This window comes from Snodgrassella gandavensis (assembly GCF_914768025.1).
Lineage (GTDB): Bacteria > Pseudomonadota > Gammaproteobacteria > Burkholderiales > Neisseriaceae > Snodgrassella > Snodgrassella gandavensis.
In genome coordinates this window covers 1-57,671 of record NZ_CAJZCE010000012.1, presented here as the reverse complement: position 1 = coordinate 57,671, position 57,671 = coordinate 1, and the positions used below count along the sequence as shown (strand labels likewise).

The window sequence follows — 57,671 nt, the reverse complement described above, 5'->3', positions numbered from 1 at the left end:
TAAATGGGGGTATTTATGGATTTACTGGATATATTTTCCGGATGATCATATATCATTTGTCCATCGGTAACGCATTCCTGATGGGTACAATCCAGAGATAACAGATATTTGGCTTTATTTTGCAAGGGAATATAATGCTTCTGCTTATTATGAATACTGTCAACAATACTTGTTACCCCAAGCACAATAAGTAAAAGGCCTATTGCCATGCAAAAAAAATTCTCCTGTTTTGCCATTGTAGTTACTCACTTGTTGCAAAAAAAATCTAATTATGGCCAGATTATTCAGACCATTTATCAATAAATAATCAACCGTTTTTGTTAAAGCTGTTTAGCTCCTGATTTTTGATTTGAGCTAAACAGCTTGCGGCTGGTTTTAGTGTTTCGGTGTTTTACCCATTAGTAAAAACGGATTGGCACCACCACGTTGCCAGTCTTCTTGATTTAGCAATATGTCCAGTGCTAAAGAGGCCAAATCATCGGCGATCGGATCGGCATACTGCTGTTTGGCCAGACGATAGCGCTTGCGATAGGCATGGCAGCTCGGACAGCACTCAGCTTCCGCACCAGACAATACCCCCTCATTTGCCTGTTCGATGCGGTGTACACCTAAATCGCGGCTGTTATCACAGAAACTGCACCGCGCACGCACGCTGTGCCAGCGGCTGTTGCATACACCACAGCACAGATAGCGCAGACCCTCAAGTTCACCATGTCCGATTATCACCGCACCTACGGCATCAGTACCGCAACATGGACAAAATCCCGGTTCAGGTAATGGTTTAACTGCTGTAGACGCTAAATTCAGCGCAGCATGGGTATAGATAATCTGCACCACGGCGTTTACCCAAATTTGATAATCCTGCTGCGCCACGCCGAGCTGCTGGTTTAATGCTTGCTGGCACAACTGGCTGCGTTCTTCGCTATCAAGCTGCAATAATTCTTTCCATACCTGTGCAGCTGTTGGTGTCAATTGCTGTTGCAGTAAAGCATGTAAATCCGTAAACAGACGGTCTGTTAAATCGTGATTGGCACTTAGTAATGCTGGAGTAAGCGGAAATTCATCCGTATCTGCTGACGGCTGCACCCATACGGTTTCTGCATAGCGTTCCAGCAAGGTTTGCTGGGCATTGCAGATGGCAGCAAGAAGCTGTAAATATGGCTGCCAGTCGCTGCTGTCTTCTGCTGCCAGTTCATTCAGGCGCAATGCACGCTGGCTGAAAATATCAGCCTGAGGCTGCTGCCAGAACGGGATATGAAAAAATTCCTGTGACTGTATGGCTTCCGGTGTTGCTTGTGTTTTCATGTATCTACGCTACCTGATAATGGTTGCTCATCATGATGCGATGGTGCTAATACCATTATCAATGACTAAAATAACCAAGTTTAACTAAAATCATGCATTCTGTCTGGATTTGCTACTGACTATTTTGCCTGTGCTGCTAAAAGCAGATGGCAGTAATGTCTGCTGTACCGCGCTTTATACACACGGATAAGTTATCAGCAGACAATAAAAAAGGTTCAGATATCTCTGAACCTTTTGATTGCATAAACTAAATTATTTAATACCAAGTGATTTTTCGTATTCTCGCGCTTTTTCATCATCAAAATCATGTTCCCAGCGCGAGATAACCAGTGAAGCCAATGCATTACCGATTACATTTACTACAGTGCGCCCCATATCCAGAATACGGTCGATACCCAGAATAAAGCCCAGACCTTCTAGCGGGATGGATGTGGTGGCCAATGTAGCTGATAATACCAGAAATGATACCCCGGGCACACCGGCAATCCCTTTGGAAGCCACCATCAGGGTAATCACGATCATTACCTGATCTGTTACAGACAGGGAAATACCATATAGCTGTGCCAGAAAGATAACGGCAATACTCTGATACAGGGTAGAACCATCCAGATTAAATGAGTAGCCAGTAGGAATCACAAAGCTGGTAATGGATTTCGGCGCGCCATATGCTTCCATTTTCTCAATCATTTTTGGCAGCGCGGTTTCAGAACTGGAGGTTGAGAAAGCAACAATCAGCTCGTCTTTGAGAATTTTGATAATGGTGAAAATGTTAAAGCGGCAGAAATAGGCCACGCCCCCCAGAATCACCAGTGTAAACACAATCATCGCCAGATAAACAATGAGGATCAGTTTCATCAGTGGAATCAGTGAACCAAAACCGAATTTGCTGATGGTAACTGTCATCAGGCCAAACACACCAATCGGCGCATAGCGCATAATCATGTTGGTGATTTTAAACATTACATCGGAGATGACTTTCAGAAAATCCGAGAAGAACAGGCGCTGATTGTCGGGCAGTTTGGTTAAACCCAAACCAAAGAATACGCAGAAAAAGATTACTGGCAGGATTTCACCTGAGCTGAGGGAATCAAAGATGTTATGCGGAATCATGTCCAGAATCATCACAACCAGACCATGCGGTTTCTCAGCCAATGTCTCACTTTTCTGTACGTACTGGGTAACACTGGTGTGTTGCAGATTGGAAATATCAATACCGCTACCGGGGTGAAACAGGTTACCAAAGAGTATGCCTACACCGATGGCAACGGTGGTGATGATTTCAAAGTACAAAATGGTTTTACCACCCAGTCTGCCCAGGCTTTTGGAATTACCCAGCCCAGCAATTCCCAGAGTCAGGGTACTGAGGATAATCGGCAGCACAATCATTTTAATCAGGCGGATAAAGATATCGCCCATTGGCTGTAATACGTTGACTACCCAGGATTGATAGGTTTTGTAGTACGGGTGTGACGGATCTGCAAAAGTATGCAGATACAATCCTACCGCTACCCCCATGATCAGGGCAAAGAGAATTTGCCAGGCCAAATTACGGCTATATCGTTTGATAATCGATAACATAGTCGTCCTTACTGTAATTGGTAATATAGTTCTTATTCAAGCTAACAAGCAAAACAATAACAATAGAGTATACCCTATTATTTTTTGTTTTAAATATGCGTTAAGGATGAAAAAAATTGAGGATGGGTATAAATTACTTGGCGGTTATGGCGCGCAAAACCCACCAGCGTGATATTAGCCTTGTGAGCTAAATCAATGGCATAGGTTGTAGGCGCAGATACGGCCACGATACACCCAATACCGGTTATTGCTGATTTCATTACCATTTCAAAACTAGCGCGACTGGACAATACCACAAAACCCTGCTTCCAATCTACTTTTGCATGCATTCCCCAGCCAATAAGCTTGTCTAAAGCATTGTGCCGGCCTATGTCTTCACGCACGGTTACAATCCTGCCAGACATATCCACCCACACCACACCGTGAACCGAACCAGTTTGCGCACGCAACTGCTGGTGTTGGTTAAAATCGGTCAAAGCTCGCCCAATTACGCTAAAGTCGATATCCGTTGTGCGTAATACCGGTTTTAACTCTGGTTGTACTGCTGCCAGACTGTCAATACCACATAGACCACAGCCGGTGCGCCCGCTCATCTGGCGACGACGGCTTTTAAGGCGGCTAAAAGCAGCACTGGCCAGTTCAATTTCGGCAACGATGCCATGCTGATATTCACTGATTTCTATGGCGTAAATCTGCTCAGCATTCTCAATAATACCTTCACTCAGGCTAAAACCCAGTGCCAGTTCGGTAATATTTGCAGGCGTGGCCATGAGTACAACATGGGATATACCATTATAGACGAGTGCCACCGGGATTTCGGCACTGACATTGTCGCTGGTACTGCTGCACTGTCCGGCCTGTGCCACCCAGACTGTACGGCTTTGTGCGGATGTATGATTCATGAGGTTTCTCTATCTGCACGCAGGCAGCAACAGGAAAAGGCTATCCTGAGTAAAAATCAGGACAGAAAAGAAGATAAAAGTTTGACTGTCTGTATGGCGATGGCCATACAGACAGGACTACCAGAAACTACTGGCCTGACTAATCGCTGGTCTGTGAACCAGACTTCTGCTGTGCTCTGGCTTCTTTTTTGGCCATCATCTCCCGATACCAGCGCGGATGATGTTTTTTCGCCCATTCCTGAGTAACTACTCCTTCTACCATAGCAGGAATAGTGCCTTTAATCCACAATGCAGCATAGACATGAATGATGATACCTACAATCAGCAGGATAGCTGAAGCAGAATGCATCAATAAGGCGATTCGTACCACCCAGATGGGGAAATAATCGGAGAAAAACTGCCGCCAGGCAATTAATCCGCTGAGAAATAACAGCGCCATGCTGATGGTCATCAGCCAGAACATACACTTCTGTCCTGCATTGTATTTGCCGGTATCACCAATTTCCTTACCCAGCAGTATGTGCTTGATACCTAGTAACCATGTAAGATCGTCACGCTCAAAAAAGTTATGCTTAAAGTAACGAAAAAACTGGATAAAAAAGCCCAGAAACATCACTACTCCGATAAACGGATGCAGTATGCGCGCCAGTTGCGGGGAACCGAACACTTCTGTCAGCCAGAAAAAAGACGGATAGAAGAAGCCCAGCCCAGAAACTGCCAGCAAGACAAAACAGCCAGCCACGACCCAATGGTTAAAGCGTTCAGATTTTTTATAGCGTTGAATTAATAATTTTTTCATTATGCGTCCCCCTTGTCTTTGAGGATTTCGCCGTCACGATTAAGAACCTGTTCTTCGTGATCATCCGGGCGATTCGGGCCAATGGTGATGTAGTGCAGCCAACCTGCAAAAGCGGCAGCGGCAATACCAAAGGCAGCTATTGGTTTGAGCATACTTTTCCACAGTTTGACGGTGGTACTGATATGCGGATTATCAGGCAGACCGTGGTAAAGGCTGGGTTTGTCGGCATGATGCAATACATACATGACGTGGGTTCCCCCTACCCCTTGCGGGTCGTAAAGCCCAGCATGTTCAAATCCACGCTGTTTTAAATCTTTGATGCGCTCACCAGCCAAAGATTTCATGTCTTCCTTGCTGCCAAAATGAATGGCGCCAGTAGGACAGGTTTTCACACAGGCCGGTTCCTGACCAACAGCCACACGGTCGGAACACAGGGTACATTTATAAGCGCGGTTGTCTTTTTTCGAGATGCGCGGGATATTGAACGGGCAACCGGAAATACAGTAGCCACAGCCAATGCAGTTTTCCTGATGAAAGTCGACAATACCGTTTTCATACTGCACGATTGCCCCAGGAGACGGGCAGGCTTTTAAACAGCCTGGGTCAGCACAGTGCATGCAGCCATCCTTGCGAATCAGCCACTCCAGTTTGCCGTTTTGTTCGGTTTCGGAAAAGCGCATGACCGTCCAGCTATCGGCACTCAGGTCGATTGGGTTGTCGTATACGCCATGATTGGTACCGATTTCGTCACGAATATCGTTCCATTCAGAACAAGCTGCCTGACAGGCCTTGCAGCCTATACAGGTAGACACGTCAATCAGTTTGGCAATTTCAATCGGCTTGCGTGCCTGTGGCAGCGGCGTGAGCTGATTGGTGGCAGAACGACGTTTGATATCTAAAGATTGTAAAGCCATAAATTATTCCCCTCACGCTTTTTCGATATTGCACAAAAAGGTTTTGTATTCTGGTGTCTGCGTGTTGCAGTCACCAACAAATGGTGTGAGTGTATTGATAAGAAACTGTTTTTTCTCACCAACATTCACCCAGCCACCATGCAGGGGAATACCAATCTGATGTACCGTCTGACCATTAATATCCAGAGGACGCAGACGTTTGGTTACCACGGCTTTGGCTTCTACCCAGCCGCGCTTGGTGCTGATTTTAACGGTATCGCCTTTGGCAATGTTTTTTTGTGCCGCCAGCTCTTCGCTGATTTCGACAAACTGTTCCGGCTGAGCAATCATCAGTAACTTCACTGATTTAGTCCAGAACTGGAAATGCTCGGTCAGGCGATAGGTTGTACCAACACAGGGAAACTCATCCTTATGTCCAATGCGTTCTTTAACACTGTCAAACAGGCGTACTGCGGGTGTATTTAACACTTTCGGGTAGAGCAGATTCTTACCAACCGGCGATTCAGTCGGTTCGTAGAATGTCGGGAATGGACCGTCCACCAGTTTTTTGGTACAGAACAGGCGGCCAACACCCTCCTCGTTCATGATAAACGGATTCATATTGGTGTCTGGTGCCTGATCGGCCTTATAGTCAGCTACATCGGCTCCAATCCATTTACGGCCATCCCAGTGAATCAGTATCCGTTCTGGGTCCCAGGCTTTACCAGATGGGTCACAGGAAGCTCGGTTATACAGGATGCGGCGATTGGCTGGCCATGCCCATGCCCAACCCGGGGTGTTGCCCAGCCCGGCATTGCTGTTATCGCGCCGTGCCATCTGATTGCCGTTTTTAGTCCAAGAACCGGCAAAAATCCAGCAGGCACAGGCAGTAGTACCATCATCGCGTAACTGGGCAAAGCCATCCAGTTGTCCGCCTTTGGGCACAATAATATTGCCCTGTTCGTCTTTGATATCTGCTAGAGCCCAGCCATTGGACTCCTGCGCCATCTCTTCAGGTGTAGGCGAATGTGCTACTTGATACGGCCAGCTCAGATTAAGAATTGGTTCTGGTACTTTACCGCCCTCTTTTGCATACAGAGCCTTGATGCGCAAATGCAGCTCAGCCAGAATTTCAAGGTCGGCTTTGGCTTCTTCTGGCGCTTCGGCTCCGGCATAGTGCCATTGCAACCAGCGTGAAGAATTAACAATAGAACCATTTTCTTCAGCAAAACAGGGCACTGGCAGGCGAAATACGGTGGTTTGGATAGTAGATGGGTCTACATCATGCGCATCGCCATGATTTTCCCAGAAAGTAGCAGTTTCAGTATTCAGCGGATCCATGACTACCATCCACTTGAGGCGCGAAAATGCTTCAACGATACGATTGGAATCCGGGAAAGAACCCATGGCATTAAAGCCCTGTACCAGCAGGCCATGCATTTGCCCCTGATACATCATTTCGGTCATTTGCAAGACATCGTACATTTTGTCCCACTTTGGCAGCCAATCGTAGCCCCAGTCATTTTCTTTGGTGGCATTCTCACCAAAGAACCATTTGAGCAGGCTAACCATAAATTTGGGCGTATTGCTCCAGTAATTAAGCTGCCCCGGACGCATGGCTGCTGGTGTCTGTGCACTCAAATAATCGGCAAAAGTAGGGTTTTTCTTTTCATTGGGCAGGCTCAGATAGCCCGGCAAGTTGGTGGAAAGCAGCCCCAGATCAGACAACCCCTGAATATTGGAATGGCCGCGCAGTGCATTGACACCCCCACCGGGCATACCGATATTGCCAAGAATTAGCTGAATCATCGCCATGGTACGGATATTCTGCGAACCATAGGTATGCTGGGTCCAGCCTAATGCATACAGAATCGTTCCAGCCTTGTTTTTCGCCGAAGTGGCGCCCAGAGCCTCACATACCAGCAGAAAATCCTCAATCGAGGTGCCGGTAATTTTATGCATCATTTCCGGTGTGTACTGTGCATAATGTCGTTTCATCACCTGCCAGACACAGCGCGGATTTTCTAAAGTTGGGTCAACTTTGGCATAGCCGTTTTCATCCAGCTCATATGTCCAACTGGCATTATTGTAGACAGCACTACCTTTGGCGCCTTTCGGAGCTGCTTCAGGTGCATGGCTGCCGTCCTCAGTGGTGTAATCAGCATGTCCGGAAAACAGGCCTTCATGAAACCCGTAGCCATCGGCCACAATAAAAGAAGCGTTGGTATAATTTTTAACATAATCCCATTGCACTTTATTGTTTTCAATCAGCCAGTTAATTACCGCACCAAGAAAAGCAATATCCGTACCGGAACGAATAGGCAGATAATGGTCAGCCACGGACGCAGTACGGTTAAAACGCGGGTCGCACACAATCAGTTTGGTGCCCTTGCGTTTTTTGGCTTCAATGACCCATTTAAAACCAACCGGATGCGCTTCCGCTGCATTGCCACCCATTACCAGAATAAAATCGGCATTCTGGATATCAGTCCAGGTATTGGTCATGGCACCACGGCCGAATGTAGCAGCCAGCGCCGATACAGTTGGACCATGGCAAACTCGTGCTTGCGAATCGGTTCCAACCAGTCCGAGCGAACGCATGAATTTTTGCGTCAGGATACCGGTTTCATTAGAGCTGGCAGAGGCACACAGCATGCCCAGACTTTCCAGCCGGTTTACGGTCACACCATCAGCATTTTTTTCAATCAGATTGGCATCCCGTTCGTCTTTAATCAGACGCGCAATGCGGTCCAGCGCTTCATCCCAGCTAATGTCTTTCCATTCACTGCTGCCCGCTTCGCGCACCTGCGGATGCAGCACGCGGTTTGGACTGTTCACGAAGTCAATCAGTGAAGCGCCTTTTGGACACAAACTACCACGACTAACCGGATGATCTGGGTCTCCTTCAATATGAAAGATTTTCTTTTTGGCGTTTTTTGCTCCGTCACCTAGGCTATACAACAACGTACCACAACCAACTGAACAATACGTGCAATTATTGCGTGTTTCTGTTGCCCGTAATAATTTGTACTGGCGGACTTCAGCAAAGGCAGTGGCTGGTGCCATGCCCATGACTGCCAATCCTGTAGCGCCGGCACCTGCTGCGGTAACCTTGAAAAACTGGCGTCTTGTCAGGTTCATGTTTGATGGTTCCTAATTTGATGGTTCCTAATGAAATTATTTTTATTTATTGTAGAGAATCTAATCTCGTACAGCTTACCAAATATGCTAGTAACTTTATTAATACTAACATTTAACTCCATTATAATACTTTATTTAAGTTCTTATATAATTTTATATGTATTTTTTAATATTAATAAATAAATATAATTTTCATTAAAAGCCTTTATTTACCTGATACAGAGATTATTTTTAATTAAATAATGCTATTAACAGGCTGGCAAAAAAATTAAATTGATTACTCAGTAAATTATTTCATCTGCAAATTAATATTTGCATACATTTTGATTTATAAATATTTTTTACCCACGATCGCATACAAGTCTTAGATAGCAGCATGACTGCTTTTCGTTATATAGTAAGGTATATTTCGCAGCTATTTTCCCTTATAATCAACTCAATTTAACCCTGCCGAAAATAACAATGCATTCTAACCGAGGATAAAACATGTGTCATAAATATACCCGCCTGAGTGCCCTCATCACCACAATCAGCCTATGCATAGTAAGCAATTCTTCTTTTGCTGCCAGCATCACTGTTTCTGCCGCTGCCAGCCTTACCAATGCATTCAATGACATTGCCAGGGCATACCAGCAGCAATATCCGCAGGATAAAGTTCTGCTCAATTTTGGTGCATCCGGTTCTCTGCTACAGCAGATGCAAAATGGTGCTCCGGTAGATGTATTTGCTTCGGCAGACCAACAGACCATGGATCAGGCACAGGCCAAAAATCTGGTGCAGGCACAAGACAGAGTTAATTTTGCAAATAATACTCTGGTATTGATTACGCCGAAAAAAGGCGATGTAACCGTACGTAGTCTCAAAGATTTGCAACACAGTGGTATTAAGCATATTGCACTGGGCAATCCGGCTTACACACCAGCAGGCCGCTATGCACAGGCAGCAATGGAACAGGCGCAGGTATGGAGTCAGATTCAGCCTAAAATTGTTAATGTAAACAACGTGCGTCAGGCATTGGATTATGTAGCCAACCAGTCTGCCGAAGCCGGTTTTGTCTTTGGTACGGATGCGGCCATTATGCCGGATAAGGTTAGTGTAGCCGCTACCATCCCCACCAGCAAACCAATCAGCTATCCTATTGCCAAAACCGTGGCCAGTAAGGAGCCGGCTGCGGCCAACCGTTTCGTGCACTTTATCCGCTCAGCCAAAGGTCAGCAGATTCTTAAACATTACGGTTTCCAGAGCGCGCGCTGAGCATAATTTCTGCGGCAGTTAGCGCCCTTAACTGCCTGAATTTTCATTTCAAGGAGAGGATAATGGCTGCGGCCTGGATTGCCCTTGCCCTGTCACTTAAAATTGCCCTGTGGGCAACAGTCATCAATCTGGTTCTTGGTGTAAGCACTGGCTATATTCTTGCTCGCAAGACTGTGTGGGGACGGGAACTGATTGATACCATCCTTACTCTGCCAATGGTGATGCCGCCAACAGTACTGGGCTATTATCTGCTGGTACTGATTGGTAAAAATGGTTTTATCGGCCAATGGTTACAGCATTATCTGGGTATTAATCTGATTTTTACCTGGCAAGGTGCTGTAATAGCAGCCACAGTAGTATCGTTTCCGCTGGTATTTAAACCTGCACGCGCTGCATTTGAAAGTCTGGATCCACAACTGGAACAAGCAGCCCGTGTTTTGGGTATCAGTAATACCGGTGTTTTCCTGCGCATCACCTTGCCGCTGGCATGGCGCGGTATTCTGGCCGGTGTATTACTGGCATTCGCCCGCAGTATGGGCGAATTCGGTGCTACGCTGATGGTGGCTGGCAGCATCCCCGGGCAAACGCAAACACTTTCGATTGCTGTATATGAAGCAGTACAGGCCGGTGATGACTATCTGGCCAACACACTGGTACTGATAATATCTGTGGTATGTATTCTGATATTACTGCTTACCAGCAAACTTTTATCCGGCAAAGTACCCATGCATAATCTTAAATAATCCAATGTCAGAACCGCAGAATTATGCCCTTGCTTATGCATTGCTTTATTTGTGCTTATTTTCAATTCAGCCAGTGGTTTTATGTTAGATTTCAATTTCCAGAAAACCCTCCAGCGTACTGATGGCAGCCAATTTACTCTGGATATCCGCCTGTCCAGTCAGGCGCCACGTACGGTAATTATGGGTGCCTCCGGTAGTGGAAAAAGCTTGATGCTAAAAGCTGTTGCCGGCTTGCTGACTCCGACACAAGGCCATATTATTGTTAACGGGGTAACCCTGTTTCAGGCGCCACATCTCAATCTCAGCCCGCAGCAACGCAAACTGGCCTATGTTTTTCAGGATTATGCCCTTTTCCCGCATTTAAATGTGCGCCAGAACATCGCCTGCGGTATTCAACATGGTTTATTCAATCCGCACAAACGCAGCCGGTATACAGAAGTCGAACATTGGCTGGCAGCCATGCAGCTCAATGCCGTGGCCGAACAGTATCCGGCACACCTGTCTGGCGGCCAGCGCCAGCGTGTGGCACTGGCGCGGGCACTGATTGCAAAACCAAGTGCTATTCTGCTGGATGAACCATTTTCTGCACTGGATACCCAGCTACGCGCACAAATGCGTACAGAACTGGCTAATTGGCAACAACAGCTAAATTTACCGATGCTACTGATTACCCACGACCCCGCAGATGCTGCTGCTTTTGACGCTCAAATCTGGCACATGGATAATGGGCATTTATATTCCAGCTCCCCGTCGCAGCAGCCATCATGAATGAATTCAATCTTGATACTGAACTGATTCCTACCATTAACGGCCAGCGGATTGGTAACAGCAAACGAATTGCCCTACTCGAAAATATTCAGCGTTTCGGTTCGATTACTCAGGCAGCCAAGGCTGTCCCTATGAGTTATAAAGCAGCCTGGGATGCCATAGATGCATTAAATAATCTGGCACCGCAACCTTTAGTATTGCGCCAGACTGGCGGTCAGGGTGGCGGCAACAGCGTCTTAACCGCCTTTGGTGAAGCCTTTTTAGATTATTACCATACCATGCAGCAACGCCACCAGCAGTTACTCCGGCAATTGCACAGTAATGCCGACCCGAGCCATTATGGCTTATGGCAAAAAATGAATCTGGATTTAAGTGCCGATAATCAGCTTGCCGGCATAGTGAGTCAAATTATTGATGGAACAGTAAATAATGAAGTTCACCTGCGTTTAAACAGCGGGCAGGAACTGGTGGCGATGCTTACTCGGCACAGTTGTGAGCAGATGGAGCTGGCTGTTGGTGTTGAAGCACTGGCACTGATTCAGGCTTCTGCCATTATACTTGCCCGCCCAGACCCCAATTTACTTATATCTGCACGCAATCAGCTAAGCGGAATCATACGCCATATCGATACCGGCACAGTCAATAGTGTTATTACAGTAGATTTAGGTGCAGCACTTAGCCTGACTGCTAGCATGACCCGCCACAGCGCCGAAAATATGCAGTTGGATATCGGCGATGAAATCATTCTGTTAATCAAAGCACCAGGCATTATTCTCGCACGCCTGCGCTAAACCGGCACTAATTGCCGTGTTTATCTAATTCACTACAGGCAAACCACAGCACACTTTGCCTCATCCACAGCCTGAGAATACTGAAGCCAGAATAACCATACTATTCAGTATCAAATTATTCTGGCTTATACTAATGCACGATAGCCAAGCTATTTGCGGCCTGTGCATATTATCCCTTTGCTTTAATCTGTCTTTTAAGCCGCAAATACATTGTAAACCCTATATATATGTATTTTAATAATATTAAAAAAATTTAATTCAAAAAAACTGTTTATATCATTTCATCACAATACATTGTTAATTAATATCAATCATTACATTAATAATGTTTGATATGTTGTTTAAGCAGAAAGGCGCAAATATTATTTTTAATTTTTCATCTTATCCAGACCAGCGGTTCCCCCTCTGTATAGTCATACACATGACAAGGATTGCCATTTCAGCTCAAACCTGAATCAGATAATACCAAACATACAGCAGATTTAGCCCTAGCGCAGGATCACCTCATCTGCCAATTCATTCACACCCGCATGCGTACGCGGAAAATGCTGCACCAGTAATTCAGTCAGCTCATCCAGCCCGGCGCTCAAACCGGCCATATAATTCTGCTGCTGAAATGCCTGCGTTATGTGATTGCATATCTGTTGCCACAGCGCCATGTCAACGCAGCCATTAATACCCCGGTCTGCAATGATTTCCACCGCGCGATCTGCAAATAGCACATAAACCAGAATGCCACTTTTTTGCGCAGTATCCCAGATGCCCAGATGTCCGAACCAGTACTGTGCCCGCTGGCGTGCCGTTACGTGGTGGCACAGACTGGCAGTATTAAGACTGGACTCGATCACAAACCGCAGTTGTCCGGTATGGCGCTGTTCCGAACGCGTAATCTGTTCAGTAAGCTGTTGCAGTACCAGTGTCGGAAAATAAATACTTACCCGCTGGCGTGGATGTGTCCAGTGACGCCAGAGCCGTGGCCACAACCCCATACTCAGTTTATTTGTACTCATACAGCCCATTCTTTCCTGTATATTTGATTCAATATGGTAGCACTACAAGTTAATTTTAGAGTTTATGTAGTTTGGATTTCTAAATCAATACCATAATAATTATACAAATATTTATACAGACATAGGCTTCCCCAATCAAAAATACTGACTCCACTGTTTTGCCTGTTACTGCTTTGTACATTTCCAGTTCTTGCCACACTGATGAAAAAAAGAATGTATTTTATTCAAAAGATATAGACGCAGATATTAGCTTTAATGGCACAAGATTACACATATTTTTTGATTGCATTGAACAAAAAAATTTATAATTCAAATATTTAAAATCAAAACAGAGATATATGCAGTGAAATAATTCATTATATCCGGGATAAAAAACTGCATATAATCAGAAACGCATTTGCCAGATTTATCTGTCTGAAACAGAACAGCCCTTTAAAAAATCCTTAGAAACTGTGTGGCATATCAAACTTAGCACCAAGTAAGTACCCGCAAGTGGCTAAACAAATCCGCGCAACTGTTTTACATAGGCATATGCAGCCTGTATACGCTGAGTATGCTCGGTTGCTCGCTGCATCTCAGCAGCCGATAACTTCTGTTTGATCAGCTTATCCGGATGATATTTATTCATCAGACGGCGGTATGCTTGTTTGATTTCATGCGCACTGGCATTTGCCGAGATTCCCAGTACCTGATAAGCATCATCATACAGCTCCTCAACCGGCGGTGGCTGTCTGTTACTCTGCTGCTGTTGACGATATTGCTGCTGTTGTTGTCGTGACTGTTGCTGGTGCTGGTGCTGCTCATATCGTTCATGCTGTCGCTGCTGTTTCCATTGCTCATTTGTCTGCCAGTAATGGCGATATTCATTACTCTGCCCATGTACTGTCTGGCTGGCAAAAATCAGCATTTGCGCATAGGGAATACGGAACTCATCTGCCATAATGTTCAGAATGCGCCGCTCATTCTTATGCAGCCGGCCATCTATCAGTGCAAATTCGAGCATATGTTTACAAAACAGCATCAAAGCGCGCTTGTCATGACTATAGGCACGATATAACTGGCCAAGCCGTGCTCTGAGCGGATAATTTGACATCTGTCCCATATTGAAAGCATAGCGCGCCAGTACTTCCATTTCTGCGTCCAACTGCAATTTTTTAGTCAGTGCATAAACATGCGACCGATCTTCCGCAGAAACATACCCTTTGGCCGCGCAAATTTGTCCGGCCACCTCAAACAATACCGCTATATACAGATTTTCGTCTGTAGCAATAGATGCTTCAGTACCATCATCAACAATATGCACCGCATAAAGATAAAACAGAAGCAGTATTACCAGCACAACATCCAGTAACATACCCCCACCACCAAAGCGTAAGGGTAAATACCACAACAGCAGAAAATAAATACCAAGCCCGATTTTAGACATATATGCCTATCAGAAAACAAAACACATAATCTATCTAACAAGATAAACAACTATACTATGAATTCACTCGGAATTTGATAAATAATCAATGTTTTACACCCAGCCTGATTTATCTTATCCAAAAATTACCAGTTGCCGGAGGCTCCTCCGCCACCATAGCCCCCGCCCCCGCCACTAAAGCCACCACCGGAACCACCGCCTCGCCCCCAAAAATCATCGTTTCCATTATTATTGTAGCCACCAATAAACACATTTCCGGCAAAAATAAAGGTCACTATAAATGACACAATAGCAATGATTATTGTTATCAACAGATTCCAACCAATGTACCAGCCTAACGTTAACACTAGAAAAGCAACGATTGCACTGCCCAGTGTATTACCAAATATATTTTTTAAAAATGCACCCGCTATGAATACCAAAAACATCGCTTCTATTAACATAGCGGTAAAACTGTTTGTTTGCTGAAGCTCTGGCTGCTGCACTGCTGGCAGCTTCTCACCTTTAATCAGTTTTTCCAGTAAATCCACCGCCTGTCGCACACCACCATCTGCATTATTCGCGCGTAACTGCGGACGCAGCACATCATCTAATATACGTTTAGCATAGACATCAGGAATAGCACCCTCCAGCCCGCGCCCGGGAGCCAGAAATGTTTTGTGCTCATCACGCACCAGCAACAACAGTACACCATCATCAATTCCCTTGCGCCCGGGTTTCCAAGAATTCATCACTCGAGTAGCGTAATCAAACGGTGTTTCCGGTGTGATGGTTGGTACGGTTAATATCACAATCTGACTACCCCGCTCGCGACTGAATGCCCGTAATTGCCCGTTTAACTCTTCACGAGTGTCTGGCTGTAACATATTGGCGGTATCCATTACCGGAGCAGTCAAGGCCGGTACTGGTGCTAGATTTTCAGCAGCCGGTGCCAGCAAGGCAAAGCAACAGCCCAGAAGCAATAACAATAAATTGCGGGCAGATAAGCGGATTGTATTCATGATTTTCACCTTGTTGCTGTGCATGCAAAATTCACGCCAGCTAGACAGTTTCTGGCTGTAAACAAATATTTGTGCCATATTGTGGCCACTAAACCAGCGATAGCACAAGTTAAACAGAAATCAGCAAACAATACCTGAGTATTCAGACCGTCTGCTTACATTCATACATGGCTGGTTTATGCTCTGGTAAGCAATGCATCTTGTATATCAGAACAATTTTGCCATAAAAATAGAGCAGCGGTATTTGCAACCGAATTACGTAAAATACATAATTTAATTCAATTTTAGATAGCTTTACCCGATAGCAACTATTTAGTTATACAGAAATACCGGTAAAAATACTGATGTAGATAAAGACGTTAATACTACTGCTGCTATTATTTATCTTGAAGCTAACTATAGCATTATCATTCATCTACTGTTGAGCATATACCAGCGGGTGGCGCTTACTGGCTAACAAACAGATGCAGCTACAAGACATTTCTGACGTATCAATAAGATTTAACTTTTAATTAAGTAAATTCCTACTCACATCGCCAGTGGTTAAAAATTCTGTAAATACATGGATAACCATAGCAAAATTCCGAACAGTAGAGCTAGCTGCATAACAATCCCCAAGCATATAAGTCATTCCTCGGGGTGCCTCAGGATTGTTAGGTGCCGCAGGATTATAAAATGTTCTGACTTCATAATCCTCTTCAGTTTCTTCACCCAGTAATACCATATAAGTCTGAATATCAGTCTCATGATTATCAGAATACAAAGTTATTTCCATACCAAGTGAAGTTGGTTTACTTTTCGACTGCTTCCACAGACTCAGAAAGCCATTATTGGTTCTCAAAATTTCAAGGTATTGTTGCATCTGCTCCACAGTAGGGTTTTCAATTCGGGGGAGATAAACTTTATCCATTCGTCTGAAAAAATCCAACCAGCCTTTTCGTTTCCTGTCAAAATAAAATCCATACAATCTATATACATACATTGTTTTTCACCGTTATTTATTCTAAAAATATGTGGATTAATATTGAAACAACTGGCTGTTATCAAACCGACAGGCATCATTATAAATAGCTCATCATATGCATAGCCAGAAATTTAATGACACCATAACCAGACAGTTAATAGCGCAACTGAATTATATTTCGCAACAACCAAAATTTTGCCTGAATATGCAAGATTGAATGCTACCGAACTGATACAAGTCTGCTTTACTGCACACGAAAAGCCGGTTTTGTGATGATTTGACAGAGAAACAGCCAGTTTATACAAACTGGCTGTTTGGTATTGAAATGAACAATCAGGCAGATAGCAAAACTAGAATTCTACCTGTGGCGCCTGTTTCACAGCAGCTTCATTTTCCGGTACAAAGTTTGGCCGCACATGCATACCGAAAATTTTGGCAGTGATATTATTCGGGAAAGAGCGCAATGTAGTGTTATATACCTGCACCGTTTGAATATAGCGGTTACGCGCCAGCGCGATGCGATTTTCCGTACCTTCAAGCTGTGCCTGCAAATCACGGAAGCTCTGGTCGGCTTTCAGGTCGGGATAATTTTCACTTACCACCAGCAAACGGCTTAAGGCACTACTTAAATTACCTTGAGCCTGTGAAAACTGGTGCATTTTCGCTGGATCATCTGCATCGCTGCTGGTCATGTTCAAACTGCCAACCCGTGAACGAGCATTGGTTACCTCAGTTAAAACCTGCTGTTCATGTTTGGCATAGCCCTTAACCGTATTCACCAGATTAGGCACCAAATCGGCACGACGCTGATACTGATTCAGAACTTCCGACCACGCCGCATTAGCGGCCTCATCCTGTGACTGCATCGTATTATAGCCACAGCCACTCAGGCTCGAGGCCAGAATAAATATGCTTAGCCAGCCCATTAACCGTTTGTACATTGTAAACTCCCGTGGGTATTATTGTGTCATTTTAACATGTTATCGTGACTTTTTACGTCATAATTAGCGCAATCTTATATACCTTAAGCTATAATTAATGCAAAATAATAAAAATCATTTCAACCAAACTGTAAAGGATGTTATATGTTTCCAGAATATCGCGACCTGATTACCAAATTAAAGGCGGAAAATAATCATTTTGCCAATATATTTGAAGAACACAACCGACTGGATGACAAAATTACTGGTCTGACTAATAATCCTGTTACCAGTGGTCTGGATAACCTAGACGAGCTGAAACGGGAAAAATTACGGCTGAAAGACGAGATTTATGCCATGCTGCGTGAAGCAGACGGTAAAGCCTGATATATAGTTAAGCCAGTAAAAAGCCCTGCTTCTGGCAGGGTTTTTTACTGGCTTAACTATTTCTGCAATAGAGCATTAAACCGCTGCAGTATAACGGCAGGAAAAGAAACTGCCTTATTGCTTTGCTGGTCGAAAGCCACAAATGCAACCTGTGCCTGTACTACTGTCTGGCCAGTATTTTTCAGCGTGATAATCTGGCTAACTTCCACTTTACGCGGCTGCACTCGGCTAAAAGCGGTAGTAATCAGCAAATCATCACCAAAACCGGCGCTGCGCCGGTAACTGATATTGATATTAATCACTGCCATCCCACAGCCGGCAGCAGTAAACAGCGGTGTTAAACCGGCTTCATCAAAATAGTGCCAGCGTGCCTCTTCCAGAAATTCCAGATAGCGCGCATTGTTAACATGCCGATACCCATCCAGATGAAAACCACGTACCCGAATTTCAGTCTGATGCCCCTGTAGCGGCAACTGATTTATTTTTGTGTGTGAATCCTGCATATGTTGAATTATTCCACTACAGTCCAGCCAATGGTGCCATTTGCACGTAATGGTATCAGGTGCTCATGACCATATGGAAAGTATGGCGGTACTGTCCGAGTGCGTTTTACCAGTGTGATTGTATCCGTATTCGGAGCCAGACCATAAAAACGCGGGCCGTTTTCAGCGGCAAAAGCCTGTAATTTATCCAGTGCGCCGGCTTCTTCAAATGCCTCTGCATACAACTCAATAGCCGCAAAAGCACTAAAGATGCCTGCACAGCCACAGGCACATTCTTTACTGGCCTGTGCATGAGGAGCACTATCCGTGCCCAGAAAAAATTTATGTGACTGCGCACCACTAACAGCCTGTAACAGAGCCTGTCGATGGTTTTCACGCTTAAGTACCGGCAAACAGTAATGGTGCGGCTGCATTCCGCCCACCAGTAAGGCATTGCGGTTATAAAGTAAATGCTGTGGTGTTACCGTAGCAGCCACATTATCACTCGTTTCAGCCACCAGCCGCGCTGCTTCTGCGGTAGTAATATGCTCAAACACCAGTTTCAGGCTAGGCAGACGCTGCAACAATGGTTGCAACAACTCATCAATAAATACCGCCTCACGGTCAAAGATATCGATTTCGCTTTTGGTTACCTCGCCATGTACCAGTAGTGGCAAGCCTACTTCGGCCATGGTTTCCAGTACGGGTAATAAAGCCCATAAGTCACTTACCCCTGCCGCAGAATTAGTTGTCGCACCAGCAGGGTACAGCTTGCACGCAATGATACCTGCTGCTTTGGCTTCGCGGATAAGTGCCGGTGTGGTCTGGTTGGTCAGGTATAAAGTCATCAGTGGCTGAAAATGGCTATCAGCCGGCACTGCCGCCAGAATACGCTCACGATAGGCCATTGCAGCTGCAACGGTGGTTACCGGTGGCTTCAGATTAGGCATAATCACGGCGCGCCCCATCTGTCGTGCACTGAATGGCACTACTGCTTTTAAAGCTGCACCATCACGTACATGAAGATGCCAGTCATCGGGTCGGGTTATGGTGAGAGTCTGCATCTGTATCCGTTTCATTAACAGGCTATTATACTGCTTAAAAAGACAATTGATTAAGGTACTACTCTACCGTCGTTCCTATATCCAGAACCGACATAGCAACTAAAAAGATGTTGTGGATAATGGTATTAAATCACAGCCAGTCTGGCTTTAACGGTGTTTTACCCACATTATGATTACATCGTCATCCCTGTTTTGCAGATGCAGCAATTCATGCCCGGTCTGGCGGCAGAAAGCGGCAAAATCATCTGGCGCACTTTTATCTGTTGCCAGTACCTGCAATACCTGCCCAGCATCCAGCGCAGCCAGCGCTTTTTTGGCACGCAGAATCGGCATGGGGCAATTCAGGCCGATAACATCCAGAGTAGCATCACTATGTGGTTCGCTCATAAATAGCCCATCACGGATTATTGTAAAATATGATTATACAACGTGCATGCAAGAGACCAAACATTCTCTGCGCGAAACTGCCTCATCCACTCCAATACTCATTACAACATCGCATCTGCCAGATACTGCTCTGGCTGGATAACATTACGCTAGCCTTTCACACACACCACCTGCCGCAAGCGGTGGACAATCTCTACCAGCTCATTCTGTGCCGTCATGACAGCATCAATATCCTTATAGGCCATCGGAATTTCATCAATCACACCGGCATCCTTGCGACACTCCACATGTGCAGTGGCCTGAATCTGATCAGCAATACTAAATTGTTTTTTGGCTGCGGTGCGGCTCATCACTCTTCCTGCACCATGCGAGCAGGAACAGAAACTGTCTGCATTGCCTAAACCTCTGACAATATAACTCTGCGCCCCCCATCGAGCCGGGAATAATGCCCAGCTCGCCTGTTCGTGCTGAAACCGCGCCCTTGCGGGTAATAAAAACCTCTGCGCCAAAATGCTGCTCTTTCTGCACATAATTATGATGACAGTTCACTGCGGCCAGATGCGTGTTAAAGGGCTTGCTGATTACCTTACGTAACGCCGCAATCACATTATGCATCATAGTTTCGCGGTTTAAGCGCGCAAACTCTTGTGCCCAGTGTACGGCTGAAACATAATCTTCAAAGTGTTCAGTGCCTTCACGCAGATAAGCCAGATTTTCATCCGGCAGATTCTGGATATGCACCTGCATATCCTTTTTCGCCAGTTCGATGAAAAAAGTTCCAATGGCATTACCAATGCCACGTGAACCACTATGCAGCATTATCCACACCCGCTCGGCTTCATCCAGACAGATTTCAATAAAGTGATTACCGGTACCGAGCGTGCCCAGATGGCGATAGTTATTAGTATTGAGAAATCGCGGATATTTGGCGGTGAGCTGTTCAAATCCCGGCAGCAGTTGCTGCCAGTACTGCTCAACCACTGAGGGCGGATTCTGCCAGCTACCCTGATCGCGGCCGCGATGTCTGGGTGTTAGCCCGTGTGGTACTGCTTTTTCGATTTCCTGCCGCAGCGCCAGCAAATTATCCGGTAAATCAACCGCCATCAGTGAAGTCTGCACTGCCATCATGCCGCAACCGATATCCACGCCCACTGCGGCCGGAATTATTGCTCCCAGTGTTGGGATAACGCTGCCAATTGTGGAACCTTTCCCCACATGTACATCAGGCATAACCGCAATATGCTGGAAAATAAACGGAAGTTGTGCGGTTTTAATCAGTTGCGCTTTGGCTTTTTCATCTACCGGTACCCCTTGGGTCCACATTTTAATTGGTTTGGCTTGTTCCGCTTGCAGTAGATTATATGTTGTCATTTTGTCCCCTTGTTACTGCTTTATTTTCATTAATCAGATTAATACAGGCTGGCTGCCAATTCTTCACAAACATATAGCATATTTTCTGAAGTATGGTTAAATTGGTAAAACGTGCCAGCACTATTAACCAAACAGTCATGATATGCACCAATCATAGTTTAATTAAACTCGATTATTTAATGATTGGTATCGGCCAGATTGAATAGCGTGCCTGCTGAAGCAGTGCCTTTAAAGCCCATAGCCAGACTATTAGAGTTATCTGGTAATGCCAGCATAACCGCTTCAATTTTGTGCCAGCGCCAGCATTTCACTAGCATGATTACGCGTGGTATCGGTAATGGTTTCACCGCCAAGCATACGCGCAATCTCATCCACACGGCCAGCAGATGTTAGAACTTTTATCTCGCTGACTGTCTGCCCTTTGCTGCTGTGCTTGCGTACCTGCCAGTGCTGCTGGCCGCAGGCGGCTACCTGTGGTAGATGAGTTACGGCCAGTACCTGACGGTTTTGTCCCAGACTGCGTAAGGCGCGGCCGACAACATCGGCCACAGCACCACCAATGCCGGTATCAACTTCATCAAAAATCAGCGTGGGTACTGCATTGTACTGGCTGGTAACCATTTGCAGCGCCAGACTGATACGTGCCAGTTCACCGCCGGAAGCCACTTTGCTCATAGCGCGTAAAGGTGTGCCCTGATTAGCCGCCACTTGATACTGTATCTGTTCCAGACCATGCAAAGACGGTGAGGCGCTTAAGAGCTCAATATGAAAGCGGGCACCCTGCATGGCCAGATTCTGCATGTGGGCAGTGGTTTGCTTCGCCAGCTTTTTGGCCGCCTGATGACGCTTGGCCGATAACTGCTGGGCTGCCTGCATGTATTCATTTTTGCGCTCAGCTACCCGTGCATGTAATGCGTCAATATCGGCAGATGCTTCCAGTTCATTCAAAGCGGCTTCAACCTTGGCCAGCTCTGTAGGCAGTTGTGGTGGTTCCAGCCGATATTTGCGTGCCATGCTCATTAATTCCTGCATCCGCTGTTCCTGTTGTGCCAGCAGATTCTCATCGGTTTCAACACTGGCACTGGCGTCGCGCAGATAAGCACTGACTTCCCCCAGCTCAGCTTCTACTGATTCCAGCAATGTTACACTGTCGGCAAAGGCCGGCGCAGCTTTGGTCAGTACAGCCAGTTGCTGCCGGCAGTGATACAGACGGCTTTGCAGGCCATCATCACCATTAAGTATCTCTTCCACACTGGCTGCTGTTTGCAGGATATCTGCCGCATGCACCAGTGCGTCATAACTCCGGCTGAGATTTTCCCATTCATTTTCTTGAAGATTCAATGCACTGAGTTCATCAAAGCGCCATTGTAACCGTTCTCGTTCAATATTCAGGCTTTCGGCCTGAGTTTGTGCTTTTTCCAGCTCACGTTCTGCATCATGCCAGCGCTGATAGGCCTCGCGTACCCGCGCAACTTCCTTATCCGCACCAGCAAAAGCATCCAGTAAGACACGTTGTGCTGCTTCACTGTTTAAAGAGTGATGGGCGTTCTGACCATGAATATCAATCAGTAATTCGCCAATCTGGCGCAACTGGCCAAGCGTAACTGTCTGATTATTGATGAAGCTGCGACTTTTGCCTTTCACATCAATTATGCGTCGAATACTCAACTGCGTTTCGTGTTCATCCAGTAACCCTTGTTCCTGTAATAGCGCACATGCCTGCGGCACATCACCAACATCAAACAATGCGGATAACTGCGCTTCCTTGGCACCATGGCGAATCTGTCCGTAATCAGCCTTATCGCCCAGCAACAGGCCTAAAGCATCCAGTGTAATCGATTTGCCTGCACCAGTTTCACCTGTCAGTACGGTAAACCCGCCTTGAAAACTCAGATTCAGTTCATCGACTATCACAAAGTCACGCAAAGATAACGCCAGAAGCATAAACAGCCTTTCTTAAAGAAAGCATTAATGATTTATGCCTAATTTTAGTATTTTTTAGGAAAACAGGAAACTATTTTTTAGAAAAAACTAAAATTACTCATAATATATTTCGGTTTTATTAATTTTTTGCCACAATTTTTTCAAAATTGCGGAGATGGTCTTTCCTGTTTGATACACAAAACCGGTCACAAAATCCCACCAAGACAGATTGATCTCTGATGGTACAGATATTATTCGTGCCTGTTACCAAATACTTATACTAGCTGGTCTCCCCAATGCAGTTTCTGGCGCAGGGTTTTGTAATACTGATAATTAACCGGATGGAGAATCCTGAGAGAATTACGATAACGATTGATACGGATTTTATCCATAGTATGCAAATCAAAAAATGCCTGCCCGTCAAAATGGGCACGTGCATCACTACCTTTGGTAATCAGTACTTCAATTTCACTGGTATCACTGACAGCGATCGGCCGATTCGACATCGACTGCGGGCAAATGGGCACCAGACTGAAGGCTCGCAAGGTGGGTTGCAGAATCGGACCGCCAGCAGCCAGTGCATATGCGGTTGAGCCTGTCGGAGTAGACACAATCAAACCATCTGAGCGCTGAGTGTAGACAAATTCTTTATTGATAAAAACTTCAAATTCAATCATCTGCCCCAGTGCGCCACGGCTGAGCACCACATCGTTCAATGCCAGCGAATGATAAACCTCCCCACTGGCACGTACTACGGTAGCTTCCAGTAAGATGCGCTCTTCCGGCAAGTATTTTCCGGTAAGCATACCGGACAGTTCGGTTATCATTTGTGCTCGGGGTACCTGTGTCAGAAAGCCCAGATGTCCCTGATGAATGCCTATCAGCGGTACTCGGTATGGCGCCAGTTTGCGCGCAACCGACAGCAGAGTTCCATCACCACCCAGTACCATTACCAGATCGCAGCGCCGCCCCATTTCACACTTACTGATGACATGACAACGTTGCAACTGTTGCGGATTAATCTGGTTATCTGCCTGTGCTTCACTATCCAGATATACAGAAAGACCCTCATCGCATAAAAAAGCAATGAGTTCATCCAATACTGCACTCATCATTGGCGTTTGCGGCCGTGTCACTATCCCGATATGGTTAAACTGGCTGTTCATGAAAATGCTTGTTCCTGACTAAGTAACTCACTCTAGTACAACTACAATGGTTTTTGTCCTGTCATTATAAAGGTTAATGCTTCAATTTACTTGTATTATGCAATCTTTCACCCAAGATATAAAATTCATCGATACGAGACAAATTGAACATTCGCAGGAAACTTCCTCACAAAAAAATAACATTTATCATATAGTTATTACTTATTCAGAAAATTATTTTTCTCAGATTACCGATGATAAATCGTTAGAAAGAAACTGTTATCTATATTGGAATGGCTACACTAAATTCATACAGCTTTTTTAAGGGGCAAGATAACTTTAACGCTAAAAAAGAAAAAATCATAAATCTAGTAAAACGCGCAAGACGGACATTTGGTGCTGATTTTATATGATTATTGTCACAGTATGGGCTTAAACAAATATATGCCGAACTGGAAATCGTTGGAACAATGCTGTTGCTGAAAGCTGTTTACACACGCTCAAGACCTGTATTACTCATTATTGTTATTACCCAGCACAGCAGCAGGTCAATAAAACACTCTTCAAATATATTGAAATTATTACAATCGTGTTCGCCAGCATTCTGCTGATAATTGGATATCAGCACAACAATATCAGCAACCATATTACCAAAATAAGCAATTTATAAAAGTCGACATGGTCTAATGCTTTGGCGAAGATCACATTAAAAATCAAAACGGAAATATAAATAATTTTTGGCCATGCTGATGCAACGAGATGTTTGATAAAAAAAGAGTTAAAAGTAAAGTTGCTAACCCATTAAGTATATTATGTTAGCTGCAAGAATATTGCTGATTGGCTGTCTTAATGGGGGAATTCACACATCAACACTGAATTATCTACAATGACAGAGAGAAATATGCTTAAAAAATTTTGTTTATACTGTGATTATTCTCTCGAGTGTTATCCTGCCTGAGAGATGTGCAGCGAATAGTGGCAGAGTTCGCATTGTTGGTACGGAGATGATTAATCCATCGGCTATCATCGGTTTTTCACAGTTAAGTTTACAATTTGATGGTTATCAAAATTCTCTTTTATCAACAGAAGAAAATATCAAACTTCTGCAAAATCGGAATGAAAGTAACACTAAAATTGTGGCAGTCTATAAATCTATAATGGATAAAACGCGGAGAGTGATATAAAGAACACCAATAATAGCAATCTTCCGAATAAGAATAATGAATGTATGGAAAAAAATGAAATTTGGTTAAGGCATAATGGTGTTGTGACAGCTCCAATCACTGTAATTAGCGACACAACCACCCGCAAGTGGAAAACAAATTACCGATATTTTTTATTATTATTGGCAACTTGAATTCTATGTAATAAATTATCTTCACGATTCATAACAAGAAAGTTCTCTATTAGCTACATAATAATGGGAATCCAAAATTCTTCTTTACTTAATGGATTATCAGGTAAATAATCACGATGCATTATCTCTAATCTAGGCCGATTCTCATCAATTTTAATATTATTGTTTCTCAGATAATCAATTGCTTGTTGATAAACTTGGTTAAATTGTAATGCAGTCCCGGTATGAATAAAACCAAAATACTCACCATTAATGGTCAGTTTTTCTAGACAATCCGTTTGAGTCGAGTACTCAGCATTAGAAGCGATTTCTATCGCAGCCCATTTTCTAATTATGATTTCGAGTCATGGGTTCTTCCAGAGCAATGATATTTTCATCAACACAATAAGATAATAATTTATGATAATTATTCATCATAAAATGTCGCCAAAGATTGAATATTTTTTGATTATTTGAAGCGTTTACCTTGGCTTAAATAGTGGGGAAAGCAACAGCCCAGATAATACTTATTGAGCAGGATTGATGTTTTTTTGCGCAAGGTATACGAAGCCATTTACCCAGATAAATCTCAGTTAACTCAGCTCAGTTTCTACAAAACAACGTACTAGCACAGTGCCCTCATATCATTAATGGTATTTACTCTGATAATAGACGTAAATATTAAGAGAAACGCTAGTATTGATTTATTAAACACGTGATCACCATCGAAAAAACCAAAAATTCATCAAACCTGCCCGACTACAATAGGGTTAGACTCCATAATGCGATTTCGGGTAATACGCCTTATGAGTCTTTTTATAATGAAATGTGTACAACCCGACATTTTCCTATACTGTATGTGTCGCTGAATTGAGCAGATACCGCTACAATAACTGTTTCAGAAATATATTTGCTGCCATGGCTACTTCCCTGCCCAAAGTTTTTGCCTTGCTTGGCCCTACTGCCTCCGGCAAAACCAGCCTTGCCCTGAGTCTGGCTGAACAATTCCCGATTGAAATCATCAGTCTGGATTCTGCACTGATATATCGTGACATGAATATCGGTACGGCCAAGCCTAGTGCAGAAGAATTACAGGCGGTGCCCCACCATCTGATCGATATTATTTCACCACTGGAAAGCTACAGCGCAGCCCAGTTTGTCAGCGACTGTGTGCGTTTGGTAGAAGAAATCCATGCCCGCGGCCACCTGCCCTTACTGGTGGGCGGCACCATGATGTATTACCATGCGCTTACACAGGGGCTGAACAGCCTACCCGAAGCCAATACTCAAATCCGTGCCGAACTGGATAAACTGAAACAGCAACATGGTATGGGTTATTTATATGCGCAGCTACAACAGGTAGACCCGGTAACGGCAGCACGCCTATCCGCAGGCGACAGCCAGCGCATTGAGCGTGCTCTGGAAATCTATCACATTACCGGCATTCCCATGAGTATCCATCTGGCCAGACAGGAAAACCAGCGGGCACCAGTGGATGTATGCACACTGGCACTGTTTCCTACCGATCGTGCCCATCTGCGCATACAGATTGCCACCCGCTTTCATTCGATGCTGGCACAAGGATTTGTGGAAGAAGTTGAAGCACTGCGTCTGCAATACCCCGACCTGCATTCCGACCTGCCTTCGATTCGCTGTGTTGGCTATCGGCAGGCATTCGATTATCTCAACGGTTTAACCGATTACAACACCTTTGTTGAACGCGGTATCGTTGCCACCCGGCAACTAGCCAAGCGCCAGCTTACTTGGCTGCGCAAACTGAATCCTCAATACCAGCTTGATCCGTTTAATCCGGCTGGCCTGCATGAGCAAACTGCGCAGTTAATACAGCAGTTTTTTGCCTAAACTTATTTATTTTAGAAAATATTTCGGCAATGATGGCCTAAGCAATAATATTAAAATATTATGTAAACGTCCCATGGTCTGGCAACTTAACTCTTTTACAACATGATGTATTAATTAAACTAATAGATTATTAACCTGTAATTGTTTGTCTGTATGGACAGCATTCCACTTCACTCACCCACCGACAGAACAGCAAAAAGCAATTATTTACAGTAAAATGCAGTCCGTTGTTACAGTCATTATGTCATTACATTCATCCCAAATTGAATAAACGACAAAGACAAACATTTATTCGCTACGCCTCACTCTGGCTAGACAAGGGTCAGGCATTTTCGATTTAATTAAGGAGAAAACACGATGTCCGTACAGGATCGCATTCGTTATACCTCACTTCATTCCCGTCTTATGTCTGCTGCTCAGGCTGCCACCCTGATCCATCATGAGGCCAATGTTGGCATGAGCGGATTCACTGGTGCCTGCTACCCGAAAGTATTACCACAGGCTATTGCGGATTTAGCCCGCGCCGAACATGATGCCGGTCGTCCTTACAAAATTAATGTCTGGACAGGAGCATCAACTGCACCGGAATGTGATGGCGCACTGGCGGAAGCTCACGCCATCAATCAGCGTCTACCTTTTAACAGTGACCGCATTATGCGACAAGAAATTAACAATGGTGATGTTAATTTTATTGATATGCATCTGTCACACGTAGCACAACAGGCTGAGTTCGGTTTTCTAGGCCATATGGATGTAGCTATTATCGAAGTTGTGGCTATTACCGAAGACGGTATGCTGATTCCTTCTACCGGTATTGGTAATAATCAGACATGGCTGAACATGGCGGATAAAGTTATTCTGGAAGTAAACATGGGCATGCCTATTCAGGTAGAAGGTATGCATGATGTTTATCAGAACAATGCACTTCCTCCACATCGCTCTCCGATTAACATCAATCGTGCTGATGACCGCATTGGCACCCCTTATCTTAAAGTTGATCTGAACAAAGTAGTTGCCATTGTTGAATCCAATGCACCAGATCGTGATAACGTTTTCAGTGAACCTGATGACAAATCCAAACAGATCGCCGAATATATCGTTGATTTCTTATCACACGAAATTAAACAGGGTCGTCTGCCTAAAGAAATGTTACCGATCCAGTCTGGTGTAGGTAATGTAGCCAATGCCGTTCTGGCGGGTCTGTTAACTGGTCCGTTTGAAAATCTGTATGGTTACACTGAAGTGTTACAGGACGGCATGCTGGATTTATTGCGGGCAGGTAAAATGGTAACTGCTTCTGCTACAGCTATTTCTCTTTCAGCTAAAGCATTTCAGGATTTTGTTGATAATATTGATTTTTATCGCGAACGCATCATTCTCCGTTCACTGGAAATCTCTAATCATCCTGAAATAATACGCCGTCTGGGTATTATTGCCATGAATTCGATGATTGAAGCTGATATCTACGGCAACATCAATTCTACCCATGTGATGGGCACCAGCATGATGAATGGTATCGGTGGTTCTGGCGACTTTACACGTAACAGCTTCCTGAACTTCTTTGTTACTCCATCTACAGCTAAAGATGACAAAATCTCCTGCATCGTGCCGATGGTATCGCATGTTGACCATACCGAACACGACACTCAGATTATCGTTACCGAACAGGGTCTGGCTGACTTGCGCGGTCTGGCACCACGACAAAGAGCCAAAGTTGTGATCGATAAATGTGCCCATCCTGCTTATCGTGACCAGTTGCATGATTACTATGATCGTGCCTTGAAAACCGCAAAAGGTATTCATACTCCTCATATTCTGACCGAAGCATTAAGCTGGCACGAACACTTCCTGAAAACCGGTTCCATGAAAATGTAATTCAAGCCGGATAATAACCAGACAGCCCTGTTATTAAACAGGGCTGTTTTCTTTTTATTACTTTTTAATCATTTATATCCGGTACAGATACAACTGATTTTACCGGCTTCACGCCTGCATCTCATCTCCATTTTGTTTTAGCCACAGGTCAATAGCAGTTATGCCAAACTGCATCGCGGTTTTCAGCTATCACATAGCTGGCAGAAAATGTGGCTGTGTTTATGAATTAGCTTCATCATGACACATTATCAAATTCAGCCACATACGTATCACTATCAGTTAAAATAGATATGATTCATGTTTTCTGCTGCACTCAGCAAATTCTTTATTTCTTTACCTTCATAAAGGAACGTCTGCCATGTTTTCCAAAGCGTTAACCATCGAAAAATTTGACCCGGAACTGGCCTCTGCCATAGCCCGTGAAGACCAGCGCCAACAAGATCATGTGGAGCTTATTGCATCAGAAAACTATGTAAGCTGTGCCGTGATGGAAGCTCAGGGCAGCCAGTTGACCAATAAATATGCCGAAGGCTATCCGGGCAAACGTTATTATGGCGGCTGTGAATATGTAGATGAAGTAGAGCAGTTAGCCATTGACCGTCTGAAAGAACTATTTGGCGCCAGCTATGTTAACGTACAGCCTCATTCCGGCTCTCAGGCCAATCAGGCAGTGTATGCCAGCGTACTGCAACCGGGTGACACCATTCTGGGCATGTCACTGGCTCACGGTGGCCATCTGACTCATGGCGCCAATGTGAATATCTCCGGCCGCCTGTATAACGCCATCACCTATGGTCTGGATGAAAACGAAATCCTCGACTACAACCAAGTGGAACAACTGGCACTGGAACACAAGCCGAAAATGATTGTTGCTGGTGCTTCTGCCTATGCACTGGAAATAGACTGGGCGCGCTTCCGCGCAATTGCAGATAAAGTGGGCGCCTATCTGTTTGTGGATATGGCACACTATGCTGGATTGGTAGCTGGTGGCGAATACCCGAACCCTGTACCCTTTGCCGATTTTGTCACCACCACTACCCATAAAACCCTGCGAGGCCCCCGTGGCGGCGTAATTATGTGCCGTAGCGATGAACATGCCAAAGCACTGAACTCAGCCATTTTCCCCTGCTTGCAGGGCGGGCCACTGATGCATGTGATTGCCGCCAAAGCAGTAGCATTCAAAGAAGCATTACAGCCTGAATTCAAACAATATGCCCGCCAGATTAAGGCCAACGCCAAAGTACTGGCTGAAACTCTGATTGAGCGCGGTTTACGTATTGTTTCCGGCCGCACTGAAAGCCATGTATTTTTAGTGGACTTGCAGCCGAAAAAACTTACCGGTAAAACCGCTGAAGCCATTCTGGGACAGGCGCATATTACCGTCAACAAAAACGCCATCCCCAACGACCCAGAAAAACCATTTGTTACCTCAGGTATTCGCTTGGGCACCGCGGCTATTACTACCCGCGGGTTCACCGAAGCCGATACTCGCGAACTGGGACATCTGATTGCTGATGTGCTGGACAATGCAGACAATGAGCAGGTGATTTCAGAAGTAGCTAAAAAAATACAGGAAATTTGCACCCGACTACCCGTATATGGCAAATAAGCAACAATATTAAATTATTAATATTACCGCTATTGATTAGCACATAAAGAATATCTATACTCATAACAGACTAATATATTATTGATTCAATAATGTTTTAGTCTGTTTTTCTATTGACACAAACATCACAATAGATTTCCTCACAGGAAACCTAGCTTTAACTAATCAAGCGTTATCAAAATACTGATAATGTATTAATATGTATACATTGCAAAAGCAGAATAAGTTATTAGCTGCTTTCAAAAATTTAATGCATTTTAATAATTAAACATGAAAGGAAACAAAATGAAAAAATTAGTTTCTACCTCTTTATTGGCTGCTTCTTTAACAATGACTGCAGGTTTTGCCTTGGCTAATAGCAACAATGACACAAGTGACATTCGCCATTTCAGCGAAGCTACGGCTCAAAACGGCCAGAACAATCATGTTTCTGATTCAACCCCAGCAAATACACCATATCGTACTGTAGATACCTATGCTGGTAATCACTAATAAACCGGCGGTTGGGACAAAAAGCATAATTTTCTAATTATGCTTTTTTAATTTTCAGTCTGACAGCAATTATTATTGCCACTCACCTTAAAATTTTTATACTGCTAATCTTAGCTTATTAAATATAACCTTACTGTTATTACCATAATTGAGAAATACTGATGTGACAGAATAACCACTAAAGCACATATATTGCATTTCACTCAGATAGCTTCAAAAATAATTAATTTAGTCCACAATCCATTGTTTATTTTAAACATTTTTTTATATTAATTATTGAAAAATAGAACAATAAAAATCTTACCTGCCTCATGACCATTCAGATTATATGAAGATAAATAAATACTGTCTTATTATATTCCCATTTTTAATATCAGAATCATTCAGGCAATATTTCTATGGAAGAAGAAAAATTAAAATCACAAGTAAAACGGATAAAGGCAAAACTGATTCAGGCCAGAAAAGCAGATAAAAAATTTAAAGTTTTTGGTGCAGACTCCCATAAATATCAGCTTAATAAACCCATCAGTCCACAACAGGTTGCTGCTATTGAACAAGAATATGGTTTTCAATTACCACCATGTTATAAAACTTTTATTACCCAAATAGGCAATGGCGGCAGTGCTAACTCTCATGCTGCGGGTCCCTTTTATGGAATTTACTCACTACAAAGAAGTATTGATGAACTGGCTGATTTTAATGGCCCCGATGGTTGGCAACGAGCCTGTATCATTTATCCGTTCATGCCGGAAGACTATTGGCAGCAACAGCTAAATGTAATTAAGAATAATGACTTAACTACGGAAGAGTATGATGAAGAACTGGCCAGAATATATGGAGGGATTTTACTTATTGGCAGTCAGGGATGTGCTTATATAAATGGCATAATTTTGCAAGGCGAACACGCAGGCAAAGTTGTTAATCTCTCATTTGATCATCAACTGCCAACATTTACTTTTGAAGTTAACTTTCTTGACTGGTATGAACGCTGGCTGGATGAAGTGATTTCAGGCAAGTTATCAGACCCGAAATCTGGCTGGTTTGGCTATTCGGTAGCTGGTTCCGAAAAGCAATTACTTGAAAAATATTTTGCATCTGAGTGCAAAGAATATAAGTACTACTGCTTGGAAGCGTTATTGCTTAAATCCACTATTTCATCAAAAACATTCAAAATACTGGAAAAGCAGTATCAACTGAATAATACCGATTTAAAACGCATCAGTTTACAGGTTATGGTTAATTTCTCTTATTCGAAAGCCAGTAATTATCTCCATGAATACTTTAATATTGAACCAGAATTTGTTATTAAGCTGCTGTACTGGTATGGTAAGAAAAAAATCAGTGAGTGGATAGAAATATTACATACGTCTGTCCCACAATTTAAAGATGCTGAAGCTTTCAGGTGCTTTGTACATATACTGGAAGAAAGTACAACCAATTATTGTCAGATAATCCTGCCATATACTGCACATGCAGACAACGAAATACGTGCCATTGCTTTCTATGGCTTAGGTTCCCTGAACAATAAAACTAAAAAAACAATAATCAACCATTTCATTGCCGGGCTTACTGATTCAGATAAGCAAGTCGTCTGTGCGGCACTATCAGCACTAAATGGTATCGTCGACAGCAGATTACTCAAATACTATCAGGCTATTGCCAAGAAAATCGATGAAGAAGATAAATATAACGATTTATTATATAAGCTAAATAATTGTTTGATTCATTTTAAATTAACAAATGAGACCATCCTGAACATTGATGCAGATAATTATAAAGTAAAAAAATGGTTTCAATTTTGGAAAAAATCATAAATCATTTATGCTTACTCTTTTACTAGCATACTAATCACTCATTGTTTTGTTATTATGGGTTTTGTAATCGGCTGTCTTTATCTAGTTTGATAAAGATAATTTTGCAGAGAATTGACAATTGATTCAATAGCAGAAGCTATCCATTTCTATTATTCCCATCTGACAAAGAGTAAATATAACTTTTTGATTACATATATTTATCCAAAAAATCATTAACTAATAATATTTTTACCTCAGCGCTGCACTCCTATTATTGTCACAGGATTAAGATAAAGCTTCCTTATTTTCAGGAGTTAAACATGGGTTTACTGTGGACAATTATAGTTGGTTTTATTATTGGCCTGATTGCCAAACTGGTTTACCCCGGCAGGCAGCAGCTTGGCTTAATTGTGACCACTTTGCTGGGTATAGGTGGCTCATTGCTCGCTGGCTATGTAGGACAGGCATTTGGCTGGTATCACGCTGGAGAAAAAGCCGGTTTAATAGCTTCAATTGTTTTTGCCTGTATTATTTTGTTTATTTACGGCAAAATCAAAAACCAACAGCTATAAAAAAATGGTGATGGATTTTAAGTCCATCACCATTTTTTTATTCAGACAAAAGCAACGCTATTTTTTAGGCTGTATTTTGCCAAGTCCTCTATCACGCAACTGAGCAATCGTGGCATCTATGCCCTGCTGCTGGATTAACTGGTCAAACTGATTGCGGTATACCGTTACCAGACTGGTACCATTGACACGAAAATTGTAAATCTTGAATACTCCATCGGAGTAATACATCTGGTAACCAACGATATAGTGTTTGTCACTGCCACTAACAACCTCAGTAAACGTTTCCAGCTTATTGTTGCCCTGATTCACTACTTTCGGTAATACCTTTACCGTAGCATTGTTGGCACCCATCAAGGCCGAATGTGCATAAATGCGTACAATCATACTTTTAAACGCCGCACTGAAATCCTGCCGCTGCTGTGCCGTAAACTGCCGCCACGGCAAACCCACCGCTAAAGCGGAAATACGTTCATAATCCAGATACTGGTCTGCATAGCGCTCAACCTGACTGATTCGTTGCTGTTCATTCAGACTTTTATCCCGTACTACCGACAGTACCGCATCCACATTCTGCTGTAATTGTTGTTGTGCTAGCTGTTCCTGCGTTGCAGCAAACGTATATACTGAAAACATCAGCACCCATGCAGTCATACAAGCTTTTACATACTTCTGCATTTTCATTCTCCTGTTAATAAGCAAAAAAAGCGGCTTATGTACTTCATCATCCATAAACCGCCTGCTATTTTTCATCTGCAAAAAACTTTATACTGCTTTAGCAGCCAACCAATCCGTGACACTAGCCAAAGCCGGTGCCAGCGCGGCAATGTCCTGACCACCTGCTTGCGCCAGATCAGGACGACCACCGCCTTTACCGCCCACCTGACTGGCAACATAATTAACCAGCTCACCAGCTTTAACTGTTTTGCTAAGTGCTTTCGATACACCGGCTGTAATAGCGATTTTACCATCATTTACTGCTGCCAATAACACCACAATATTGTCACCCTGAGCAGTTAAATCAGTAGCAATATCACGCAGGGCATTACTGTCTGCATCAATCTGACTGAGTACCAGTCGCGCCGTACCCACAGTTTGTGCCTGCGCCAGCAATGCCTTACCTGCCTGTCTGGCCAACTCGCTTCTGGCTTCGCTTAACCCTTTTTCCAACTGTTTGCTCTGATTATGCATGGCCTGTAGCTTGGATAGCAAATCCTCGGCTGTCTGTGCTTTTACTTCAGCCACCGCGGCTTTGAGCAATTCTTCCTGCTGCTGCACAAACTGTAGGGCATTTAATCCGGTTACCGCCTCAATACGGCGTACCCCTGCGGCAATACCACTTTCCGATACAATCTTGAAAAGCCCGATATCACCCGTACGCGCAACATGCGTACCACCACACAGCTCGGTGGAAAACTCGCCCATGCTTAAAACACGTACTTCATCACCGTATTTTTCACCGAATAGTGCCATCGCACCAGCTGCAATCGCCTCATCAAAACTCATATGCTGCGCACATACAGCCACATTGGCCACAATGGCCTGATTAACGCGGCGCTCAACTTCGGCCAGTTGTGCAACAGTTACCGGCTGCGAATGCGAGAAGTCAAAACGGGTACGTTCCGCGTTTACCAGTGAGCCTTTCTGCTCAACATGTGTACCCAGTATTTCGCGCAAGGCACGATGCATCAGATGGGTAGCACTGTGGTTACGCATACTGGCTTCCCGCAGCGCATTATCTACCTGCGCTGTAACTGCATCACCCACTTTCAGGCTGCCAGACAACATTTCTCCAAACTGACCAAATACCTTAGCCTTGATCTTTTGGGTATCATCCACCTGAAAACGATTTTCACCGGCAAAAATATAGCCCATATCACCAGTCTGACCGCCGGATTCCGCATAAAACGGGGTAAAGTCAATCACGACTGCACCAGTTTCACCAGCATTCAGTTGTTCAACAGCCTCACCGTCCTTATACAATGCCAGAATTTTGCTTTCATTCTGGCGCTGATGATAGCCGATAAATTCTGTATCAGTGCCCTCATAGGCTAACTGCGTATTGGCCTTGAAATTCTGAGCAGCACGGGCACGTGCGCGTTGCGCTGCCATCTCGCGTTCAAAACCAGCTTCATCCAGACTGATATTACGTTCACGTGCAATATCGGCAGTTAAGTCATATGGAAAACCATAGGTATCATACAGCTTGAAAATCACCTCACCAGCCAGTGTCTGAACATCGTCCTGCAAGGCATTTTCCAGCAGAGCCATCCCTGTTTCCAGTGTCTGTGCAAAGCGGCTTTCTTCCTGTTTCAGAACATCACTGATTTGCGCCTGTTTTTCAACCAGCTCAGGATAGGCAGCGCCCATTTCCTGCACCAGATCAGCTACCAGCAAATGGAAAAACGCCTGTTTACAGCCCAGTTTATAGCCATGGCGCACGGCACGGCGAATAATACGCCGCAACACATAACCACGGCCTTCATTACTAGGCAATACACCGTCGGCAATTAAAAAGGCACAGGAACGAATATGGTCGGCAATTACTTTCAGGCTTGGTACTTCCTGACTATACGGTATGCCTACTACCCTTGCCACAGCATGAAGCAAATGCACAAACAGGTCGATTTCATAATTACTGTGTACCTGCTGCAATACTGCTGATACCCGTTCCAGCCCCATACCTGTATCAACCGAAGGTTTGGGTAATGGATTCATATTTCCGTTTTCATCACGGTTATACTGCATGAATACACAGTTCCAGATTTCGATGAAACGGTCACCATCTTCCTCAGCGCTGCCCGGAGGGCCACCCCAGATATGCTCGCCATGGTCATAAAAAATTTCCGAACAAGGGCCACAGGGGCCGGTATCACCCATCTGCCAGAAATTATCCGAAGCATAGCGCGCACCTTTGTTGTCGCCGATACGGATAATCTTTTCTGCTGGCAAACCAATCTCGTTTAGCCAGATATCATAAGCTTCATCATCATCAGCATACACTGTCGCCAGCAGTTTTTCCTGCGGCAGATTCAGCCAGTCTTTGCTGGTGAGAAATTCCCAAGCGAAATGCAGGGCGTCGCGTTTAAAATAATCACCAAAGCTGAAATTGCCCAGCATTTCAAAAAAGGTATGGTGGCGCGCGGTATAACCTACATTTTCCAAATCATTGTGTTTACCGCCAGCGCGTACACATTTTTGCGCAGTTGTCGCGCGGCTGTACGGACGCTTGTCAAACCCCAGAAACACATCTTTAAACTGATTCATACCCGCATTGGTAAACAACAGGGTTTTATCATCCTGTGGCGGTACCAGCGAAGAAGAAGGCACAACCTGATGGCCCTTATTTGCAAAAAATTGAAGAAATTTAGAACGTAATTCTGCTGTTTTCATGGTAGTTTCAATTAGACGGGCAATTAATCGTATTCAGGCAGTCTGTTATAAGCACAGACTGCCTGAATATGGATACTAAAGACAGGATACTGGTTAATCCATCCCAACCATCACCCTTGTTAAAATCATCTGCTTATCTTACCGCAGTTTTACGCATAAGCCTACCTGAGCAGACTAAATTCCATGCCAAAATGACAATTCCAACAACAGTGCTGCCTTAATACGGTATAGTTAGCCCAAAGCAAGCAGAATGAAGTTACAAAGACGGTAGTAACATATAACCATGCCAGCCTGTAATTGGCGCATCTTTGAAAAGGACAAACATGAAAAACACAGCCTGCCTGAGTTTATCCGGTTTGATTTTATGTATTCTGACCGCATGCAGCGGTTCACATGATAACAGCAATCCGCAAGCAGCTTCTGCTGCGGCAGCCAGCAATACCGGCATTTTAAGCGATACCAAAACATTAAAAATATACAACTGGTCAGATTATGTAGACCCCAAAACCATTAGTGAATTTGAAAAAAAATACGGCGTAAAAGTTACCTACAACTTTTATGACAGTGACGAAACGCTGGAAAGTAAAATTCTTACCGGACAATCGGGTTACGATATTGTCGGGCCATCCAACTCTTTTGTTGGCCGCCAGATTAAAGCCGGAGCCTATCAGCCACTGGACAAAAACCAGTTACCAAACTGGAAATACATCAATCCGAAATTACTTGATTTATTAAAAGACGTGGACCCGGGCAATCAGTATGCCATACCCAATTACTGGGGTATGAATACCATTGCAATTAATACTGAGAAAGTCAATGCTGCTCTCGGTGACACCCCATTACCGGATAACAACTGGGATTTGGTTTTCAACCCAGAATATACCAACAAACTGAAAAATTGTGGTATCAGCTATATGGACAGTCCGGTAGAAATGATTCCACTGGCACTGCACTATGCCGGCAAAGACCCAAACAGTCAGAACAAAGATGATATCGACATTGCTGCCAATATCATCAAAGCCAACCGTAGCAATGTATTGCGCTACTCTTCTTCCGGCTATATCGATGACTTGGCACGTGGCGATGTTTGTGTGGCCATCGGCTTTGGTGGTGATTTGAATATTGCCAAACGACGCCGGCTGGAAGCAACCGGCAAGAAAGATATTGTCGTGCTGGTACCAACTCAGGGGGTTTCCCTGTGGGTAGATACACTCACCATACCCAAAGATGCAGCCAACCTAAAAAATGCCTATCGCTACTTGAACTGGACTCTGGAACCACAAATTGCCGCCAGAAACGCCAACTACGTCACCTATGCGCCATCCAGTCAGCCGGCTAAAGAGCTGATGAAAAAAGAATACCGTGAAGACAACAGTATTTTCCCATCAGATGAAGTTCTGGCCAATAGCTATCTGGTTCTGCCGGCCAAATCCGAAACCCTGAAATATGAATTGCGCTTATGGCAAAATCTCAAGGCAGGTAAATAGTCGTACAGACTAATAGCAGCCTGACAGCACGCCCCTCAGAAATGAGGGGTTTATTGCACTTATTGCAGCCACATCAAAGCACAATACTGCCTAACGACACAACTCAGGAAACTTCTTCCATGCCTCTGATAATGTCGTACCATTAGAATAAACATTGACCATACTTTGCGACATACCCGCTTTAAGCACATCTATCTGCAAGCCTTCCACCTGCGTAAACGGATTCACCAGTGCCAGAGTCTGGCTGCCATTAGGATAAGAGCTGATTTTGTAAAATTCCCGTGGCAAATTAAAGCGAGACTGTAATTTATCGTGCAAGCACTTACTCACCTCAATTGCCGGCCGGTTAATACTCAGACTGGCATCAGGTAGTGCTGTACGTTCAGGTTTGAGCACCGGTACATCTCTCGCCACTGCCACACAGCGGAAGCCCAGTTCACCTGAAGACTGGCTAGGCTGCAATAGTGCCCTTGCTACAGCCTTCGAATCGCATTTACGCTCTTCTACAACATGGGGAGTTACCTGAGCGCACCCCATCAACAGGCTAGCGTACAGGCATGGCCACCACATTATTTTTTTCCACAACATGTTTATATTTCCATTATTCGTATTTAGGTTTCAATCATCCAGACAAATAATATTTTTATTCCAACAGAACATTGCTGGCTGTCTGAACTTAATCAATCTGTCGCAATATCAGGACAATAGCGCCCCAATTGGCTGATAATTGTTTTCAACTGAATAAAAACGGCCGTATGCAAAATGTTATATCGAAAACAAAATCGCTATAATAACAGGCATATCTGGACACACACTAGTTTTATTATGATTTTTCCTAGCGCCAATCCCATCAAAACCGTTACTCTGGCTTTAACCGGAGCTTCGGGCATGCCCTACGCCAAACGACTGCTGTCCTGCCTGTTGCAGGCCAATATCAAAGTCTGGCTACTGTATTCACAGGCAGCCCAGATAGTCGCCCAGCAGGAAATCAACTGGCATTTACCTACCAATGCCAAACAATGTACCGCAGCATTATGTGCAGAATACGCAGTCGACCCATCCATGCTTACCGTATTTGGCCGCGATGAATGGTTTGCTCCGCCCGCCTCCGGCTCCAACCCCGCTGATGCAATGATCATCTGTCCGGCCAGTATGGGTTGCGTGGCGGCCATTGCTGCCGGCACTTCAGACCATCTGCTTGAACGCGCCGCCGATGTTTCCATTAAAGAAAACCGTCCGCTGATTATCGTGCCGCGTGAAACGCCATTATCAGCAATTCATCTGGAAAATATGCTTAAGCTGGCACGTTTAGGCGTATCTATCCTGCCACCAGTATCAGGCTTCTATCAGCACCCCAAAAGCATTGAAGATATGGTAGATTTCGTAGTGGCTCGCATTCTGGATCAACTGCGGATTCCGCATCAGTTAATTGCTCGCTGGGGTACAGAAAATAATTCTTGACATTCCACTCAGAATGTTTTATGGTTTAACAATGAAAAACGTAATCACTTTCTCTTTTGCTTATTATTGGTACCACACCTCGGTGCGGTGCTTTTTTGCGTTTATTTAAAACCTGTTAGCAAAATAAAAAGTGAACCGCCCGGCCAATCCGAGGCGGTTTTTTTATTGCCCTAAACGCCTCAAACTAAAAGGCATTAAAAATGTATAAACAAATACTGGAGAACAAAATGTCTGCTTCATCATTGAAACAATTACAACAATTAGCCGCACCGGTACCACAACTTCAACGCTGGTACATGATAGTTGATGGCAACCAGCACCGCAGTGACCTGTGCCAGCTACAGCCACAGTTTCAGACAACATTTATGCTCAGCGAAGCACTCATTCCACAACTGCGTCTGGTGGCCATGTTAATTGCCGCACAACGGCTTGGTTTTGACCAGCCTACCCCAGATATCATCAGTGAAGAAGCAGACTGGTTTGCTGCACGCATACTAGTGATGGGGGTTAGAATTTTCCATCTCGACATTACTCTGATTCCGATGCTGAAAACCGCCAATAGCCGTGCCCGCAGTTTTGCGCAAAAACATAATCTGCCGTTTACTCAGGCACAGATGCGCATGAGCCTGCACGCCAGCCGCCCCGAACAGATGCTGATTATTGAAACGGAAACCCTGTGTGAAGAAGATAAGGGCCTGATACACAACAGCCTGCATTTTGCGCATAACCTGTGTCTGACAGAAAGCACCATACTGACAATCTGCAATCGGCCGTAAACCAGCATTCCAGCTTTATCAGCCTAAAGTAGCCTGCGCAGACTGTGGTTCACCTTATAGCGAGCATAAAGCGTAATCTGTTGCAAAAATTGTTCCAACTCCTGCGCCGCGAAAGTTGCATGGATAAAATAACAGCCATCACCGGTAATTTTATAAATGGCCTGTACCGCAGCAAAACTACTTACCAGCTGTTCAAATTCAGCAAACTGGCTGTTATCCATGTAAATCGTTATAAATTGCTCAGACGGATAATGTTCGGCCACAGTAAAACGCTCAATCACCCCGCTATCTACCAGATTCTGTACCCGCAAACCTACCGCCTGCCCGCTGAGAAAAACCTTTTCACCAATTTCTTTCCACGATAAACGGCTATTGCTTTTCAGCAAATCCAGAATTGCCCTGTCCTTTTTATCCATACTTTCATCCTGAAAATAAATAGTATTGACTGTTTTCATCAGCCTGTTCCGTCAAAAGCCATAGCAGCGCATAATGGAATCACCAAAAACAACCGAAAAAATATAATGAAACAGTCATTGATAATCATTGATGTACAAAACGACTACTTTGAACAAGGTAAAATGGAGCTGTATCAGCCACAAAAAGCATTAGAAAAAATATTAAAACTGCGTGAACATTTTCGCCAGCACCAGCTACCTGTTTTTTATATCCAGCATATCAATATCAGAAAAAACGCAACCTTTTTCCTGCCTGAAAGCCACGGTGTGGCCTTACATTCGCAATTACTGCCCCTAGCCAGCCAAAACGAATTTATCATTCTTAAAAATCACCCTAACAGCTTCTGGCAAACAGATCTGCATCAACAGCTTCAGCAGCAGAGCATCGAACAATTGGTTATCTGTGGCATGATGACGCATATGTGCATTGACTCCACTACCCGTTGCGCGACAGAACTTGGTTATCACCCCATTTTGATTGCAGATGGTTGTACCACCCGTGATCTAGAATTCAATGGCACACTTACCAAAGCATCAGATGTTCACAACAGCTTTCTAGCAGCACTCACCACTTTTGCCAAAGTACAATCTGCGGAACAATTTATACGCCAATAATTCACCATTTTGTTCCAGCAAGTAATTTATGTTATAAAAATTACACCTATTTATTACGTCACTTCAACAAGATAAACAGGTTTACAATAAAACGGCACCGGTCGCTGATACAGTATTCAGTGACCGGTGCCTGTTACAACAAACAGAATTATTTAGCAACCAGATACTTACATTGGCAGGAAACGACTCGGGTCTTGTGGCTGACCATTCTCACGCAATTCAAAATGCAATTGAGTACGTTTGGCATCAGTATTACCCATAGTGGCAATCTGCTGGCCACGTTTTACCTGCTGGCCTTCTTTCACCAGAATACTCTGATTATTACCATAAGCCGTCAGATAAGTCTGATTATGCTGCACAATAATCAGATTACCATAACCGCGCAAACCATTACCGGCATATACCACCTTACCGGAGGCCGCAGCCACTACCGACTGGCCGGCACTGCCGCCATAATCAATCCCTTTACTACTACCACCATAGCTTTGCAAAATACTGCCCGCAGTTGGACGCTGCCATTCAATACCGCTTACACTGCGCACACCGCCAGTGCTAACAGTTTTACTGGTTGATACTGTAGTAGAGCTAGATGGCGTAGTTGTCGTGGTGGTGCTGGTAGTTGTGCTCACATTCGGTGTACTTACCGGAGTAGTCACAGTAGTTGTTGTGTTTCTGCTGCCAGCCGGTGCTACATAACCAGCCGGTTTTACCCGCAATACCTGTCCCAGCTTGATATTGTTATCAATTATATTGTTCCATGAACGCAAATTATCCTGAGTAATCTGGTAACGTTTTGAAATGTTAAATACCGTATCACCACGCTGTACTGTATGCGTAGCGGCATTAATATCTACCGGCGAATAATTGCCTACATAACCAGTGGACATACCAGCATTGGGTGTATAGGCCGGAGTAGTATTTGCCGGTGGAGTATAGGGAGCGGAACCATATGGATTATCGGCAGTGGTAGCAGCAGTACCAGCTTCGCTGCTGCCCGTTTCTGTCGGTGCTGCCGGTTGTTTGAAAAGAGTACAGGCACTTAATGCCAGCACCAGCAAACACCAGCCGGAACGAATCACGTTTTTTTTCAACATCACGGTTTACCTTAAATCAATGCAATATTCAGAGGGGAGCCAGCGCAACAGCGGCGGCAACAGCCAATTCAGACAATATCATAAACAATGCTTGGCATTGTGTAAAATAGCATCAAGCATAGACTATTTTAACATGCCCAAATAATTGTGTTCATTCTGACAATTTTTTAGCAGCAATTGCCCAGTCATACAAAGCCTTTTTATTTTCGCCACTAATCTGTGCCGCTAGTACAGCAGCCTGCTTGGTGGGCAGCTCCTGCGCCAGAATCTGCATCACACGAATAGCCTCAGACGATAAATCAGCATTTTTTTCTATTAGTGCCGGATGTAGCACCAGTACCATTTCACCGCGTTTCTGATTAGCATCCTCATGCAAAATTGTCTGAATCTGCGCCACTGTCCCACATAAATAGGTTTCATGGGTTTTACTGATTTCACGTGCTAGCATCAGACTGCGCTGAGGATACAATAATGCCATTTGTGCCAGCGTATCAGTAATCCGGTGCGGTGTTTCAAACATCACCACGGGATAGGATACCTCCTGCCAATCCTGTAGGCGCTGCTGCCGTTCACCACTTTTTGCCGGTAAAAAACCGGCAAAGTAAAAATCCGACTGTGTTACCCCAGCCACACTCAAAGCCGTCATCACTGCACTGGGCCCAGCTACCGGTAATACCTGATAACCAGCCTCGCGCACTCGCGTTACCAGCCGCGCGCCGGGATCACAAACAGCCGGCGTACCAGCATCAGAAACCTGCGCCACTACCTGCCCAGCAGCCAGAGCAGCAATGATCCGTTCCGCCATACTTTGCTCGTTCTGTTCACGCACACTAATCAGTCGTGCCGAAAGACCATAAGCGCGCAGTAATTGCTGAGTTACCCGCGTATCCTCCGCACAAATTAAATCAGCGCGAGACAGTATTGCAAGAGCACGAAAACTCAGATCAGCCAGATTACCTATCGGAGTAGCCACTACATAAAGGGTTTGCGGTACAATGCTGGCAACAGCTTTCTGATAATGGGCTTGCATTCATCAATCCGTAATCTGGTTCAATTTTAATATAAGGTTTCAAACTGACAACTTAGCAGCAGACAGCCTGAAGTTATTACTATACCACGATGTCACGGTGTTCCAGTATTAATGCATAACAGCTATGCCCATACACAGACCAGATACTGCTTCAGTAGCCAAACTGCCTGAAACCCGGCATATTGCTCTGGCACTGTGTAATATGAACCAGAACACAAAGCACATTGCCTGCATCCGCATTAATTAACACTTTAATTTATATGACAGAATCCATCTCCGTCCATCAACATTTTGCCGATAGCGCCCAGCTTCTGAACGAATGCGCAGATTTACTGGCAGAACCAATTGCCGAAGTTGCCCAGGGAATCCTGATGGCCTTGATGAGTGATGGCAAACTGCTTATTGCCGGCAATGGCGCCTATGCATCTCTGGCCAATACATTGGCAGCCTACATGGTTACCCGCCTGCAACAGGAACGCATGGCACTGGCTGCATTATCCCTGTGCAATAATCCCTCCGTACTCAGCGCATTAACCAACAGCGAGCCCAACAACCTGTTTGCCAAGCAGATTCATGCACTAGGCAAACAACATGATATGCTCTGTGTCCTATCCGCAGATGGCCAGAGTATCAATCTGGTTAATGCAATTAAAACCGCACACGAACGCGATATGCGCGTACTGGCCATCACCGGTGGAAGCGGTGGGGAAGTGGCCAGTCTGTTACGCGATGACGACCTCTGGCTGAATGTACCCGGTGACCATCCCCTGCGCGTACTGGAAGCGCATCAGGTAACCATTCACGCTCTGTGCGCACAGATTGACCACTTATTGCTGGGTGGTTTATAACCAACAACAACTCAATTTACAGGTGTATCTCATGAAAAAATACTTTTCTGCCCTAGCACTTGGGCTGTGTCTGACCACCACTCTAACCGGATGCCCTGCTGTTCTCGTTGGCGGTGCCACTGTTGGTACTCTTTCCGCTATCGACCGGCGTACTACCGGCGCACAAACCGATGACAAAATAATGGAAGTACGCATCCTTGATGGCGCTATGTCCTATCTAAACAGTCAGGCACAGCAAAGCAAATTCCAGCCTACATTGTCAGTTATCAGCTACAACCGGCAAATCCTGCTGCTTGGTCTGGTTGCCAATGAAAACGATAAAAATCTGGTCGAACGCGTAGCCCAAGCACAGCCGGCAGCGCAAAAAATTTATAACTACATTGATATAGCTAGCCAAAGCCGTAAATTGAATCATGTTACCGATGATACGTGGATTACTTCAAAAATCCGTTCCAACCTACTGAACGCAAAGGGCGTATTTCCGAAGCATGTCAAAGTGGTTACCTATAATGGCGTAACCTACGTAATGGGCATTTTGACACCAGCTGAGCAGCAGGCAGCTACAACCGCCATTAGTACAACATCAGGAGTACAGAAAGTGGTTACCCTGTACCAGACCTTTGAAAGCACCCCAAACAGCACACAGGTAACTCCTTGATACCCGACAGTCTGCTGCAACAAAATCATACACAGCAGACTGTAGCAGCAACAAACAGCCAGCATCTGATAAGCGTAAACGAAAATTTGCGTATAATAGCCGCCTTATACAAGACTATATCCCCAAAAGGATGAGCAAATCATGAGCACTAAATCCACCGCCCCCAAAACAAAAAACAAAAAAATCGCGGTCAAAGCTGGTCTGAGTACCTTCAGTAAAATCCTGCTAAGCCTGTTTCTGATTCTGGCCATTGTTGTAGTCTGGTTTGTCTTCCACGCTTGGCGGGTTCTGAATACCGCACCAGAAACCACCAGCTATGCTTCACAGACCAGCTTCGAAATACTGACACCAACAGGCGCACCGGGCGCAAACAACAGCGTCCAGTCACCAATATTTATTCCCAATCCGGCCGTTACAGCCACCTTGGACAGCGAAGACATGAACGCTGCCTCTGCACCAGCTACCGATGCAACATCTGCTAGAAACAGCACAAAACCCACAGCAACACCAGATGCAGAGGAAATACAGCAACTGGTACCAACCAATGTACCGGCAGACACCGACAGAGACAGCAATCCAAACACACCTGCCGCCACAGCACCAGCAGCAAAACCAAAACCGGCAGCCAATGATACTAACGGCAAACCCTTAGATAATCTGTTTTAAAAAAACCACTATCTACTGCAAACAACTGCGCCCATCCAGAAAGATGGGCGTTATTATTGATTACATAAAATGCAGTAGTACAGATATCCATAGCCGACTACCAGCCTTATCTGAACAAATAGCAAAAATCTGTGCAAGCCAGAGAATACAGACAACAAAAACCCGTTGTAATGTACAACCTAAATTGCACACCACAATGGTATTAAACAAAAATCCTGCGCAGACGAAGCCTGCTGCAATATCAATATTGCAGCCCTATACTCGGTTTAGACTCAGAAAATACCCAACCCCTTATCAATGCAATGCCTATTACTGATAAGGGTTTTCCAACGTGGCCATCAGCTCGGCCAGATAAGCACGCAACTGCTTTTCCTGACACCCCATCAGCAACCCGTCTTCAAAGGCTTCCTGTGCCAGCTCGTAAATCTCCTGCATATTCTGCTGCATCACCTTAATTTTTTCAGTGCAAGAGACAACATTACCCGCATCATCCACCCATCTGGGCATCGGAGGTAAAGGCTTCATCAATGTTTCACCCTGCGCGCCGTCACAAAAGCACGAGCCCAGTATCCCTGTTCAATACTGGTAATTTCAATATTCTTGCCCGTACGTGGTGCATGAATCATCCGGCCATTACCAATATACATACCCACATGTGAAATTCCACCACGACCAGGGCTGAAAAACACCAGATCACCCGGCTGCAAACCAGCCCGGCTGACTGCCTCACCTACCGTAGCCATCTGACGAGAGCTGCGCGGCAACGTAACGCCCATACTCCTCCGGAAAATATATTGCATAAAACCACTGCAATCCAGCCCGCTAGTGGGTGAATTTCCACCAAAATGATAAGCTACGCCCAGCAAACCCATCGCGTTCATAATCAGGTCACTGGCGTCATCACCCGTACGCACAGCCGGCGTAGCAGCAGTCCGCTCACGAATCAAACGTTCCAGTGCAGCGTTATCCAGACCCTCGTCAGGCGCTGCCATTACTGGCGTAATCAAAATGAAATTGGCACACAGGCATACCGTTGCCGTTTTCATTAATGTTTTTATCCACTTCATGCCAACATTATTCCATCTATTCATCAAACAATTCTGCTATCCTGTAAACAGCCATTGTTTGGGACATCTTCAATATGTTTTCACCCAATTCATCCCGCATCAGCGATTGGGCGCGTATGCGCGAAATTCTCACCATTCTGGCCAAACACGGCCTTGGCGAATTTCTTGTTCGTATTAAATTACCAATACGCTGGCACAAACATTCCGACCCATCTGGTCAATACCAGCGCTATCTGAGCACACCACAGCGAGTCCGGCTCGCCTTTGAAGAGCTTGGGCCAACATTCATCAAACTGGGGCAAGTACTGGCTACCCGTGTAGATGTTTTCGGAGAAGAATGGACAGAAGAATTTGCCCATCTGCAAAACAACATACACCCTCTTCCCATATCAGATATAAGAAACATCATTCAAGCTCAGCTCGACCAGCCACTGGACAGCATCTTCAGCCATATAGACGCACAACCTGTCGGCAGCGCATCCATAGCGCAGGTTCACCGCGCCACACTTACCAGCGGCGAACAGGTTGCCATTAAAGTCAAGCGACCGGGCATTGAGTCAACCGTTACAGCCGACCTACACATTCTCAACTACATAGCACAACTACTCGAGTCGGAAATACCCGAATCCAGACGCTACTATCCGGTACAAATGGTGCGATACTTTGCCCGCTCACTGGAAAAAGAAACCGATCTGTCTGCTGAACGTCGCAATATGCAACATTTTGCCCGCCTGTACAACCATCAGCAGCAAATCCACATACCCCAAACTTACGCGGCGTATTCTAACCGTCAAATACTGGTACAAGAATATATTGACGATACTTTACTTAAAAATATCATCCTCACCAGCTGGAGCAAACAACAGCGGCATAACCTCGCCGCCAAACTGGTCGACATCATACTCGACATGATATTACAACATGGCATATTTCATGCCGACCCACATCCAGGGAACATTTTAGTACGAAATAATGGCTGCATCACCCTGATCGACTTCGGACTAGTTGGCCAGCTTAGCCAGCAGCGTCATCAGGAAATCATCACTCTGATTCATGCCCTGCTCGAGCGCGACCAGTTTGCCCTGCAATATGTCCTGTCCAACTGGGCACAAGGAGAAACCATCAACGAAGACCAGCTCGGTAGCGACGTACTGGAAATGCTGCTCAACTACGAGCAGCTCAACAGCAGCGAACTGCGTATCAGCCAGATTATCAATGATATCACTCATATTATCCGAGAACACGGCCTTACCCTGCCAGCCGACCTCGTCATCCTGTTTAAATGCCTGATAACCCTCGATGGCGTTATCAAACAAATAGATGGCGACTTTGAACTGTTAAACCATGCCCAGAGCACCATTCAAAACGTACTTCGCCACCGTTTTAACACACATACATTCTGGCGCCACAGCAAAATGCAGCTACATCTGCTAGCTCAGCTAATAGACACCTTACCGCAAAACCTGCTACGCCTGAGCAAACGCATCCAGCACGGCCAACTGCCCGTCAGCCTCAATATTCAGCACATCGACAAACTCAACAACCAGTTGGACAAAGTAGTTAATCGCCTGACCATGGGCATAGTTACAGCTGCACTTATCATTGGTTCATCCATAGTCATGAGCATCAACGCCGGCCCGAAAGTATTCGGCCTATCGTTTTTCGGACTAGTTGGCTATCTGCTGGCATTCAGCAACAGCCTGTGGGTAATCTGGTCAATCTGGCGTTCAGGACGACACTAAATCATACTCACAGACCAAATCTACCCCCTGTTAGAAAGCAGTGAACTCCATTAAAATAACCGCTTAAGCAGAATAAACCCTATCAAACTGCACAATGCGTTATTAACAACCAAATAACCACGTGGTTCGCAACCCATCCCACGCAAAAAAACTAGGAGTCTTACTACACATGTATCCGCTGCATACAAAAATATTTCCTCTACTACCCTGCAAATTTCTGTTCATCAGCCAGTAAAATCGAGGAAATATGTTCAAAATCGCTAAAGAATTTCAATTCGATGCCTGCCACATGCTTGATGGCCATCAGGGCAAATGTCACAACCTACACGGCCATACCTATCGCCTGATTGTTGAAGTCAGCAGCCCACTGCACTCACAAGGTTCCAGTAAAGAAATGGTGATGGATTTCGCCGACATCAAAACCATCATCAACCAGCACATCATCAGCCAGCTTGATCACGCCTATCTGTATGATGAAACCAATAGCAACGAATGCAAAATTGCCGCCCTGCTTGAACAAATGCAGCGTAAAGTATTTGCCTTCCCTTGCCGCACCACAGCCGAAAGCATGAGCTGCTTTATTTTCAATCAGTTAACACCCTATCTACCCGTATCCAAAATCACCCTGTGGGAAACGCCTACCTCCTATTGCGAATACCAGAATACCAAGCCATGACCCAGTTTAACATCGTCGAAATCTTCGAATCCCTCCAGGGCGAAGGCTACAATACCGGCATGCCTGCCATTTTCATCCGTCTGGCCGCCTGCAACCTCAAATGCCCGTGGTGCGATACCGATTTCATGCACTACCAAAGCATGTCCCTGCCACACATCCTCGACACCGTTCACCAGTATCAGAGCAAAAACATCATCATTACCGGCGGCGAACCTACCATCCACAAAAAACTGCCCATACTCTTACATGAGCTCAAACAGGAAAACTACTATCTCGCCATAGAAAGTAACGGCTTGGGCATCATCGACCCGCACATCGACTACATCGCCCTAAGCCCCAAATTTCACTACCGCCAGCACTACCCATTCCCAGCACAGAATCAGGCTGATGAAGTACGCATCGTCGTAGAAGACCACCCAGAATTCATCGAATTCTGCCTAAAAATCGAACAGCATATTCAGGCCAGACACTACTTTCTCTCCCCATGCGAACAAAATAATCACTTCAACATGCTCACCACCCTACAGACACTTGGTAAACTCAACCAGCACCGGCACAGCAACAAATGGTTACTCAGCCTGCAAACCCATAAACTGGCCAATATCGAATAACGCCCATAACCTATTGCATATAGCGTCTGCATTCAGCACCATTGAAAAAACACAAATCAGCCTGATATCATAATCAACACAACTTACACCAAAATTAAAATCAATACTTTTATCGTAACAATGCATCTACACTGTGCATTTATGCCAACAATTGTTACAATATAATCAACCTGAGAAATTATTTACCAACAAAATTATGGAGAATCCTTTTTATGCGGCCTCATAACAATTACGATTTCACCCAACTAGGGCAAGCAAGCGAAAGCCAACAGGCAGTTGTCTTGCGTAAAGCTTATGCCTTGCTTGGTATATCCTTCCTGCCTTGTGCTGCCGGTGCCTATGCTGGTGCTTCCGTAAACTTTTACTCCCTGTTCAGCAACTCATGGCTGTCGGTTGTCGCTTTCCTTATCTTCGCTTATGGACTGAGTTTCGCCATTGAAAAAAACCGTTACAACAACGTAGGTATTGCCCTGCTGATGGTATTCACTTTCGGTATCGGATTTTTTGTCTCCCCGCTTTTACAATTCGCTCTAGCCTCTCCCATCGGAAGCCAGATTGTCGGTATGGCGGCCATGATGACAGCAGGCGTATTCCTTACCATGGCAACCATTGCCCACCGTTCAAAATCTGACATGAATGGCATCGGCCAGTTCCTGCTCGTAGGTGCAGTTGTCTTAATCATTGGCATGATACTAAACATGTTCCTGCAAATACCTGCCCTGTCCTTAACCATTTCAGCAGGTTTTGTCATCTTCAGCTCACTCATGATTATGTGGCAAATCCGCACCGTTATCGCCGGTGGTGAAGACAGCGCAACCAGCGCCGCATTAACCCTCTTCATCTCCCTGTACAACATCTTTACCAGTCTGGTACACATCCTGCTGGCCATTATGGATGATCGCTAACAAACCCCATATCAACCACAAAACTGCCTGAATCCAATGGAAATTCAGGCAGTTTTTTTATTTAATCGCAAACATATCCGCAAAGCGCGCATAGCTACATCTTTACCCACACACCCCATTTAACACCTCATTCTCTTATAATAGCCTTTTACATAATAGACCAACATGAACGAAACCATTCACTGGACAGAACACGGCCAGAACGTACAGGCTATCTGGGGTGGTGACAGCCGCCATCCAGCGCCCAGCCACATACAAACAATCAGCCAGATCAGCGCTGAACAGGCACTGCATCTAATGCGCCAGAACACAGCACTACTGTGGCGCGGTGATTACCATCAGGGCAAACAACTACTGGCCGCAATCAAAAAGCGCGTCCACAGCAAAGCCCGCACCCATACCGATTTTCACAAACACCGCCTGCAACAGGCACAGCACAGCCGCCTGTTTCAGCAGCTACTGCTAGAAATCCAGCCCAATGGCTTGCTTAAAAACAGCCGCGCACCCAATGTTGCCGCCGTCCTTAGCGACGTCTTCGGCAGCCCCAATCAGCACACCCTGCTCTTACCCCTGCACCTGCTACTGGGCTACATCGGTGCCTATGAATGGCATAAAACCGGCGTAGCCATTCCGGCGCTGAACGGGCAAAAAATCCATGTCTCATATGGCGTTTTTTCACCGGTACGCGGAGAATATCTCGAACTCGTTGCTCAAGCCAAACTACCAGCCCCCTGCCACACAGCATGGGACATCGGCACCGGCAGCGGCGTACTGGCAGCCATACTGGCACAGCGCGGCATACCCCACATCACAGCCACCGATAACAGCACCCGCGCCATTGCCTGCGCCCAAGCCAACATACAGCGTTTAGGATTAACCGAACAAATTCATATTCAACACACCAGCCTGTTTCCCAGCGGCAGCGCAGACCTCATCATCTGTAACCCGCCATGGCTACCCGCCAAACCAAGCTGCGATATCGAAACCGCACTGTACGACCCGGGACACCAAATGCTACAAACATTTCTTAGCCACACCAAAAACCACCTTACCCCGCATGGACAAGTATGGCTAATCATGTCGGATATCGCCGAACATCTGGGTTTACGTCCAGCAGAAGCATTAGAGCAATGGATAAACACCGCTGGACTAAAGCTTATTCACAAAACCGATATCCAACCCCAGCACCCGAAAGCACGCCAGCAGCATCATGCCCTCGCCAGTGCCCGTAACCGCGAAATCACCTCCCTGTGGCAACTAGCAGCCAAATAAAAACAGCTATTTGCACCAGTATAGGCTCAAACGAAATATAAGAAGCACAGCAAACTGTTGCGGCAATGCGGTCACTGAACGTTTTTTCACACACTAAAACCCATATTATTCGTGGCCGTCATTACCCAACATAGCAATAGGAAAACAAAGCACCATCTGAATATATTGAAATCTATTACCGAGTTTGCGGTGTGTCACCAATGGCTGGATAGCACCACAAACATGTGAAGCAGCGTATTACCACAACAAACAATTTATAAAAGTGACAACCGTCTAATATTTTGGCGAGAACGCAATAAAATAATTAGTGTATCAACCCAATACCCATAAAAAATAACCTTTCTACCTCGCCCCCCCACTTATCACTAACACTTTAACGCATCAATAACCAACTTAAAAACATTTGAATGACCTTTGCGGCTTGGATAGTAAAGATAAAAAGAATCATATGTAATAGCAAATTCTGCTAATAGTTCAACTAACTCACCCGAAACCAGCTCCTGCTCTACATCCATTCTGGCAAGCCAGGTAATACCCAAACCATCTAAAACTGCCTGCTTACGTAAATGATTATTAATCACAAAATTCGAATGCGGACAATACTTAACCATTTTCCCATGTTCCATAAATTCCCATGGTAATTCAGTGCCGTGTTGAGCGGATATTCTCATCCCGATTAGACGGTGCTTATCTAAATCTTTAATTTGCTTCGGTGGCACTTTTCCTGCTAAATATTCCGGACTAGCAACTAAAACCATACTCAAAGGGGAAGATATTTTTACAGCAATCGTTTCCTTAGCAATATCGTCACCCAAACGACATCCCATATCAAAACCTTGTTTAACAATATCAGCCCAGCTATTATCAGCTTGAATTTCAACCCTGATTAGTGGATAACGCGGCAAAAAATCGCGTAATTTAGGATAAATAACATGTTCTACAGCAATACTTGGCGCATTAATCCTGATCGTTCCCGATGGCGTATTGATAAAATGGCTTAACGCATTAACCTCCTGATTGATAGAATCGAATAACGGTGAAATTTGTCGATATAATTGTTCTCCCGCCTCCGTCAGCGACACATTACGCGTATTTCGATTAAATAAGCGCAAATTCAATCGATTCTCCAGCTTTCGCATACTATGACTAAGTGCCGAAGAACTAATCCCCAATAATTTCCCCGCTTTTACAAAGCTGGTAGCCTGTGCCACAGTAATAAAGTAATTTAACTCATTTAGGTTATACATAATCGCATCCTATTAATGAATTTAATTCACTACACTATAAAACACCCCCCCCCCCATTTATCTCAATAAAAGCCGTCGCTAAAATAAAATTATTCCAATTCAACAGACAAGCTGAATGAAAAATATATTAATACTTGGCGCTAGTGGCAGCTTACCCAAAGTCGTTATTCCCGTCTTATTACAAAATCCAGAAATTAAATTAACCCTGTTTGCCCGCCATACACACGAACTCATGCCATTAGCTGATAACAGAGTAACAATTGTTCAGGGGGATGCCACAAGCCTAACCCAATTAGAGAAAATCCTGCCAGGCCAGGACATCGTTTACGCCAACTTAGCCGGACAACTTGAAACCATGGCCAAAAATATAGTGCAAGCCATGCATCAGCAACAGCTAAAACGCCTGATCTGGATTAGCTCCATGGGAATCTATAGTGAAACAGCCACCGAGACCGATTCAATCTTAGCCCCCTATCGCCAGTCAGCAAAAATTATTGAAGATTCAGATTTAAATTACACCATCATTCGTCCTGCCTGGTTTACCCATGATACCGAAATTAACTATCAATTAACGCACAAAGGCGAAGCATTCCAAGGTCAGCAAGTCTCTAGACATAGCATTGCCAACTTAATTAATAAATTAATCCAAAATCCAGAATATGCGGTACGAGAAAGCTTAGGCATAGCAAAAGTGTAATGACCAGCGGAGCAACTGGCTAAAACGGAGATCAATCATGTCAAAAGAAATCATTGTATTAACCGGATCAGGTGCCATAGGCATAGCAATCGTCCGCCGGATTGCAGTAGGCAAACAATTGCTGTTAGCCGACATAAAAATTGAACAGGCCGAAAAACAGGCTCAAGAGCTGCGTAATGCCGGATTCAACGTACATACTATCGCTTGCGATGTATCCAATCGCGAATCAGTTAATCAACTGGTCGAAACAGCCACAAAATTAGGCAAAATAATGGGCTTAGTTAATACAGCCGGACTATCCCCTTCACAAGCCACCGCACAACGGATATTTGAAGTCGATTTATACGGCAATGCCCTTTTATTAGATTCATTCAGCAAAGTAATGGCAAAAGGCAGTGCAGCTTTAGTCATTGGCTCACAATCATCACATCGACTGGAACCACTGACATTTGCACAAACTAAAGCCCTAGCCTTAACACCCACAGAAGCCTTACTCGATTTACCCTTTATCAAACAGGTCAATGATAGCTTAAAAGCCTATCAACTGGCTAAACGAGGCAATACCTTAAGAGTACAGGCTCAAGCCGTTAAATGGGGACGCCGTGGCGCAAGAATAAACTGTATCAGTGCCGGCATTATCCACACCCCATTAGCCAACGACGAACTCAATGGCGAACGTAAAGCCTTTTATCGCAAAATGTTACAAGAATTACCAGCAGGTCGTGGCGGTTCTCCTGATGAAGTCGCCAATCTAGCCGAACTCATCATGTCCGAAAAAGGTGCTTATATTACCGGCAGTGACTTACTAATTGATGGCGGCGCGACAGCAAAATTCTGGTGGGATGCCAAAGACTAACTCTTAATAAACAAAATATTAGACAAAGGAATAAATCATGCATCAATTCAGCTTTCAAAACCCAACGCGCATAGAATTTGGTATCGATAAAGAGAAAAATATCGGCCATTACATGCAAGAATTCGGTGCCAAAAAAGTATTAATTGTCTTCGGTAGTGGCCGCATCAAACAATCCGGTTTATTTAACGATATTACCGCCAGCCTGCGTGAAAACGGCATTGAATTCACCGAGTGTAGCAAAATTAAAAGTAATCCCGTCTTAAGCAAGGTGCACGAAGGAATCACCATCGCCAAAAAATTTGGTGCCGACAGCGTACTCAGTATTGGTGGCGGCTCATGCCTAGACAGTGCAAAAGCCATTGCCGCTGGCAGTCTATACGACGCAGATGTATGGGACTTCTTTACCGGCACAGAGGTCACAAAAGCACTTAACATTTTCGATGTCATGACCTTAGCGGCAACCGGCAGTGAAATGAACAATGGCGGCGTTGTCACCAATGAAAAAACCAAACAAAATACCCAATCCATGGTTTTAGCCTGTTTCCTAAAGTTTCAGTAATCAACCCAAAACTGCAAATAACCATCAGCCCTGATTATCTAGTGTATTCAGCGGCCGATATAATTGCCCATTCCATCGAAGGATATTTCACAGCAACAGAGCAACCCGAACTAATTAATTTACAAATCGAAGCCAATATTAAAACCGTAATTCGCACCACCGAACAACTATTACAACACCCCACCGATTTAGACGCACGTGGCGAATTTGCCTGGGCGGCAACACTGGCCTTAAATGGTCTAACCTATCTGGGCACAGCAGGATTTAGCTATCCCAACCATATGATTGAACATGGCATGAGTGCAATCTGCGATGTACCACATGGTGCCGGATTATCAGTAGTAATGCCAGCTTGGATGACATGGTACCACAAGCGCAATCCAAAACAGTTTCAGCGCTTTGCCAAAGAGATTTTTGGCTTATCAACGGCTGAGCAAGGTATTGAAGCATTAAAAGCATGGTTTAACAAAATAGGCACCCCAACCACACTAGAGCAGCTTAATATCAACCAACATGATCTAAACCTGATCATTAACAACGCAGCGCAAAATGCCATTGATTGGCAAATGAGTGACGTCTATAACCATCAAATTATTGCCACTATTTTAAATTTAGCCAAATAATCATGTTAAATTGAGCAATCGCCCAGTTTAAATCACCCTTAATAGTTATTCAGTGAAAGAAAGAGAGATAGTTTGGAAAATATCACATTAAACAACGGCATAAAAATGCCAATTCTCGGTTATGGCGTATACCAGATTCCCTCCGAAGCGTGTGAACAATGCGTATTGGATGCAATTAGTGTCGGCTATCGCGCGATTGATACCGCACAAGCATATGGCAACGAAGAACAAGTTGGCAATGCCATAATAAAATGCGGCATTCCGCGCCAAGAACTATTTATTACCACCAAAATATGGATCACCAGCGCTGGCTACGAAAAAGCCAAACAATCGATCGCAGAATCATTACGTAAATTAAAGACAGATTATATTGATTTACTGTTAATCCATCAGCCATTTAATGATTACTATGGCACTTACCGCGCAATGGAAGATGCTTACGAACAAGGCAAGGTTAAAGCCATTGGTGTCAGCAATTTTTACCCCGATCGCCTTATTGATTTAGAACATTTTGTTCGTATAAAACCAGCAGTGAATCAAATTGAAACACATGTATTTCAACAACAAAAAGTAGCACGCGAAGTAATGCAAAAGCTGAATACGCAAATAATATCGTGGGGGCCATTTGCCGAAGGTAAAAATAATTTCTTTCAAAACTCGGTACTTATTGAAATCGGCAAAACCCACCAAAAATCAGTTGCTCAAATTGCACTGCGTTTTCTGATTCAAAACGGCATTATTGTCATCCCCAAATCTACCCAAAAAGCAAGAATGAAAGAAAACTTTGATGTATTTAACTTTACCCTCTCAGAGCAAGAAATGGCACGCATTGCCACTTTAGATACTGGTCATAGCTTATTTTTCTCACATCAGAATCCGAAAACCGTGGAGTGGTTTATGTCTATTTTGCAATAATTAAAAAGTAATACCAATATAAAGAGTGAATAAGATAAACCACCTTATATCGCTGAGACCCGTCAGGAGTAATAACCAAATTTTAATAGTTCGGATACCTCTAATTTTATATTTAATAGTCTTTATTTAATCTGACATTTAGTGTATTTCAAACCAATAATGGCGTGTCAGTAATGAATCAATCTGCAAAAATAATTAAACCAAAATTAAGACTTTTAGAACTCGCT

At 44.5% G+C, this 57,671-nt stretch carries 54 protein-coding genes, 1 pseudogene and 1 riboswitch (1 of these 56 running past the window's edge); of the genes and pseudogenes, 28 read left to right on the top strand and 27 right to left on the bottom strand.

What is annotated here, in order from left to right; all coding sequences use genetic code 11:
• From MJ764_RS09125 to fdnG, 7 genes are all read right to left on the bottom strand, one after another.
• Positions 1 to 236: the start of a hypothetical protein gene (locus MJ764_RS09125; protein WP_239326314.1), read on the bottom strand. The gene continues 322 nt to the left of window position 1, outside the view; 236 of the gene's 558 nt are visible here — the first part of the coding sequence; the start codon lies at positions 234 to 236; the stop codon falls past the left edge of the window.
• Between the two features lie 139 nt (positions 237 to 375).
• Entirely contained in the window at positions 376 to 1,305 is a 930-nt protein-coding gene (locus MJ764_RS09120) for a formate dehydrogenase accessory protein FdhE (protein WP_239326312.1), read from the bottom strand.
• Between the two features lie 252 nt (positions 1,306 to 1,557).
• Positions 1,558 to 2,883 (bottom strand): cation:dicarboxylate symporter family transporter, encoded by a 1,326-nt coding sequence (locus MJ764_RS09115; RefSeq protein WP_239326310.1) that lies wholly within the window; start codon positions 2,881 to 2,883, stop codon positions 1,558 to 1,560.
• An 89-nt stretch (positions 2,884 to 2,972) separates the two neighbouring features.
• Positions 2,973 to 3,785 (bottom strand): formate dehydrogenase accessory sulfurtransferase FdhD, encoded by an 813-nt coding sequence (gene fdhD / locus MJ764_RS09110; protein ID WP_239326308.1) that lies wholly within the window; start codon positions 3,783 to 3,785, stop codon positions 2,973 to 2,975.
• Positions 3,786 to 3,924: 139 nt separating this feature from the next.
• Positions 3,925 to 4,584 (bottom strand): formate dehydrogenase subunit gamma, encoded by a 660-nt coding sequence (locus MJ764_RS09105; protein WP_239326306.1) that lies wholly within the window; start codon positions 4,582 to 4,584, stop codon positions 3,925 to 3,927.
• Positions 4,584 to 5,498: a formate dehydrogenase subunit beta gene (gene fdxH, locus MJ764_RS09100; protein ID WP_100090035.1), complete on the bottom strand. Its 915-nt coding sequence runs from the start codon at positions 5,496 to 5,498 to the stop codon at positions 4,584 to 4,586. The genes MJ764_RS09105 and fdxH overlap by 1 nt, the downstream gene beginning before the upstream one ends.
• A gap of 12 nt (positions 5,499 to 5,510) precedes the next feature.
• Positions 5,511 to 8,618, bottom strand: a complete 3,108-nt coding sequence (gene fdnG / locus MJ764_RS09095; protein WP_239326304.1) for a formate dehydrogenase-N subunit alpha — start codon at positions 8,616 to 8,618, stop codon at positions 5,511 to 5,513.
• Positions 8,619 to 9,104: 486 nt separating this feature from the next.
• Between fdnG and modA the strand changes: the two genes are divergently transcribed.
• The 4 genes from modA (at position 9,105) to MJ764_RS09075 (ending at position 12,174) form a co-directional block, all read left to right on the top strand.
• Complete coding sequence (gene modA, locus MJ764_RS09090) at positions 9,105 to 9,872, top strand: molybdate ABC transporter substrate-binding protein (protein ID WP_239326302.1); 768 nt, start codon at positions 9,105 to 9,107, stop codon at positions 9,870 to 9,872.
• 62 nt (positions 9,873 to 9,934) lie between these two features.
• Complete coding sequence (modB, locus tag MJ764_RS09085) at positions 9,935 to 10,615, top strand: molybdate ABC transporter permease subunit (protein WP_239326300.1); 681 nt, start codon at positions 9,935 to 9,937, stop codon at positions 10,613 to 10,615.
• Positions 10,616 to 10,696: 81 nt separating this feature from the next.
• A complete protein-coding gene (locus MJ764_RS09080; RefSeq protein WP_239326298.1) occupies positions 10,697 to 11,383 on the top strand; it encodes a sulfate/molybdate ABC transporter ATP-binding protein in 687 nt (228 codons plus the stop codon).
• A complete protein-coding gene (locus MJ764_RS09075; RefSeq protein WP_239326296.1) occupies positions 11,380 to 12,174 on the top strand; it encodes a TOBE domain-containing protein in 795 nt (264 codons plus the stop codon). Before MJ764_RS09080 ends, MJ764_RS09075 begins: the two co-directional genes overlap by 4 nt.
• Before the next feature lie 488 nt (positions 12,175 to 12,662).
• Here MJ764_RS09075 and MJ764_RS09070 read toward each other — a convergent pair whose 3' ends face one another.
• From MJ764_RS09070 to MJ764_RS09050, 5 genes are all read right to left on the bottom strand, one after another.
• Positions 12,663 to 13,184, bottom strand: a complete 522-nt coding sequence (locus MJ764_RS09070; protein ID WP_239326294.1) for a TPM domain-containing protein — start codon at positions 13,182 to 13,184, stop codon at positions 12,663 to 12,665.
• Between the two features lie 496 nt (positions 13,185 to 13,680).
• Entirely contained in the window at positions 13,681 to 14,610 is a 930-nt protein-coding gene (locus MJ764_RS11655; RefSeq protein WP_275415298.1) for a DnaJ domain-containing protein, read from the bottom strand.
• Positions 14,611 to 14,735: 125 nt separating this feature from the next.
• Positions 14,736 to 15,611 carry a TPM domain-containing protein gene (locus tag MJ764_RS09060; RefSeq protein WP_239326292.1) on the bottom strand — a complete coding sequence of 292 codons (876 nt, stop codon included), beginning with the start codon at positions 15,609 to 15,611 and terminating at the stop codon, positions 14,736 to 14,738.
• Between the two features lie 508 nt (positions 15,612 to 16,119).
• The gene (locus tag MJ764_RS09055) at positions 16,120 to 16,521 is read right to left on the bottom strand and encodes a DUF6911 family protein (protein ID WP_420853946.1); all 402 of its coding nucleotides are present in this window, start codon (positions 16,519 to 16,521) and stop codon (positions 16,120 to 16,122) included.
• Between the two features lie 404 nt (positions 16,522 to 16,925).
• Positions 16,926 to 17,516 carry a LemA family protein gene (locus MJ764_RS09050; protein ID WP_239326288.1) on the bottom strand — a complete coding sequence of 197 codons (591 nt, stop codon included), beginning with the start codon at positions 17,514 to 17,516 and terminating at the stop codon, positions 16,926 to 16,928.
• A 144-nt stretch (positions 17,517 to 17,660) separates the two neighbouring features.
• Between MJ764_RS09050 and MJ764_RS09045 the strand changes: the two genes are divergently transcribed.
• On the top strand, positions 17,661 to 17,882 hold the full coding sequence (locus tag MJ764_RS09045; protein ID WP_100090026.1) for an HP1242/YdcH family protein: 222 nt from the start codon (positions 17,661 to 17,663) through the stop codon (positions 17,880 to 17,882).
• A gap of 56 nt (positions 17,883 to 17,938) precedes the next feature.
• On the opposite strand, the gene MJ764_RS09040 is transcribed toward MJ764_RS09045, so the two are convergent.
• The 6 genes and pseudogenes from MJ764_RS09040 to MJ764_RS09015 form a co-directional block, all read right to left on the bottom strand.
• Complete coding sequence (locus MJ764_RS09040) at positions 17,939 to 18,385, bottom strand: acyl-CoA thioesterase (RefSeq protein ID WP_239326286.1); 447 nt, start codon at positions 18,383 to 18,385, stop codon at positions 17,939 to 17,941.
• Positions 18,386 to 18,393: 8 nt separating this feature from the next.
• A complete protein-coding gene (gene pyrC / locus MJ764_RS09035) occupies positions 18,394 to 19,428 on the bottom strand; it encodes a dihydroorotase (protein WP_239326284.1) in 1,035 nt (344 codons plus the stop codon).
• A 147-nt stretch (positions 19,429 to 19,575) separates the two neighbouring features.
• Positions 19,576 to 19,815, bottom strand: a complete 240-nt coding sequence (locus tag MJ764_RS09030; protein WP_100114199.1) for a sulfurtransferase TusA family protein — start codon at positions 19,813 to 19,815, stop codon at positions 19,576 to 19,578.
• Positions 19,816 to 19,964: 149 nt separating this feature from the next.
• Positions 19,965 to 21,045: pseudogene (locus MJ764_RS09025) on the bottom strand (RtcB family protein).
• A gap of 423 nt (positions 21,046 to 21,468) precedes the next feature.
• Entirely contained in the window at positions 21,469 to 23,130 is a 1,662-nt protein-coding gene (gene recN / locus MJ764_RS09020) for a DNA repair protein RecN (RefSeq protein ID WP_239326282.1), read from the bottom strand.
• A gap of 254 nt (positions 23,131 to 23,384) precedes the next feature.
• Positions 23,385 to 24,275 (bottom strand): NAD(+) kinase, encoded by an 891-nt coding sequence (locus tag MJ764_RS09015; RefSeq protein WP_239326280.1) that lies wholly within the window; start codon positions 24,273 to 24,275, stop codon positions 23,385 to 23,387.
• A 2,233-nt stretch (positions 24,276 to 26,508) separates the two neighbouring features.
• Between MJ764_RS09015 and miaA the strand changes: the two genes are divergently transcribed.
• From miaA to MJ764_RS08985, 6 genes are all read left to right on the top strand, one after another.
• The gene (miaA, locus tag MJ764_RS09010; RefSeq protein ID WP_239326278.1) at positions 26,509 to 27,453 is read left to right on the top strand and encodes a tRNA (adenosine(37)-N6)-dimethylallyltransferase MiaA; all 945 of its coding nucleotides are present in this window, start codon (positions 26,509 to 26,511) and stop codon (positions 27,451 to 27,453) included.
• 357 nt (positions 27,454 to 27,810) lie between these two features.
• The gene (locus MJ764_RS09005) at positions 27,811 to 29,328 is read left to right on the top strand and encodes an acetyl-CoA hydrolase/transferase family protein (protein ID WP_239326276.1); all 1,518 of its coding nucleotides are present in this window, start codon (positions 27,811 to 27,813) and stop codon (positions 29,326 to 29,328) included.
• A gap of 358 nt (positions 29,329 to 29,686) precedes the next feature.
• On the top strand, positions 29,687 to 30,937 hold the full coding sequence (gene glyA / locus MJ764_RS09000; RefSeq protein WP_239326274.1) for a serine hydroxymethyltransferase: 1,251 nt from the start codon (positions 29,687 to 29,689) through the stop codon (positions 30,935 to 30,937).
• Positions 30,938 to 31,222: 285 nt separating this feature from the next.
• Positions 31,223 to 31,429, top strand: a complete 207-nt coding sequence (locus MJ764_RS08995) for a hypothetical protein (RefSeq protein WP_239326272.1) — start codon at positions 31,223 to 31,225, stop codon at positions 31,427 to 31,429.
• A gap of 398 nt (positions 31,430 to 31,827) precedes the next feature.
• A complete protein-coding gene (locus MJ764_RS08990) occupies positions 31,828 to 33,243 on the top strand; it encodes an SMI1/KNR4 family protein (RefSeq protein WP_239326270.1) in 1,416 nt (471 codons plus the stop codon).
• Between the two features lie 299 nt (positions 33,244 to 33,542).
• Entirely contained in the window at positions 33,543 to 33,794 is a 252-nt protein-coding gene (locus tag MJ764_RS08985; RefSeq protein WP_239326268.1) for a GlsB/YeaQ/YmgE family stress response membrane protein, read from the top strand.
• Positions 33,795 to 33,851: 57 nt separating this feature from the next.
• Here the strand turns inward: MJ764_RS08985 and MJ764_RS08980 are convergent, their stop codons facing one another.
• A complete protein-coding gene (locus tag MJ764_RS08980) occupies positions 33,852 to 34,469 on the bottom strand; it encodes an MlaC/ttg2D family ABC transporter substrate-binding protein (RefSeq protein WP_239326266.1) in 618 nt (205 codons plus the stop codon).
• An 87-nt stretch (positions 34,470 to 34,556) separates the two neighbouring features.
• Positions 34,557 to 37,184 (bottom strand): alanine--tRNA ligase, encoded by a 2,628-nt coding sequence (alaS, locus tag MJ764_RS08975; RefSeq protein WP_239326264.1) that lies wholly within the window; start codon positions 37,182 to 37,184, stop codon positions 34,557 to 34,559.
• Positions 37,185 to 37,507: 323 nt separating this feature from the next.
• Between alaS and MJ764_RS08970 the strand changes: the two genes are divergently transcribed.
• The gene (locus MJ764_RS08970) at positions 37,508 to 38,671 is read left to right on the top strand and encodes an extracellular solute-binding protein (RefSeq protein ID WP_239326262.1); all 1,164 of its coding nucleotides are present in this window, start codon (positions 37,508 to 37,510) and stop codon (positions 38,669 to 38,671) included.
• A gap of 90 nt (positions 38,672 to 38,761) precedes the next feature.
• On the opposite strand, the gene MJ764_RS08965 is transcribed toward MJ764_RS08970, so the two are convergent.
• Entirely contained in the window at positions 38,762 to 39,241 is a 480-nt protein-coding gene (locus tag MJ764_RS08965; protein ID WP_239326260.1) for a hypothetical protein, read from the bottom strand.
• Positions 39,242 to 39,496: 255 nt separating this feature from the next.
• Between MJ764_RS08965 and MJ764_RS08960 the strand changes: the two genes are divergently transcribed.
• A complete protein-coding gene (locus MJ764_RS08960) occupies positions 39,497 to 40,132 on the top strand; it encodes a flavin prenyltransferase UbiX (protein WP_239326258.1) in 636 nt (211 codons plus the stop codon).
• A 200-nt stretch (positions 40,133 to 40,332) separates the two neighbouring features.
• On the top strand, positions 40,333 to 40,908 hold the full coding sequence (locus MJ764_RS08955) for a hypothetical protein (protein ID WP_239326256.1): 576 nt from the start codon (positions 40,333 to 40,335) through the stop codon (positions 40,906 to 40,908).
• A 23-nt stretch (positions 40,909 to 40,931) separates the two neighbouring features.
• Here the strand turns inward: MJ764_RS08955 and MJ764_RS08950 are convergent, their stop codons facing one another.
• Positions 40,932 to 41,363 carry an Lrp/AsnC family transcriptional regulator gene (locus MJ764_RS08950; RefSeq protein WP_239326254.1) on the bottom strand — a complete coding sequence of 144 codons (432 nt, stop codon included), beginning with the start codon at positions 41,361 to 41,363 and terminating at the stop codon, positions 40,932 to 40,934.
• 66 nt (positions 41,364 to 41,429) lie between these two features.
• Here MJ764_RS08950 and MJ764_RS08945 point away from each other — a divergent pair, with 66 nt between their 5' ends.
• Entirely contained in the window at positions 41,430 to 41,978 is a 549-nt protein-coding gene (locus MJ764_RS08945) for a cysteine hydrolase family protein (RefSeq protein WP_239326252.1), read from the top strand.
• A gap of 167 nt (positions 41,979 to 42,145) precedes the next feature.
• On the opposite strand, the gene MJ764_RS08940 is transcribed toward MJ764_RS08945, so the two are convergent.
• Together MJ764_RS08940 and rsmI are read right to left on the bottom strand one after the other, a co-directional pair.
• A complete protein-coding gene (locus MJ764_RS08940; RefSeq protein ID WP_239326250.1) occupies positions 42,146 to 43,072 on the bottom strand; it encodes a M23 family metallopeptidase in 927 nt (308 codons plus the stop codon).
• A 151-nt stretch (positions 43,073 to 43,223) separates the two neighbouring features.
• Positions 43,224 to 44,102, bottom strand: coding sequence for a 16S rRNA (cytidine(1402)-2'-O)-methyltransferase (gene rsmI, locus MJ764_RS08935; protein WP_239326248.1), 879 nt, complete (start codon positions 44,100 to 44,102; stop codon positions 43,224 to 43,226).
• A 260-nt stretch (positions 44,103 to 44,362) separates the two neighbouring features.
• Between rsmI and MJ764_RS08930 the strand changes: the two genes are divergently transcribed.
• The 3 genes from MJ764_RS08930 to MJ764_RS08920 all read left to right on the top strand — a co-directional run bounded on the left by MJ764_RS08930 (position 44,363) and on the right by MJ764_RS08920 (position 46,274).
• On the top strand, positions 44,363 to 44,950 hold the full coding sequence (locus MJ764_RS08930) for a D-sedoheptulose-7-phosphate isomerase (protein ID WP_239326246.1): 588 nt from the start codon (positions 44,363 to 44,365) through the stop codon (positions 44,948 to 44,950).
• A gap of 31 nt (positions 44,951 to 44,981) precedes the next feature.
• Entirely contained in the window at positions 44,982 to 45,608 is a 627-nt protein-coding gene (locus tag MJ764_RS08925; RefSeq protein ID WP_239326244.1) for a BON domain-containing protein, read from the top strand.
• Positions 45,609 to 45,749: 141 nt separating this feature from the next.
• On the top strand, positions 45,750 to 46,274 hold the full coding sequence (locus tag MJ764_RS08920) for a hypothetical protein (protein WP_239326242.1): 525 nt from the start codon (positions 45,750 to 45,752) through the stop codon (positions 46,272 to 46,274).
• A gap of 309 nt (positions 46,275 to 46,583) precedes the next feature.
• Here MJ764_RS08920 and MJ764_RS08915 read toward each other — a convergent pair whose 3' ends face one another.
• Both MJ764_RS08915 and MJ764_RS08910 read right to left on the bottom strand, forming a co-directional pair.
• Positions 46,584 to 46,799: a hypothetical protein gene (locus MJ764_RS08915; RefSeq protein WP_239326240.1), complete on the bottom strand. Its 216-nt coding sequence runs from the start codon at positions 46,797 to 46,799 to the stop codon at positions 46,584 to 46,586.
• A complete protein-coding gene (locus tag MJ764_RS08910) occupies positions 46,799 to 47,341 on the bottom strand; it encodes a C40 family peptidase (RefSeq protein WP_239326238.1) in 543 nt (180 codons plus the stop codon). Before MJ764_RS08910 ends, MJ764_RS08915 begins: the two co-directional genes overlap by 1 nt.
• A gap of 74 nt (positions 47,342 to 47,415) precedes the next feature.
• Here MJ764_RS08910 and MJ764_RS08905 point away from each other — a divergent pair, with 74 nt between their 5' ends.
• From MJ764_RS08905 to MJ764_RS08885, 5 genes are all read left to right on the top strand, one after another.
• Positions 47,416 to 49,083, top strand: a complete 1,668-nt coding sequence (locus MJ764_RS08905) for an ABC1 kinase family protein (protein ID WP_239326236.1) — start codon at positions 47,416 to 47,418, stop codon at positions 49,081 to 49,083.
• Positions 49,084 to 49,198: 115 nt separating this feature from the next.
• A riboswitch (PreQ1 riboswitch) is annotated at positions 49,199 to 49,244 on the top strand.
• Positions 49,245 to 49,330: 86 nt separating this feature from the next.
• Positions 49,331 to 49,759, top strand: coding sequence for a 6-carboxytetrahydropterin synthase QueD (gene queD, locus MJ764_RS08900; protein ID WP_239326234.1), 429 nt, complete (start codon positions 49,331 to 49,333; stop codon positions 49,757 to 49,759).
• Positions 49,756 to 50,370 (top strand): 7-carboxy-7-deazaguanine synthase QueE, encoded by a 615-nt coding sequence (locus MJ764_RS08895; RefSeq protein WP_239326232.1) that lies wholly within the window; start codon positions 49,756 to 49,758, stop codon positions 50,368 to 50,370. The genes queD and MJ764_RS08895 overlap by 4 nt, the downstream gene beginning before the upstream one ends.
• 212 nt (positions 50,371 to 50,582) lie before the next feature.
• Positions 50,583 to 51,275, top strand: coding sequence for a Bax inhibitor-1 family protein (locus MJ764_RS08890; RefSeq protein ID WP_239326230.1), 693 nt, complete (start codon positions 50,583 to 50,585; stop codon positions 51,273 to 51,275).
• A gap of 165 nt (positions 51,276 to 51,440) precedes the next feature.
• Complete coding sequence (locus MJ764_RS08885; protein ID WP_239326228.1) at positions 51,441 to 52,547, top strand: methyltransferase; 1,107 nt, start codon at positions 51,441 to 51,443, stop codon at positions 52,545 to 52,547.
• A 365-nt stretch (positions 52,548 to 52,912) separates the two neighbouring features.
• Here MJ764_RS08885 and MJ764_RS08880 read toward each other — a convergent pair whose 3' ends face one another.
• A complete protein-coding gene (locus tag MJ764_RS08880) occupies positions 52,913 to 53,794 on the bottom strand; it encodes a LysR family transcriptional regulator (RefSeq protein WP_239326226.1) in 882 nt (293 codons plus the stop codon).
• A gap of 115 nt (positions 53,795 to 53,909) precedes the next feature.
• On the opposite strand from MJ764_RS08880, the gene MJ764_RS08875 reads away from it, so the two are divergent.
• The 5 genes from MJ764_RS08875 (at position 53,910) to MJ764_RS08855 (ending at position 57,444) form a co-directional block, all read left to right on the top strand.
• Complete coding sequence (locus MJ764_RS08875; protein WP_239326224.1) at positions 53,910 to 54,491, top strand: NAD(P)H-binding protein; 582 nt, start codon at positions 53,910 to 53,912, stop codon at positions 54,489 to 54,491.
• A gap of 37 nt (positions 54,492 to 54,528) precedes the next feature.
• The gene (locus tag MJ764_RS08870) at positions 54,529 to 55,347 is read left to right on the top strand and encodes an SDR family oxidoreductase (RefSeq protein WP_239326222.1); all 819 of its coding nucleotides are present in this window, start codon (positions 54,529 to 54,531) and stop codon (positions 55,345 to 55,347) included.
• 37 nt (positions 55,348 to 55,384) lie between these two features.
• Positions 55,385 to 55,906 (top strand): iron-containing alcohol dehydrogenase, encoded by a 522-nt coding sequence (locus MJ764_RS08865; protein WP_239326220.1) that lies wholly within the window; start codon positions 55,385 to 55,387, stop codon positions 55,904 to 55,906.
• A 41-nt stretch (positions 55,907 to 55,947) separates the two neighbouring features.
• Entirely contained in the window at positions 55,948 to 56,529 is a 582-nt protein-coding gene (locus MJ764_RS08860) for a dehydroquinate synthase/iron-containing alcohol dehydrogenase family protein (RefSeq protein ID WP_420853945.1), read from the top strand.
• 72 nt (positions 56,530 to 56,601) lie between these two features.
• On the top strand, positions 56,602 to 57,444 hold the full coding sequence (locus tag MJ764_RS08855; RefSeq protein ID WP_239326218.1) for an aldo/keto reductase: 843 nt from the start codon (positions 56,602 to 56,604) through the stop codon (positions 57,442 to 57,444).
• Positions 57,445 to 57,671: the final 227 nt, after the last annotated feature.

What these genes read in the sequence shown, in the direction of transcription:
- MJ764_RS09120 (WP_239326312.1), bottom strand. Translation starts at nt 1,305, where the DNA reads ATGAAAACACAAGCAACACCGGAAGCCATACAGTCACAGGAATTTTTT.
- MJ764_RS09115 (WP_239326310.1), bottom strand. Translation starts at nt 2,883, where the DNA reads ATGTTATCGATTATCAAACGATATAGCCGTAATTTGGCCTGGCAAATT.
- fdhD (WP_239326308.1), bottom strand. Translation starts at nt 3,785, where the DNA reads ATGAATCATACATCCGCACAAAGCCGTACAGTCTGGGTGGCACAGGCC.
- MJ764_RS09105 (WP_239326306.1), bottom strand. Translation starts at nt 4,584, where the DNA reads ATGAAAAAATTATTAATTCAACGCTATAAAAAATCTGAACGCTTTAAC.
- fdxH (WP_100090035.1), bottom strand. Translation starts at nt 5,498, where the DNA reads ATGGCTTTACAATCTTTAGATATCAAACGTCGTTCTGCCACCAATCAG.
- fdnG (WP_239326304.1), bottom strand. Translation starts at nt 8,618, where the DNA reads ATGAACCTGACAAGACGCCAGTTTTTCAAGGTTACCGCAGCAGGTGCC.
- modA (WP_239326302.1), top strand. Translation starts at nt 9,105, where the DNA reads ATGTGTCATAAATATACCCGCCTGAGTGCCCTCATCACCACAATCAGC.
- modB (WP_239326300.1), top strand. Translation starts at nt 9,935, where the DNA reads ATGGCTGCGGCCTGGATTGCCCTTGCCCTGTCACTTAAAATTGCCCTG.
- MJ764_RS09080 (WP_239326298.1), top strand. Translation starts at nt 10,697, where the DNA reads ATGTTAGATTTCAATTTCCAGAAAACCCTCCAGCGTACTGATGGCAGC.
- MJ764_RS09075 (WP_239326296.1), top strand. Translation starts at nt 11,380, where the DNA reads ATGAATGAATTCAATCTTGATACTGAACTGATTCCTACCATTAACGGC.
- MJ764_RS09070 (WP_239326294.1), bottom strand. Translation starts at nt 13,184, where the DNA reads ATGAGTACAAATAAACTGAGTATGGGGTTGTGGCCACGGCTCTGGCGT.
- MJ764_RS11655 (WP_275415298.1), bottom strand. Translation starts at nt 14,610, where the DNA reads ATGTCTAAAATCGGGCTTGGTATTTATTTTCTGCTGTTGTGGTATTTA.
- MJ764_RS09060 (WP_239326292.1), bottom strand. Translation starts at nt 15,611, where the DNA reads ATGAATACAATCCGCTTATCTGCCCGCAATTTATTGTTATTGCTTCTG.
- MJ764_RS09055 (WP_420853946.1), bottom strand. Translation starts at nt 16,521, where the DNA reads ATGGATAAAGTTTATCTCCCCCGAATTGAAAACCCTACTGTGGAGCAG.
- MJ764_RS09050 (WP_239326288.1), bottom strand. Translation starts at nt 17,516, where the DNA reads ATGTACAAACGGTTAATGGGCTGGCTAAGCATATTTATTCTGGCCTCG.
- MJ764_RS09045 (WP_100090026.1), top strand. Translation starts at nt 17,661, where the DNA reads ATGTTTCCAGAATATCGCGACCTGATTACCAAATTAAAGGCGGAAAAT.
- MJ764_RS09040 (WP_239326286.1), bottom strand. Translation starts at nt 18,385, where the DNA reads ATGCAGGATTCACACACAAAAATAAATCAGTTGCCGCTACAGGGGCAT.
- pyrC (WP_239326284.1), bottom strand. Translation starts at nt 19,428, where the DNA reads ATGCAGACTCTCACCATAACCCGACCCGATGACTGGCATCTTCATGTA.
- MJ764_RS09030 (WP_100114199.1), bottom strand. Translation starts at nt 19,815, where the DNA reads ATGAGCGAACCACATAGTGATGCTACTCTGGATGTTATCGGCCTGAAT.
- recN (WP_239326282.1), bottom strand. Translation starts at nt 23,130, where the DNA reads ATGCTTCTGGCGTTATCTTTGCGTGACTTTGTGATAGTCGATGAACTG.
- MJ764_RS09015 (WP_239326280.1), bottom strand. Translation starts at nt 24,275, where the DNA reads ATGAACAGCCAGTTTAACCATATCGGGATAGTGACACGGCCGCAAACG.
- miaA (WP_239326278.1), top strand. Translation starts at nt 26,509, where the DNA reads ATGGCTACTTCCCTGCCCAAAGTTTTTGCCTTGCTTGGCCCTACTGCC.
- MJ764_RS09005 (WP_239326276.1), top strand. Translation starts at nt 27,811, where the DNA reads ATGTCCGTACAGGATCGCATTCGTTATACCTCACTTCATTCCCGTCTT.
- glyA (WP_239326274.1), top strand. Translation starts at nt 29,687, where the DNA reads ATGTTTTCCAAAGCGTTAACCATCGAAAAATTTGACCCGGAACTGGCC.
- MJ764_RS08995 (WP_239326272.1), top strand. Translation starts at nt 31,223, where the DNA reads ATGAAAAAATTAGTTTCTACCTCTTTATTGGCTGCTTCTTTAACAATG.
- MJ764_RS08990 (WP_239326270.1), top strand. Translation starts at nt 31,828, where the DNA reads ATGGAAGAAGAAAAATTAAAATCACAAGTAAAACGGATAAAGGCAAAA.
- MJ764_RS08985 (WP_239326268.1), top strand. Translation starts at nt 33,543, where the DNA reads ATGGGTTTACTGTGGACAATTATAGTTGGTTTTATTATTGGCCTGATT.
- MJ764_RS08980 (WP_239326266.1), bottom strand. Translation starts at nt 34,469, where the DNA reads ATGCAGAAGTATGTAAAAGCTTGTATGACTGCATGGGTGCTGATGTTT.
- alaS (WP_239326264.1), bottom strand. Translation starts at nt 37,184, where the DNA reads ATGAAAACAGCAGAATTACGTTCTAAATTTCTTCAATTTTTTGCAAAT.
- MJ764_RS08970 (WP_239326262.1), top strand. Translation starts at nt 37,508, where the DNA reads ATGAAAAACACAGCCTGCCTGAGTTTATCCGGTTTGATTTTATGTATT.
- MJ764_RS08965 (WP_239326260.1), bottom strand. Translation starts at nt 39,241, where the DNA reads ATGTGGTGGCCATGCCTGTACGCTAGCCTGTTGATGGGGTGCGCTCAG.
- MJ764_RS08960 (WP_239326258.1), top strand. Translation starts at nt 39,497, where the DNA reads ATGATTTTTCCTAGCGCCAATCCCATCAAAACCGTTACTCTGGCTTTA.
- MJ764_RS08955 (WP_239326256.1), top strand. Translation starts at nt 40,333, where the DNA reads ATGTATAAACAAATACTGGAGAACAAAATGTCTGCTTCATCATTGAAA.
- MJ764_RS08950 (WP_239326254.1), bottom strand. Translation starts at nt 41,363, where the DNA reads ATGAAAACAGTCAATACTATTTATTTTCAGGATGAAAGTATGGATAAA.
- MJ764_RS08945 (WP_239326252.1), top strand. Translation starts at nt 41,430, where the DNA reads ATGAAACAGTCATTGATAATCATTGATGTACAAAACGACTACTTTGAA.
- MJ764_RS08940 (WP_239326250.1), bottom strand. Translation starts at nt 43,072, where the DNA reads ATGTTGAAAAAAAACGTGATTCGTTCCGGCTGGTGTTTGCTGGTGCTG.
- rsmI (WP_239326248.1), bottom strand. Translation starts at nt 44,102, where the DNA reads ATGCAAGCCCATTATCAGAAAGCTGTTGCCAGCATTGTACCGCAAACC.
- MJ764_RS08930 (WP_239326246.1), top strand. Translation starts at nt 44,363, where the DNA reads ATGACAGAATCCATCTCCGTCCATCAACATTTTGCCGATAGCGCCCAG.
- MJ764_RS08925 (WP_239326244.1), top strand. Translation starts at nt 44,982, where the DNA reads ATGAAAAAATACTTTTCTGCCCTAGCACTTGGGCTGTGTCTGACCACC.
- MJ764_RS08920 (WP_239326242.1), top strand. Translation starts at nt 45,750, where the DNA reads ATGAGCACTAAATCCACCGCCCCCAAAACAAAAAACAAAAAAATCGCG.
- MJ764_RS08915 (WP_239326240.1), bottom strand. Translation starts at nt 46,799, where the DNA reads ATGAAGCCTTTACCTCCGATGCCCAGATGGGTGGATGATGCGGGTAAT.
- MJ764_RS08910 (WP_239326238.1), bottom strand. Translation starts at nt 47,341, where the DNA reads ATGAAGTGGATAAAAACATTAATGAAAACGGCAACGGTATGCCTGTGT.
- MJ764_RS08905 (WP_239326236.1), top strand. Translation starts at nt 47,416, where the DNA reads ATGTTTTCACCCAATTCATCCCGCATCAGCGATTGGGCGCGTATGCGC.
- queD (WP_239326234.1), top strand. Translation starts at nt 49,331, where the DNA reads ATGTTCAAAATCGCTAAAGAATTTCAATTCGATGCCTGCCACATGCTT.
- MJ764_RS08895 (WP_239326232.1), top strand. Translation starts at nt 49,756, where the DNA reads ATGACCCAGTTTAACATCGTCGAAATCTTCGAATCCCTCCAGGGCGAA.
- MJ764_RS08890 (WP_239326230.1), top strand. Translation starts at nt 50,583, where the DNA reads ATGCGGCCTCATAACAATTACGATTTCACCCAACTAGGGCAAGCAAGC.
- MJ764_RS08885 (WP_239326228.1), top strand. Translation starts at nt 51,441, where the DNA reads ATGAACGAAACCATTCACTGGACAGAACACGGCCAGAACGTACAGGCT.
- MJ764_RS08880 (WP_239326226.1), bottom strand. Translation starts at nt 53,794, where the DNA reads ATGTATAACCTAAATGAGTTAAATTACTTTATTACTGTGGCACAGGCT.
- MJ764_RS08875 (WP_239326224.1), top strand. Translation starts at nt 53,910, where the DNA reads ATGAAAAATATATTAATACTTGGCGCTAGTGGCAGCTTACCCAAAGTC.
- MJ764_RS08870 (WP_239326222.1), top strand. Translation starts at nt 54,529, where the DNA reads ATGTCAAAAGAAATCATTGTATTAACCGGATCAGGTGCCATAGGCATA.
- MJ764_RS08865 (WP_239326220.1), top strand. Translation starts at nt 55,385, where the DNA reads ATGCATCAATTCAGCTTTCAAAACCCAACGCGCATAGAATTTGGTATC.